This is a genomic window from Sphingobacterium sp. MYb388, from assembly GCF_037479535.1.
Taxonomy (GTDB): Bacteria; Bacteroidota; Bacteroidia; order Sphingobacteriales; family Sphingobacteriaceae; genus Sphingobacterium; species Sphingobacterium anhuiense.
On record NZ_JBBGYV010000007.1, the window covers coordinates 57,672 to 115,342 of the forward strand.

Annotated in this window: 42 protein-coding genes; 30 read left to right on the forward strand and 12 right to left on the reverse strand. The window is 38.5% G+C overall.

All coding sequences use genetic code 11. The annotated features are described in order from the left end of the window. The first annotated feature begins 198 nt into the window (after window positions 1-198). Entirely contained in the window at window positions 199-2,895 is a 2,697-nt protein-coding gene (locus WH188_RS19545) for an alpha-L-rhamnosidase (RefSeq protein WP_339424548.1), read from the forward strand. A gap of 346 nt (window positions 2,896-3,241) precedes the next feature. Here the strand turns inward: WH188_RS19545 and WH188_RS19550 are convergent, their stop codons facing one another. Both WH188_RS19550 and WH188_RS19555 read right to left on the reverse strand, forming a co-directional pair. Beyond that, a complete protein-coding gene (locus WH188_RS19550) occupies window positions 3,242-4,297 on the reverse strand; it encodes a serine hydrolase domain-containing protein (RefSeq protein ID WP_339424549.1) in 1,056 nt (351 codons plus the stop codon). Between the two features lie 190 nt (window positions 4,298-4,487). Beyond that, a complete protein-coding gene (locus WH188_RS19555) occupies window positions 4,488-4,817 on the reverse strand; it encodes a DUF6122 family protein (protein ID WP_132767578.1) in 330 nt (109 codons plus the stop codon). A gap of 409 nt (window positions 4,818-5,226) precedes the next feature. Here WH188_RS19555 and WH188_RS19560 point away from each other — a divergent pair, with 409 nt between their 5' ends. The 3 genes from WH188_RS19560 to WH188_RS19570 all read left to right on the forward strand — a co-directional run bounded on the left by WH188_RS19560 (window position 5,227) and on the right by WH188_RS19570 (window position 7,538). Next, entirely contained in the window at window positions 5,227-5,673 is a 447-nt protein-coding gene (locus WH188_RS19560; RefSeq protein WP_339424550.1) for a nuclear transport factor 2 family protein, read from the forward strand. 59 nt (window positions 5,674-5,732) lie between these two features. Next, on the forward strand, window positions 5,733-6,761 hold the full coding sequence (locus tag WH188_RS19565) for a serine hydrolase domain-containing protein (RefSeq protein WP_339424551.1): 1,029 nt from the start codon (window positions 5,733-5,735) through the stop codon (window positions 6,759-6,761). A 99-nt stretch (window positions 6,762-6,860) separates the two neighbouring features. Beyond that, the gene (locus WH188_RS19570; RefSeq protein ID WP_339424552.1) at window positions 6,861-7,538 is read left to right on the forward strand and encodes a tetratricopeptide repeat protein; all 678 of its coding nucleotides are present in this window, start codon (window positions 6,861-6,863) and stop codon (window positions 7,536-7,538) included. Window positions 7,539-7,600: 62 nt separating this feature from the next. On the opposite strand, the gene WH188_RS19575 is transcribed toward WH188_RS19570, so the two are convergent. The 3 genes from WH188_RS19575 to WH188_RS19585 form a co-directional block, all read right to left on the reverse strand. Continuing rightward, window positions 7,601-8,140, reverse strand: coding sequence for a GNAT family N-acetyltransferase (locus tag WH188_RS19575; protein ID WP_339424553.1), 540 nt, complete (start codon window positions 8,138-8,140; stop codon window positions 7,601-7,603). Between the two features lie 111 nt (window positions 8,141-8,251). Beyond that, the gene (locus tag WH188_RS19580) at window positions 8,252-9,100 is read right to left on the reverse strand and encodes a sialate O-acetylesterase (RefSeq protein WP_339424554.1); all 849 of its coding nucleotides are present in this window, start codon (window positions 9,098-9,100) and stop codon (window positions 8,252-8,254) included. A gap of 224 nt (window positions 9,101-9,324) precedes the next feature. Then, window positions 9,325-10,404, reverse strand: coding sequence for a baeRF3 domain-containing protein (locus tag WH188_RS19585; RefSeq protein WP_339424555.1), 1,080 nt, complete (start codon window positions 10,402-10,404; stop codon window positions 9,325-9,327). A gap of 461 nt (window positions 10,405-10,865) precedes the next feature. On the opposite strand from WH188_RS19585, the gene WH188_RS19590 reads away from it, so the two are divergent. The 5 genes from WH188_RS19590 to WH188_RS19610 all read left to right on the forward strand — a co-directional run bounded on the left by WH188_RS19590 (window position 10,866) and on the right by WH188_RS19610 (window position 17,098). After that, complete coding sequence (locus WH188_RS19590) at window positions 10,866-12,170, forward strand: Gfo/Idh/MocA family protein (RefSeq protein ID WP_339424556.1); 1,305 nt, start codon at window positions 10,866-10,868, stop codon at window positions 12,168-12,170. Window positions 12,171-12,558: 388 nt separating this feature from the next. Beyond that, window positions 12,559-12,915 (forward strand): response regulator, encoded by a 357-nt coding sequence (locus tag WH188_RS19595; protein WP_132767591.1) that lies wholly within the window; start codon window positions 12,559-12,561, stop codon window positions 12,913-12,915. Between the two features lie 537 nt (window positions 12,916-13,452). Further along, window positions 13,453-13,800, forward strand: a complete 348-nt coding sequence (locus WH188_RS19600; RefSeq protein WP_339424557.1) for a RagB/SusD family nutrient uptake outer membrane protein — start codon at window positions 13,453-13,455, stop codon at window positions 13,798-13,800. Window positions 13,801-13,823: 23 nt separating this feature from the next. Next, window positions 13,824-16,535, forward strand: a complete 2,712-nt coding sequence (locus WH188_RS19605; RefSeq protein WP_339424558.1) for a GH116 family glycosyl hydrolase — start codon at window positions 13,824-13,826, stop codon at window positions 16,533-16,535. Further along, the gene (locus WH188_RS19610; protein WP_339424559.1) at window positions 16,532-17,098 is read left to right on the forward strand and encodes an RbsD/FucU domain-containing protein; all 567 of its coding nucleotides are present in this window, start codon (window positions 16,532-16,534) and stop codon (window positions 17,096-17,098) included. The genes WH188_RS19605 and WH188_RS19610 overlap by 4 nt, the downstream gene beginning before the upstream one ends. A 147-nt stretch (window positions 17,099-17,245) precedes the next feature. Here the strand turns inward: WH188_RS19610 and WH188_RS19615 are convergent, their stop codons facing one another. Beyond that, window positions 17,246-17,917: a DUF6624 domain-containing protein gene (locus WH188_RS19615; protein WP_339424560.1), complete on the reverse strand. Its 672-nt coding sequence runs from the start codon at window positions 17,915-17,917 to the stop codon at window positions 17,246-17,248. Window positions 17,918-18,058: 141 nt separating this feature from the next. Then, entirely contained in the window at window positions 18,059-18,670 is a 612-nt protein-coding gene (locus tag WH188_RS19620; protein WP_339424561.1) for a hypothetical protein, read from the reverse strand. Between the two features lie 209 nt (window positions 18,671-18,879). Between WH188_RS19620 and WH188_RS19625 the strand changes: the two genes are divergently transcribed. Further along, entirely contained in the window at window positions 18,880-19,356 is a 477-nt protein-coding gene (locus WH188_RS19625) for a hypothetical protein (RefSeq protein ID WP_339424562.1), read from the forward strand. A 146-nt stretch (window positions 19,357-19,502) separates the two neighbouring features. Here WH188_RS19625 and WH188_RS19630 read toward each other — a convergent pair whose 3' ends face one another. Beyond that, complete coding sequence (locus WH188_RS19630) at window positions 19,503-20,051, reverse strand: hypothetical protein (RefSeq protein ID WP_208697237.1); 549 nt, start codon at window positions 20,049-20,051, stop codon at window positions 19,503-19,505. Between the two features lie 537 nt (window positions 20,052-20,588). Between WH188_RS19630 and WH188_RS19635 the strand changes: the two genes are divergently transcribed. The 8 genes from WH188_RS19635 to WH188_RS19670 all read left to right on the forward strand — a co-directional run bounded on the left by WH188_RS19635 (window position 20,589) and on the right by WH188_RS19670 (window position 32,016). Next, window positions 20,589-21,206, forward strand: a complete 618-nt coding sequence (locus tag WH188_RS19635) for an RNA polymerase sigma factor (RefSeq protein ID WP_183913728.1) — start codon at window positions 20,589-20,591, stop codon at window positions 21,204-21,206. A 65-nt stretch (window positions 21,207-21,271) separates the two neighbouring features. After that, entirely contained in the window at window positions 21,272-22,246 is a 975-nt protein-coding gene (locus WH188_RS19640; RefSeq protein ID WP_339424563.1) for a FecR family protein, read from the forward strand. A gap of 127 nt (window positions 22,247-22,373) precedes the next feature. Next, window positions 22,374-26,021 carry a SusC/RagA family TonB-linked outer membrane protein gene (locus WH188_RS19645; RefSeq protein ID WP_339424564.1) on the forward strand — a complete coding sequence of 1,216 codons (3,648 nt, stop codon included), beginning with the start codon at window positions 22,374-22,376 and terminating at the stop codon, window positions 26,019-26,021. 13 nt (window positions 26,022-26,034) lie between these two features. Further along, on the forward strand, window positions 26,035-27,687 hold the full coding sequence (locus WH188_RS19650) for a SusD/RagB family nutrient-binding outer membrane lipoprotein (protein ID WP_339424565.1): 1,653 nt from the start codon (window positions 26,035-26,037) through the stop codon (window positions 27,685-27,687). A gap of 31 nt (window positions 27,688-27,718) precedes the next feature. Continuing rightward, window positions 27,719-28,915: a metallophosphoesterase family protein gene (locus tag WH188_RS19655; protein ID WP_339424566.1), complete on the forward strand. Its 1,197-nt coding sequence runs from the start codon at window positions 27,719-27,721 to the stop codon at window positions 28,913-28,915. 1 nt (window position 28,916) lies between these two features. After that, window positions 28,917-29,777, forward strand: coding sequence for a glycerophosphodiester phosphodiesterase family protein (locus tag WH188_RS19660; protein ID WP_339424567.1), 861 nt, complete (start codon window positions 28,917-28,919; stop codon window positions 29,775-29,777). A gap of 159 nt (window positions 29,778-29,936) precedes the next feature. Then, a complete protein-coding gene (locus tag WH188_RS19665; RefSeq protein ID WP_339424568.1) occupies window positions 29,937-31,475 on the forward strand; it encodes a SulP family inorganic anion transporter in 1,539 nt (512 codons plus the stop codon). 70 nt (window positions 31,476-31,545) lie between these two features. Then, the gene (locus WH188_RS19670; RefSeq protein WP_132840384.1) at window positions 31,546-32,016 is read left to right on the forward strand and encodes a DinB family protein; all 471 of its coding nucleotides are present in this window, start codon (window positions 31,546-31,548) and stop codon (window positions 32,014-32,016) included. 52 nt (window positions 32,017-32,068) lie between these two features. Here WH188_RS19670 and WH188_RS19675 read toward each other — a convergent pair whose 3' ends face one another. The 4 genes from WH188_RS19675 to WH188_RS19690 all read right to left on the reverse strand — a co-directional run bounded on the left by WH188_RS19675 (window position 32,069) and on the right by WH188_RS19690 (window position 36,820). Beyond that, entirely contained in the window at window positions 32,069-33,028 is a 960-nt protein-coding gene (locus WH188_RS19675) for a helix-turn-helix transcriptional regulator (RefSeq protein ID WP_207898407.1), read from the reverse strand. A 168-nt stretch (window positions 33,029-33,196) separates the two neighbouring features. Then, window positions 33,197-34,195 carry an ATP-grasp domain-containing protein gene (locus tag WH188_RS19680; protein WP_339424569.1) on the reverse strand — a complete coding sequence of 333 codons (999 nt, stop codon included), beginning with the start codon at window positions 34,193-34,195 and terminating at the stop codon, window positions 33,197-33,199. Window positions 34,196-34,209: 14 nt separating this feature from the next. Further along, window positions 34,210-36,048: a flavohemoglobin expression-modulating QEGLA motif protein gene (locus tag WH188_RS19685; RefSeq protein WP_339424570.1), complete on the reverse strand. Its 1,839-nt coding sequence runs from the start codon at window positions 36,046-36,048 to the stop codon at window positions 34,210-34,212. Further along, window positions 36,035-36,820, reverse strand: coding sequence for an N-formylglutamate amidohydrolase (locus WH188_RS19690; RefSeq protein ID WP_021191141.1), 786 nt, complete (start codon window positions 36,818-36,820; stop codon window positions 36,035-36,037). Before WH188_RS19690 ends, WH188_RS19685 begins: the two co-directional genes overlap by 14 nt. 126 nt (window positions 36,821-36,946) lie before the next feature. Here WH188_RS19690 and WH188_RS19695 point away from each other — a divergent pair, with 126 nt between their 5' ends. The 12 genes from WH188_RS19695 (at window position 36,947) to WH188_RS19750 (ending at window position 57,544) form a co-directional block, all read left to right on the forward strand. Beyond that, a complete protein-coding gene (locus WH188_RS19695) occupies window positions 36,947-37,963 on the forward strand; it encodes a ligase-associated DNA damage response exonuclease (protein WP_339424571.1) in 1,017 nt (338 codons plus the stop codon). Beyond that, on the forward strand, window positions 37,960-39,558 hold the full coding sequence (locus WH188_RS19700) for an ATP-dependent DNA ligase (protein WP_339424572.1): 1,599 nt from the start codon (window positions 37,960-37,962) through the stop codon (window positions 39,556-39,558). Before WH188_RS19695 ends, WH188_RS19700 begins: the two co-directional genes overlap by 4 nt. Then, entirely contained in the window at window positions 39,555-42,035 is a 2,481-nt protein-coding gene (locus WH188_RS19705) for a ligase-associated DNA damage response DEXH box helicase (RefSeq protein ID WP_339424573.1), read from the forward strand. The genes WH188_RS19700 and WH188_RS19705 overlap by 4 nt, the downstream gene beginning before the upstream one ends. A 1-nt stretch (window position 42,036) precedes the next feature. Beyond that, the gene (gene pdeM, locus WH188_RS19710; protein ID WP_339424574.1) at window positions 42,037-42,699 is read left to right on the forward strand and encodes a ligase-associated DNA damage response endonuclease PdeM; all 663 of its coding nucleotides are present in this window, start codon (window positions 42,037-42,039) and stop codon (window positions 42,697-42,699) included. A gap of 352 nt (window positions 42,700-43,051) precedes the next feature. Beyond that, complete coding sequence (locus WH188_RS19715) at window positions 43,052-46,243, forward strand: SusC/RagA family TonB-linked outer membrane protein (protein ID WP_339424575.1); 3,192 nt, start codon at window positions 43,052-43,054, stop codon at window positions 46,241-46,243. 14 nt (window positions 46,244-46,257) lie between these two features. Continuing rightward, on the forward strand, window positions 46,258-48,156 hold the full coding sequence (locus WH188_RS19720) for a RagB/SusD family nutrient uptake outer membrane protein (protein WP_339424576.1): 1,899 nt from the start codon (window positions 46,258-46,260) through the stop codon (window positions 48,154-48,156). A 24-nt stretch (window positions 48,157-48,180) separates the two neighbouring features. Further along, entirely contained in the window at window positions 48,181-49,368 is a 1,188-nt protein-coding gene (locus tag WH188_RS19725) for a DUF5000 domain-containing lipoprotein (RefSeq protein ID WP_132767644.1), read from the forward strand. A gap of 20 nt (window positions 49,369-49,388) precedes the next feature. Next, entirely contained in the window at window positions 49,389-50,564 is a 1,176-nt protein-coding gene (locus tag WH188_RS19730; protein ID WP_168126342.1) for a DUF4998 domain-containing protein, read from the forward strand. Window positions 50,565-50,579: 15 nt separating this feature from the next. After that, window positions 50,580-52,601 carry an alpha-galactosidase gene (locus WH188_RS19735; protein ID WP_339424577.1) on the forward strand — a complete coding sequence of 674 codons (2,022 nt, stop codon included), beginning with the start codon at window positions 50,580-50,582 and terminating at the stop codon, window positions 52,599-52,601. A gap of 20 nt (window positions 52,602-52,621) precedes the next feature. Further along, on the forward strand, window positions 52,622-53,662 hold the full coding sequence (locus tag WH188_RS19740; RefSeq protein ID WP_132840368.1) for a GntR family transcriptional regulator: 1,041 nt from the start codon (window positions 52,622-52,624) through the stop codon (window positions 53,660-53,662). A 22-nt stretch (window positions 53,663-53,684) separates the two neighbouring features. Beyond that, window positions 53,685-55,280: a solute:sodium symporter family transporter gene (locus tag WH188_RS19745; RefSeq protein ID WP_339424578.1), complete on the forward strand. Its 1,596-nt coding sequence runs from the start codon at window positions 53,685-53,687 to the stop codon at window positions 55,278-55,280. A gap of 11 nt (window positions 55,281-55,291) precedes the next feature. Continuing rightward, complete coding sequence (locus tag WH188_RS19750) at window positions 55,292-57,544, forward strand: glycoside hydrolase family 95 protein (RefSeq protein ID WP_339424579.1); 2,253 nt, start codon at window positions 55,292-55,294, stop codon at window positions 57,542-57,544. Window positions 57,545-57,671: the final 127 nt, after the last annotated feature.

The window sequence follows — 57,671 nt, forward strand, 5'->3', positions numbered from 1 at the left end:
TGTGTTGTTAACGTGCAGGAGCAGGTTGGTACGGGACAGTTATTGTATCAATAATGGTTATATTTGGTCTGTTTGCATACTATTTGGAACCCGTTTTATCTACGTCTAATTATAATTTGCTAGCATAATCTTTTTGAGGTTGATGTCTTGGAACGCGCGTTCCTATAGCTAATCTGAAAAATTGATAAACCTAAGCCAATGATGCATACAAGTCATACGCATATTGAAAAGATGAATAACAATAAATCAAGAATGAAAAATATACTATTGCTGGTGGGCTTATGTGCTTCCTGCAATCTTTATGGTCAGAAAAAGGGAGCTGACTTTGAACCTATCGCACTTCAATGTGAGCATCTGGTCAATCCATTGGGTATTGATGTGGGGCAACCCAGATTTACCTGGATGCTGAAAGACGATCGGCAGGGGGCTAAGCAAGTGGCCTATCAAGTTATAGTGGGAACTGACTCATTGTCAATCGTCAATAATAAAGGAAATATCTGGGATACGGGCAAACTGATGAAAGAGAATATTCTTGTCCGTTATGCGGGTAAAGATCTTCATGCACTGACACGATATTTCTGGAAAGTTACAGTATGGGATAAGGATGGAAGACCAAGTAGTTCGGACGTTGCTTCTTTTGAAACGGGCATGATGTCAAGGTTCAACTGGAAAGGTGCATGGATTAGTGATCATGCCAACGAAAATGATAAACCCGCACCATATTTTCGTAAAAAGTTTACAACGAATAAAACGGTTAAGTATGCTCGGGCTTACATTGCGGCAGCAGGTCTTTATGAGCTTTCCTTAAATGGAGCTAAAGTTGGGAAAAACATCCTCGATCCTATGTATACACGCTTTGATAAAAGGCTGTTGTATGTTGTCCATGATGTGACTGCGCAGATTAAAAGTGGAAATAATGCAATCGGAGTGATACTTGGAAATGGTTGGTACAACCATCAGTCACTTGCTGTTTGGGATTTCAACAATGCGCCGTGGCGCAACCGTCCTACATTTTGCATGGATTTACGTATTGTATATACCGATGGGACGGAAGAGACAATCTCATCAGAGCGCGATTGGAAAACTTCTTCAGGACCGATTATATTCAATAGCATCTACACCGGTGAACATTATGATGCGAGATTGGAGCAGAAAGGATGGGATGAAGCGGATTTTGATGATTCAAAATGGAATGGTGTGCGGTATCGCAGTGCACCTGCTGATTTGATTGTGGCGCAACAGACGGTTCCAATCCGTATGGTAAATACTTTTACGCCCAAAAGCGTTAAAAAAATAGATGATAAAACCTACGTTTTTGACCTGGGGCAGAATATGTCAGGCATCACTAAAGTGAAGGCAAGTGGGACAGCAGGAACGGTATTAAAGATTAAACACGGGGAACGATTACATCAAGATGGGCGTCTGGATCAATCTAATATTGATGTTTATTTTAGAGGTGACAAAGAGACTGATCCTTTTCAAACGGATATTTTAATACTGAGTGGCAAAAAGCAGGATGAGTTCATGCCAAAGTTTAACTATAAGGGGTTCCGTTATGTAGAGGTGTCCAGTAGTGAACCATTGGACTTAAAAGATCTGAATATTACGTCTTATTTTGTCCATAGTGATGTGGCTGCAAAGGGTGAGGTTAAGACGTCGTTAAAGTTGGTCAATGATCTTTGGAAGGTTACTAATAATGCGTATTTATCCAATCTGATGGGGTATCCTACGGATTGTCCGCAAAGGGAAAAGAATGGCTGGACAGGTGATGGCCATCTGGCAATCGAAACAGCATTTTATAATTTTGATGGAATTACTGTCTATGAAAAATGGATTGCCGATCACCGTGACGAACAACAGCCCAATGGTGTTTTACCAGATATTATTCCAACAGGTGGCTGGGGATATGGTGATGCAAACGGGCTGGACTGGACCAGTACAATCGCAATTATTCCATGGCAGGTATATATGTTTTATGGCGATAACAGGCTTTTGGAAGATTCCTACCAGAATATTAAGAATTATGTCGATTATGTGGACCGTATCAGTCCGGAAGCGTTGACTACTTTTGGGCGTGGAGACTGGGTACCTGTTAAGTCTACTTCAAATTTAGAATTGACATCGTCCATCTATTTCTATGTGGATGCGACAATTCTAAGTGCTGCCGCGAAAATGTTTGGAAAACAGGATGACTATGAGAAATATGATCGCTTAAGTAAGAAAATCAAAAAGGCGATCAATGAAAAGTTTCTGAATGTTTCTAAAGGAATTTATGGAAGTGGAACGCAGACTGAATTGAGCATGGCCCTGCACTGGGATGTTGTTCCTGAAGATGTGAAAACAAAGGTGGCTTTTAATTTGAATAAAAAAGTTGAGGAATCCGGTTTTCATCTAGATGTTGGTGTATTAGGAGCAAAAGCCCTGCTGAATGCGCTCAAAAATAATGGCTATGAGGAGTCTGCTTATAAAGTAGCTGTTCAAGATTCTTATCCATCTTGGGGATGGTGGGTCGTTAACGGAGCTACTACATTACTGGAGAATTGGGATCTTGATGCGAAGCGAGATATATCGGATAACCATATGATGTTTGGGGAAATAGGGGGCTGGTTTTTTAAATCTTTAGGTGGGATTTTACCAGATCCTGAGCAGCCTGGATTTAAACATATTCTGCTGAAGCCCATATTTCCGAAAACACTGGATCATTCCGAGGTTACACATGTTTCGCCGTATGGTGCTATTGTATCTAAATGGAAAAAGAATATGAATATTGTTATTTATGATGTAACGATTCCGGCCAATTCGACCGCGACTTTTTCGCCGCCTAGCAATGCAAAAGATCAACAAGCGGTGGAGCTTGTGGCCGGTAAGCATCAAATAAAAGTGCAACTATTATAGATAGAGATGCACCGGATGTTACTTTTTTACTGTGAATCTATATCCGGATACTTGTACTGTTACTAGCAATTAAGACCGTTTTGATTATTCCAAACGCTATTGAAGTTATGAGCGCAGTATGGCGGAGTTGTTGTCGAAAGGTATGTGATTACTTATCGTATTGAAAGTTCTAAACTGTTCTGTCATTCAGAATAAATACGCTTATCTATGATTGGGTAAGCGTATTTATTATAGTAGTTTTTAAATTTGCGGAGCTATTTATAAAATGTGTATTTATCAGGTTTGAAAATGAATACTTCATTGCCCACATTTACGCTTGAATAGCCATGAAGTTTAGGTTTCATCTTCATTTCAAAAGATTGCTTTCTTTAATGATTCTTCTGATTTCCTGTTCAAAATGATAGGCAATATCAAAATTTTCATTCCCTACATTTTCCATTATGATAACACTGGTTTTTGTTTTTGGATAGTATAAATTAACCGCCGTAAAACCTTCTGATGGGTGAAATCCTGTATGGCCAATTTCAGCAATACTGTCTTTATCATTTATTCGCAAACCATAGCCGTAACCAATAGGATTTTTACTGAAAAGCTGATGTGTGTTGGTTATAACATAACTTGTCATCACTTTGTAGATGGTAGGTTTTAGAACTTTTCCCTGATGTAAACATGCGTTCCATTTTGCAAGATCGGGCGCAGTAACAATTAAGTGACTGCCAAAAGTATGGCTAGCATCAAAACTTAATTGTTCGTTGCGTCTAAAAGTTCTGTCTTGTAGCACGGTATGTCCTTTTGTTAGTAATTGGCTATTGATTTCATTTGGATAATAGCTATCGTTCATGTGACAATTTTTAAATAGTGCTGTCACTAAAGCTTCAAAACTTTTCCCACTTTGCTTTTCAAGAACAAGTCCCGCAACATAATAACCCACATTAGAATAACTGAATGAAGATCCTGGTTTAAATTTCAATGGTTTGTCTATATCGTCGCTGTATAATCCTGAAGTGTTGTTGAGCAGTTGATGGACGGTGACGGTATCCGCCCAAGTATATTTCAAATCAGGCAAATATTTACGAATAGGTTTTTTTAAATCAATTTTCCCCTTTTCTACTTGCTGTAAAATAAGTGCTGCGGTAAATTGTTTGGCTATGGACATGGTAGAAAACTTGTCGTCAATTTTTAAGGGGATCTCTTTGCTGAAATCAGCTCGTCCGTATGCTTTTGCATATTTTGTTATTCCATTTTGTCCAATGTAAACTACTCCATTAAAATCTCGTGGACTTTTAGTTAGCAGTAAACTATCAATTTTTGTTGAATAGTTGTCTTTCAATTGTGCTGATGAATGGCAACTTGTCAATAGAACTGTTGTTGCAAGAAATATTAGTTTTAAAATTGGCTTCATTTAGCTATGGGATATAAATATCAAAGTCTATTTTTTAATGTCGGTCGATAATAGGTAATGAACGCGAATCAGTTCTAAAAAAAAGGTTTTAGTATGCTCTTGATGTTATGATTAATAGTTGCGCTCTTTGTTTTGCCTGTGATCATCAATGGTGTAATTGTCTAATAATTACCTTTTAAGATCTTGTTGATCAATGCCATTGACAGTCTTGCCAGTCTGTTAACATATGAAAGAGTAAACCAACCGCAATAATTCGGGTTTTAGGAAAAAAGAGTAAGATAAAGTATACTGCAATTGCATAATAGGAGTGAAGTGGATGAAAGCCTATACTGCAACGATCTGGTGCGAATATTGGAGTCGCTAACAAATGATCGAGATCAACCAGCATTGTAGCAATCATAATTAACCAGGCACGTTTCCATTGTTTTCTAAAAAACACATACGAAAGTAATCCTGGAGCTAAAAAATGTAAGGTATAATGAATGAATGTCTGTAGGTAATGTAATGTCTCAATATTCATTTAATAAACAAAATAAAGTGATAGATGTAGTTTTTCGGCCTCTCTAATTTCTGCAAATATAAGGATCAAAAAGTAAAATATGGAAGGAAATCACATCCTGATTATCGGTCTTTTTTACTGGAAGAAGGACGACCAAAGATGACGTTTGATCCTACATAATGTAGAATTATTATTGAAGTGATCAGTAGCATTATCGCCCTCATTAATCGTTTCCTGTATAAATTTTGGAAAGTATCGCTATTTGGCGCAATTGCAATTCAGGTTGATGTACATATTCTCACCTATAAATTCCGTGTATTCACCGAGTTTTTCCTGAGCTTAGTCTAAATGTCATCGTGTTTGATTGATTTACAAACTATTTTTGAATCAATAAAAGAACGACTAACCATCAATATAAAATAAAGACATTATGAAAACTTTAGTAAACACATTCGTAGCAGTAGCCTTGATCGTAGTATCGACTTTCACTATGGCAACCGCAAAACCAAAAGTACCGAATAAAAAAACAGTTGTCAATCTATCGACAGCAGCGCTAGCTATCGACCATTACGTAGCGATTATGACTGCGGGTGAATCAGCAGGGCTGGAAAAACTTTTTACTTCAGATTTCACCCAAAAGATAAACGCAAAAGAAGGGCGGACCAATAGTCGATCAGAAGTCGTCTCATTCTTAAAAAAACAAAAAGGAGATCAACTGAACTGTAAAACGAGTACCATAATCGTAGAAAATTCCGCTGATTATAAAGTAGCGAGAATAGCAATGCAATTTGAAGGATTTACTAAGACTGATCTTGTAACTTTGGTCAATGACGGCGGTAACTGGAAAGTCTCCCAATCGATTACTACATATCAGTAATTCATTTGCAAATCATAAAGGAATTCAGTGTTCAATTTTTACTTTTAGCCAAAAAAAATATGATGATTATAAAACCGCTCTCCCTTACAATTATTCTCGGAATGTTGGTAGGAACTGCTTCTGCACAGACCCACATGACGATTCAGGAAGGTATTTCCAAGGTCGAAGCTGGATTAATCCCACCAGTCCGTTTTGAGGGCGAAGCTTCTTGGGATATCGTTTCCCGGATGCAGTTTTATAACGTTCCTGGGGTGAGTATAGCTGTTATCAAAGATTCAAAAGTTATCTGGAGTAAAACGTATGGCTATGCAGATCTTGATTCTAAAACGCCAGTAACTTCAAAAACACTTTTTCAGGTAGCTTCGATGAGTAAGCCTGTAAGCGCTTATGCGGCTTTGAAAGCCGTGGAAGAGGGGAAATTAGACCCTGATAGTAATGTTAATGTATATCTGAAGTCATGGAAAGTTTCTGAAAATGAATGGACTAAATCGAAAAAAGTTACACTAAAAAATATTGTGAGCCATACTGCTGGTTTTACAGTAAGTGGATTTCCTGGTTATAAGGTAAGTGATCCTCTTCCTACTGCTGTTCAAGTGTTGAATGGCATAAAACCTTCCAATACCCCTGCAGTTTTTGTTGATAAGCTTCCGGGGGCTAATTTTCGATATTCAGGTGGTGGATATACGGTGATGCAACAGATGCTTTCGGACCTCGAGGGGAAAGATTTTACGACTATTATGCGTGAAAAAGTGCTCCTCCCTCTTGCTATGCACAACAGCAGTTTTGCACAGCCACTTCCAGCAGCACAAGCACAGTTCACAGCTACAGCCTATGGTGTCGATGGACGTAAAGTGGAGGGACGATACCATATTTATCCGGAGCAGGCTGCTGCGGGTCTGTGGTCTACAGCCGAAGATTATGCTAAGTTTGTCATCGATATTCAAAATACACTTAGTGGCAAAAGCAGTAGGGTAATTTCCAAAAAAATGGCAGAAGAATTTACGAGTCCGTTTATTGAACCTTTTATAGGTTTGGGCATTTTTCTAGAAAATTACAACGGAGAGGTTTATGTGACCCATGGTGGTTAGAATGAGGGATTTAGTAGTGGTTTTATTGGAAGTAAAACAAGCGGTGACGGAGTTGTGATTCTTACAAACACCAACAAACCACTGTTTATCAATGAGCTCGTGAGATCCGTTGCATTAGTCTACCATTGGCCCAATTATATTGCACCAACTAATCAAATTCTGCCGTTAAGTCCGCAAGATTTAAATGCTCATTTAGGGAACTACAAGTTTGAAAAATATGGTTTTATCAAAGTCTATAAAGAAAATGGTAAACTGATGACAGTTCGCAATGTGGATGCTCCGGTGGAACTTATCAAAGTTGGGGAAAATACATTCGCTATGCGAGACTGGAATTTCAAGGTGAGTTTTGATATGGATTCAAGTTCTGGTAAAAAAGAACTTGTACAGACTTTAGCTGATAAAACTGTTCGATCTAAAAGTCCTCAGATCGGCAGCGATGAAATTGTACCCTTAGCATTAATTTTAGAAGGTCATTTTGAAAAAGGTGTAAAGGCATATCAAAAGGCAAAACAAGAGGATAGCCAACATGAGCAGCTTTCAGAAGGCTTTCTGAATGGTACAGGATATGAACTCCTCCATCAGAAAAAAAATGCTCAGGCTATTGCTGTTTTTAGCATCAACACGATCTTGTATCCAGAGAGTGAAAATGTCTACGATAGTTTAGCTGAGGCTTATCTCAAAGACGGACAGAAAGAAAAAGCAAAGCAGAACTACCGAAAAGTACTTGAAATCAATACTAAAAATGAAAAAGCCCGTAAAATCTTAGAAACGTTATAATCTTGAATGCCATAGTCAGGAAATTAAATTTAAGACTATGGCATTTAAACCTGTTTTTATGATTATGGTCTTAACGTGTAAGTAACTATATTTTCTATGTTTACGTGTTTGTTGTTATAAGTCTGGTTTTCAAATACAAAATTTAACTTTTTCAATATTGCTACAGAACTGCTATTATCTGATGAAGGAAATGCAGTAATTACTGTTGCCTTCAAATTGTTGAAAGTGAATCTAAGAACGGCCTGTAAAGCCTCTTTCATATAGCCTTTTCCCTGAAATTCTGGTAACATTTCATAACCAATCTCGACCATATCAGATTCATGATCAAAGTTCCAGCAACAGACCGAACCGATTAAAGTATCATTGTTACTTAAAGTGATCACCCAGTACAGACATTCTTTCTTTTTTACCATTCCATTGATTCTTTCAATGTATTTGACTGCCTGTTTTAAAGTCGTCGCATTGTCCCGGCCAACAAAATTGTTTGTAACTGGATCGGAATGTAGTTTATGAATGAAGTTATAATTCTTCCTGAGTATTTTTTTTAATGTTAACCGTCCTGTATGCAGCGTTGGAAAATCTGTAAAATTTAAGTTCAGCATATGTTCTGTTTAAATGATTAAAAAGGGCTTTTTAGAATTTCTTATTTAATACATGTATTGGAAAACTTATTTTGTTATGATAAAATCAAACGTTATTATTTTTTATGCTACTTATGAAATACCAAGAGCTTTCATTTTTACTAAAAATTCTTCTTGAGAAATCTCTCCTGAACCAAATCTGTGTTGCAATAGCAGCTTATTTTCATTTTCAGTCATAGGTCTTGTATATAGATCTTCTACTCGTGCTTTTTCATTTAAGAATGGTGTGGTAATGTGCTGTAATTTGGCAAAAGCCTCATAATATCGAACCCCTAATATTCTTTGAGATTTTGCATCGAAATGAAGCTGATCTTCATTTGCAGTCAAATTTTTGGCTGTTACATAATAACAATGTGCGTGTGATTGTGCATACTTTAACAATTCTTCATTGACTTTGGGGTAGCTTGTAAAATATTGGCCATAAAGCCCGTTTGTTAAGAAGTTTCCAATCTCACCAATAATCAAAGGCAGATGCGGAGCGTCCAATTGTGAGCGTAATTCAGTTATTATTTTTTCAAATTTATCAGCATAATGTGCCGCAGTGTGGGCAAAACTATCGTTCTCGCCCTGATGCCAGAGTATGCCTGCTAATTGGCTGCTGCGCATCGCTAACTTGGCCTGCGCAACTGCATGATCAAAAAGTGCACCTCCAATAGACCAGTCATCTAGGCTTGTGCCGCCATCTGCACAGGGGATGAGTCCAATTTCAAGTTCTTTGTTGTGCGCTTGCCATGAGGCTGCGAATGAAGAACTAAGGCCAACCCCTGCGGTAGAGCGGTCATTATGGATAGGTTCAAACATGATCTGCCACCTGCCATTCCGTAAAACTTTAATATTTTCATTTAATATCTGAGGTACATCATTTAAGTAACCTCGGCCTGCCATATTTGATTGGCCAATGAGTAAAAAAGACTGTATCATTTGACTGTATTCAATTATTCCTTATTATAATATCAAACCTATAGGAAAAATACGACATAAATGTAATAGCGATGAATTTTTTAATCGATAAAGATGCTAAAGTAATTGCAAGGAACTGAACTGATGCATGTCTTAAAAAAGGTTTTGAAAGTAAAATAAAAGGTGCGGAATATATTATCCCGCACCTCGTTAATTGTTTACATCGTATTAATAGTTCTCACTTATTAATACCTGACTTGCAATGCGATCTCACCTAAATCAGCTAGGTCGGTCTGAGTTGTAAATACAACGCGACCTTTTTTAGACAGTACTTCCCAAGCGATATTGCTAACAATATCATCTATGGCATCTTCTTGGTTCGCATCGTCAACGAGATCAAATGTTCTTTCGTCTGTCATGACTACAGGCTGCGAAAAATCATTATTAATAATTAGAAGTTCCCCGCGACCATCCAGGGAAGCTTGATAGATTTCTTGCAAATCCGTCAGTACTTTACCTGTTCCTACGGCTTCTTTCATCTGACTGATGGCGTCGGTACGTTGCTGCTTTTGTAATGTTTCAATAATCTCCCAAGATTGCTTTACAATTTCATGAGGAGCAACGTGATTATAATTTATTGGAGCATGTCCAATATAGGCAACTGGTATATCAGCTACTTCTTGTAATTTGACATAATTATCTTCTGTACTGATGACCACACAAGCCAATCCGGTATCGTGATGCAGTTTTACGAATGCCTTATCGACGGTATTTAAATATTCACGCACCATATTATCTACTTTCCGGGCATTACTGGCTTGATCTGCGTTGGCCACCTGAAGCGTATTCTCCGGAAAGGGAAAGTCATCATTCTTTATTTCAGTAACTATGCTATCATTTACGGCTTCATAAATTTGTACACCACTTTGTGATAGTAACATCAGCAAATAGTTTGTACTTCTATTATAGGATTTGATAAGTGAGCGAACAGCGAATCTTTCGGAGATATGTACGCCTTCACGACTTGTTTCCCATGCTGATTTTATTATTTCTTCGGTATCATTAGAGAGAAAAATATGGAGACTGTCCAGATTATAATTGAGATCGATCTGCGTCGTTATCGTTTGTATTTTTTCCAATAGGGGGGCTATTGTTTTTTTATCAAACGTTGTTGTTAATCTATCTTCGGCTTCTTTAAGTAAATTCTTCAAGGAAACTGCATCTGTGAGGTTATCCGGGTGAGTACGATGCGTATTCAGCGAGATGGTTACACAAGGATTACTTTTTACATTGGCGATTTTCTGTAATTGTTCTTTTAATATCATAACTTTTACATTTTATTTATCAGAAATTTAATTTGAAACTGATAATTGTTGAGTGTTTTGTTAAGATAGTTAAAAAATGTTTAATATCAAAGAAATCAGGGTACAATAATCACATTTCAAAGCTTGAAATTCTATTATCAAGCTATCTGAAAATAGCATTTTTATGTGCTCCAGGCCAATTACATCATGGACTATAGAGCTTCATACAGCCATGCATGCAGGATATGGATTCTGTGTGGTTGGTCTTATTGATGTAGCAACTGATAAAGCATTGGTTTTGAGGATGCAGGAAATATGCGAAATATAATTGATATATTTCAATTTGATATTTTTTTTGTTTTTTTGGAATAAAATATGGTTCTTTATGTATTAAATGTCTTTAAGACAAATAAACTAGAATGATGCACACCCTTTGTATTATCGCTCGATCAACCAAATTAACCAACAAATTTTAAACAATTATGACTAACACATCAAGAAGAAAATTTATTAAGAACTCGACAGCTGTCGTTACAATAGCTGGTCTAACTTCTATATTTCCTAAGCTATATGCTTCAGTGGGTGCAACGCAAAAAATTCGTGTTGGTGCCATTGGTATTAACGGTATGGGATGGTCCGATTTGAATGCGATCCTCAAACATCCAGATGTTGTCTGTACAGCACTTTGTGATGTGGACAACAATGTTTTACAGAAGCGGATAAAAGAGCTTGAAGGAAGAGGTATTTCGGTAAAAGGTTTTAACAACTACCGTGATTTATTAAAAAGTAAAGATGTGGATGTCGTGGTTATCGGTACGCCTGATCATTGGCATTGTTTACAGATGATAGAAGCTTGTCAGGCGGGGAAAGATGTTTATGTTGAGAAACCATTGGGTAATTCGATCGCTGAATGCAGGGCGATGATGGATGCAGTAAAGAAAAGTAAATCCATTGTTCAGGTAGGGCAATGGCAACGCAGTCAACAACATTTTCGAGATGCAGTGGCATTTGTGCATTCCGGAAAGCTGGGTAAGATCCGCCTGGTAAAAGCTTGGGCATACCAAGGTTGGATGAAAAGTATTCCTGTTAAACCTGATGGGCCGGTTCCAGCAGGTGTGAATTATGACTTGTGGTTGGGTCCTGCAAAGAAACATCCTTTTAATCCGAATAGATTTCATTTTGATTTTAGGTGGTACTGGGATTATGCTGGTGGCTTAATGACAGATTGGGGTGTTCATATGCTTGATTATGCACTACTAGGGATGAAGGCGACTAAACCGATTTCAATTATGGCATCTGGAGGGAAGTTTGCTTATCCTCAAGATGCAGCCGAAACTCCAGATACGTTAACCACGGTATATGAGTTTGAGGGTTTTAATGTGCAATGGGAGCATGCTACAGGTATTGACGGTGGTCCTTACGGAAAGGATCATGGCGTAGCTTTTATTGGAAACAATGGTACTTTAGTGCTTAACCGAAGCGGTTGGGAGGTCATTCCTGAAAAGGGTCGCATGGATGGCATTGCTTTTCAGCGTTCAGTTGATGACGGTTTGAATCTGCATGCGGTTAATTTTATTGAAGCAGTGAAAAGCAGAGATTCATCGACTTTGAACTGTCCTGTGGAGGATGGGGCTGCAATCGCGATGTTTTCGCAAATGGGAAACATTGCCTATCGTACGGGAAAGAAGATTTATTGGAACCAAGAAACCTGGTCTTTTGGTACTGAAGATGCAGATAAATTAATATCGGCATCTTACCATAATGGTTATAAGCTACCTACAACTTAAAATATTATGATCAGTTTATTTTTGTAATGCCAGCATACAGTGCTGATAACAGTAAGATGTTGTATGCATTTGAATCTATTAAATGGGGCGCATTGAACATGAAATTAGGGAACAGGTACTTCCGGCTTTAACTAACCCATATTTTTCGATGTGGTAAATAGATTAGAATGTTTATAATTGTTACTTGGCAATAGAACGCGAGATGTTGATGGCTCTATAAAAAAGTTTTCTAATTATCCTACTAGTGTGTTTATGTTAAACTTTTGTGATATAAATTTAACTATACATTTTATTGATTGTCAATTTGTTATCATGTTTAAAAGGTGTTGATTAGGTCATTAGAATATTAATTTTATATCTATATATTTGTGTCAAAATTGTTGGAAATATGAAAAAAAAGGTTGTGCTTATTCAGGATGATGAAGATATCCTTGAAATCATGGATGAAGTTTTGACGGATGAAGGCTTTGATGTTACTTCATCATTAACAACCGAACCCATTGAAAATATCGACAAGATCGAACCCGATGTTGTGGTAGTAGATGAGCATATTCGGGGAGGGAAGAAAGGTACGAAAGTGATAGAAGAGTTGAAAAGTGATCCAGAAACAGAGGATTTATCGGCCGTGCTTACTTCAACATCATATGATTTGCCTCAAACAGCAAAAGATTGTAAAGCTGATGACTATATCGAAAAACCGTTTGATCTGGATCACATGGTTGATGTTGTCAAAAATAATTCTTAACGGCGGAAAATTTAAAGTTTGTTCCTGACATGATTTTATATATAACTGATTTGAACGTTTTATTGTAAACATATTAATCTGTTGAGATTTAAATAAGTTCAAATGGCTTATGATAGAAGAAGGAGATACAAATAGTATCTCCTTCTTCTATTTCAGGGGTATACTTCAAACTGAAAGGTTTTTATCATTTTTCGATCAAAATAACTTTCTTTATTCTTATTTCTTTAATCGTGTTTTGTTACTAAGTTTGTGGACGTTAGGTAAAATTGTACTGCTAATAAATGGGCAAGGGATGCGATTTTAAAATCTGTATAAACCTTTTACGTTTATTTAATACTATAAGTTCATCGAATTTTAGTAAATCATTTTACGATCTGAAAGTACAATACAATAAGGGAAAAAAGGGAATTTCCTATCTGACCAAGTTGTGCTCTTAATGATTTTATAGCTCTTTGGTGTAGCTTATAAGTACCTTTTATTGAAATTCCAAAAATTTCGGCAATTTCTTCAAATGAAAGCTTTCTGCAGATCAAAACCATGATTGATCAGATTAGAAAGAGGGCAGACCTATCTTTATTAAGCAATAGTGATTTGTCAGATCAGGCTGTTATGCGTAAATTGATTCGGGAAGAAAGACGGCATGAGTTTGTTGCAGAACATAAGCGATATTTTGACATATTACGCTGGAAAATTTCGGAAGATGTACTGAATAAAAATGCAGAGGGTATCAACAGTAATCAGAATGATCTGATCGGTAACTGGACTAAACCGAGATTTCTTGCCCAAAACCGAAAATTTGAAAAGAGTAAACATTACCTATGGCCAGTGCCACAGAGTTCAATTGACAAAAATAAAAACCTACTGCCTCAGAACCCAGGATGGTAATTAGGCATGATAAACCGTACATAATGAACAGAAGAAATTTTTTAAGGAATTCAAGTTTAATCAGCTTGGGTGTTTTGGCGACACAGTTTCCGGCATGGTCCCGCAGCATTTTTGCATGGGAACAACCCATTCATAATATTGAAGCCGATAAGGCTATAGATTCCCAATGGCTAGCTTCACTATATGAGCGTGGAGAAAAAATCAAGTACTTTAAAAGTAAAAATGAGCTCAAATATATCGGTATGCCTATTGGAGGACTTCATACTGGTACTGTCTATATCGGGGGAGACGGCCGGTTGTGGCTGTGGCAGATTTACAACGAATCTTACGATGGTATGAAGGAAGGTGTAGAACCGAAAATAGTGCTATGGAACAACGGTAAAGAACAGGTTCGGATTCGTCCAAGAGATGGTTCTGCTTATATTGAGCCGGCTATTGCAGATAATCTACGCATACTGGAACAGGGATTTGCAATCTCTGTTTATTATAAGGGTAAGCAGTTGATAAAAGAGCTCCGCGAAAACCATTGGGACGAAATTGTATTTGAACCCTCGTACCCGACGTGTACAGTAACTTACAGTAGTGCTGATTTTCCGGTTGATGTAAAGCTTACGGCTTATTCTCCTTTTATTCCGTTGGATATCGAAAATTCTTCACTGCCTATGACTACGCTGCATGTTGAAGTCGTTAATAAAACTGATCAACCATTGGATGTACTGATTAGTGGCTGGCTAGAAAATGGGGTTCATAAGAATAGAAAAGACTTTTCATCGGTCCGTAAAGTGTCGGTTTCGAAAAATCTTATTGATGGGAAAGCGTTATTTTTCGAATGTCAACAGGTTCCGGAGAAAGATCTTATAGCCAGTGATTATGGTTCTATGGCCATATCGTGCCAGCACAGTGATGCGATTGCTGTAGCACAAATTAAAGAATGGCCTATAAACCCTGCTGATCTAATCAGTGAAGCAGGGTCTAGCAATATCGGTTTTAATGAGTTGCAGGTGGGGAGTCTTACTGTTAAAAGAAAGATACCTGCTGCTACAAAGGTTAAAATCTCTTATGCGATAAGTTGGCATTTTAACAATGTTCATCCTAAGCTGAAGGAAAGAATTAAAGATGCTCAAAACGGTTATTGGTACGGAACAAAGTTTAGTAATGCTTATCATGTACTGGAGTATTATAATCAGGAGAGAAATAAACTGGACGAAAACACATTATTATGGGCTGATACGTGGAATGACTCGACGCTTCCGTACTGGTTCCTGGACCGCACTTTTGTTAATATCGGAACTTTGGCTACAGCCAATACGTATCGGTTCGCAACGGGCCGTTTTTGGGGCTGGGAAGGTATCGGTGCTTGTGCAGGAACCTGCACACACGTCTGGCAGTACGGACAGGCCATGGGACGTATATTTCCAGAGCTGGAGCGTAATCTGCGTGAGATCACGGATCTTGACATTGCCTTTAAACCAGAGACTGGGGCGATTATTTTTAGAGCCGAATATGAAAGCCGTCCTGCTATAGATGGGCAGGCAGGTGTTGTACTTCGTTTTTACCGGGATCATCAGATGTCTAGAGACAATGTTTTCTTGAAGAGAAATTGGGCTAATTTAAAAAAAGCGATCCAGTTTATCATTGATCAAGACAAGAACGGTGACGGTATGACCGATACACCTATGGAAAATACGCTCGATGCGGTCTGGGAAGGTGAGATATCATGGATTGTAGGTCTTTGTCTGGCTGCTGTACAAGCTGGAGGGGCAATGGCTACGGAAATCGGAGACAGGAGTTTTGCAAAATTGTGCTACGATTATGTCAAGAAAGGCTCCGTGAATATGGATAAAGACCTCTTTAATGGTGATTATTATATTCATCGTCCCAATACAGAATCTGGCCGTAAAAATCTGGGTTCTTACAACACTTGCCATATTGATCAGGTGTATGGACAGGCATGGACTTTTCAATTGGGGATGCCCCGTATCAATGATCAAAAACAGACATTGGCGGCTTTACGTGCTTTATGGAAGTACAACTTTACAATGGATGTAGGTCCTTATATCAAAACGCATTTGAATGGTCGTCCTTATGCTCTTTCCGGAGAGGGGGGGATGGTGATGAATACCAACCCTAAAAATGAAGCGAAAGCTTATGGGGAAAATGAAACCTGGCAATTGGGTTATTTTCATGAATGTATGAGCGGATTTGAACATCAGGTAGCCGCGCATATGATGGCAGAAGGTATGGTGGAGGAGAGCTTAGTTTTGACCCGGGTCATTCATGACCGTTACCATGCTGCAAAGCGGAATCCATTTAATGAAATAGAATGTAGTGATCATTATGCCCGTGCCATGGCAAGCTATGGTACATTTGTGAATGCTTGTGGATATGCGTATCATGGTCCTAATAAATACTTGGCTTTTGCACCGAAGGTATTGCCAGAAAAGTTCAAAAGCCCTTTCACAACAGCGGAAGCATGGGGAAGTTATGAACAGATTCAACAAAATACTGAACAGACAAGTCAGCTGTCTGTGGCTTATGGAAATTTACAGTTGCAGAAGCTTTCGATAGGTAAGGTCAGAAATGAGCCTATGCAAAAGGATCGACTAAAAGCAGTTCTAAATAATAAACCCCTAAAATTGTCGAGAGTAGAGGACGCTTCGGGTACGTTAACAGTAACATTTCAGAAGGAACTTCAACTGAACAAGGGGGATTTACTTCAGATTAGCTGGTCATGATAAGAAGATTGAGAACTATAATAGTATTGCTGCTGATACTTTCTTTAGTCGCTTGTCAACCCGCCAGTGTTCAGCAAAAGGGAAGCGTAAACAATAAGGATTGGCAACAAAGGTTAGAAGAGAAGCTGCCTTTGTTGGGACATCGGAACTGGATTTTGATTGTTGATAAGGCCTACCCAGCACCTAATAATTCGGATATTGTGATGATCAATACGGGAGCAGAAATGATGGATGTGCTGCGCGAAATGGACAGTATATTTCAGATGCAGGCTCATATCAAACCGATTATCTATCAGGATGCAGAACTCGATTATCTGGATGAGGGTTTAGTAAAAGGTGTAGATAAGTATAAAAAGGAGGTTAAAGCCCTCTGGAGTAAATATACTGTTCAGGATATTCCACACGAAGCGATATTCAAAAAAATAGATGAGGCATCAAAACTGTTTAAAGTGATTGTTCTTAAGACGGAATCATTACAACCTTACACCTCGGTATTTATAGAGCTTGACTGTGGCTACTGGGATGCTAAACGGGAGGACTCATTAAGGTCACGTATTCGCTAAATATTTAAGTTTTTTTTATCAATTAATAATTCTAAAAACTTAATTGATAAAAGCCACTTCTTTATAAAGAAGTGGCTTTTGTGTGCTCAACTGAACTTAATCTTATTAGGAAAAATGCAGTTCTTCATGAACCTGAGGATTTCGTGGTTACTGTTTCATTATTTTTATAGCTTCTTTTATCTCAGGTAAATCCGTATTGTACTTTTCTATATTCCATCCAGGTACATATTCTACCATGGGTGGAAGTCCCATAGCAGCTCTTCTTTTGTCAAGATTATTAATGTCCATAATTGGATAAATAAAATTTTTCTTAGTCTTTTTGTCGGTGAATCCCTGACTTCCGTACGGCTGTTCTTGGCCTTTTCGGACGGCAATTCTATCTTTTAAGATGGCCAAATTACTAGAAAAGGTTTTACCGTTCTTTTCAGCCTCCTCGACTATTGGTAGATACTTTTCCTGAATAGTTAAATTTGCGTGCTGAATAACTAAAAATAGACCTTGACTGGCAAACATACCGATGTCCTGTGGTCCCATCCAGCCATCATGGTCAAGTATTTTTGTAACTGTTATCAGATTGAGCGAATCTGCAATTCGAATATTATTGGATGCAATGGCTAATTCATTTTTATCGGCACCATTTCTAGTAAGTTGTATATACTGTTTTCGATATTCTTGATCTTTAAAGAAGATCGAATCCAATTCCAATGCTACCTCTTTTTTGAATTTGGTGCTGTCAATGTTAAATGAAGTCACCTGTGCATATGAATGTGAAAACCCTAAAATGTAACTTGCTAAAAGTAATATTATTTTTTTGTCCATATATATGTTTATTTTAATTGATAAAAGGAGCTTTTTACATTTATGTTTGGAAGGTGATCGTTTCAATTTATGCATTTCTGTCAAAAATGATATTTTTATTGATGATTTTTATGCCATAGGTCAATAGTTCGCAGTATTGATTTAGGACTCAATCTGAAGTGCAAGTATTGTTTTTCCATTATTTGATCTGTAGACTAAAATACTGGAAAGAACTAAATCTGCTATATCATGCCCCCATATTCCGTATTTACCATCTGTTTCATTTCGATTGTACATGGTCGTTCTTTTCTCTAATGGAACCGTTTTCACCGTAGCACTTTTTTCTTCTTCCTCATAGAGGATGTAATATTGTTTACTGATTGCATGTAATAATTGTTCTCTCGTAAAACCCTTTTCCGATGTTATCGTGAACTTATATTCCTTGTTTAAGGGATAGTCTATCAGTATTTCTACTGAAGAGTTGTTCAGTACAATTTCATCCTTATTATGAAGATTGGCCATGTCAGCTTCGGGTTTTTCTAATTGTATCCAAGGAATGAAACCATCTTCATAATCATTTACATTATCTGTTTTTACTAGAAAATCAATCGTGTAAATCAGGTCTCCAAGTGTTGAATAGTCTTTGTTTAATGATAACTGTTCTTTTTTCTCTATGATTTCTGCTGGATCTTTAGGGTTAATTGCATGATGTCCATGACAACCAAAGAATACAAAAAGTGAAATAATATAGAGCAGGTTCTTATAGCTAAACATGTTACTTGGTATATTTTAGGTATTATAAGCTATATAAATATAGGAATTGATTTCTTTAAAAATCACAAGACCATGAAATTAAGTTTTTAATTGTAGGGGAATTAAAGGCAGTAGCTTGTCAATAGTTGTATTTAAAGTAAAGCGTTAACTTCAAGGTTTTCTCTTGAACAATATGGTGATTTTAATTGTTAATACTTTAAAGTATAATTATGGAAGAAGATAAATTAAATATGGACACCCGTATTATCGCTTATGATAAGCATTATGGGTTTGTTGAAAATCCCAATGATTTCAACTTTGAATATAATCCTCATCGTCTCATTGTCAAAAATTATGCTTTGAGAAAGAATGATAGAAAAGCGTATGAGAGTTATCTGACTACTTTTTTCCCGGAACTGGCTGCGATCGAATTAAAGAATTTTGATACAGAAGTTAATTACATCAGACATTTTGACAATGAGGAGCTTGCTGCCTGGTTGGCTAGCAACGATATACAAGTCGTAGAATCTGATATTAGTTGTTCAGATCCTGATGCAATCTTTAAAATGGTCTATGTTCCTGAGTCTGAAAGCCCCACGTCATATGTTGTTAAGGAGGAGGACTTTATATTGAATAGAATATTGCCGGGAGACCTTATTAAGGAACCGAATAAAACATGGATCAACATTAAAAAACCTAAATTCTAGTTTTTTTATATTAAAACCTCTTCTTTAAGGAGTATATTTGAAAAGTGAATTAAATTAATCACTTTTCAAATATACCCTATACCTAAATATGACAGGATTCAACATTACATGTGATGATTCCGGTTAATCCAGATGGACAACATCGCTTAATCCCACTTTACATTCAGGTTGTTTTCGGTTGCAAATTCTTTTCCTAGCGCTACTAAAGAGTTTAATCTTTTTTCAAACTCAGCATTGTATTTTTGTTCTATTGAATTTGCTATTTTATCTTTTTGCTCTTGAGGAGCTTTGGTGTCACAAAGCTGCGCATAAGCAGTATATTCATTTTTATATACCGGCAATACAAATTCATATAGTGCAATGGCTTGTTTTTTGATTTCTTCTCTATCATCACTATTGGCTGATAGTGCATTTAGATCCTTAAGTACTTTTTCCAAATAGAGAATCTTATTTTTAATAATATCTGTCGCTTCATTTCCGTTCTTTTTGCTGGAAGGAATATCTGGATATTCAATTGTATTATCATTAAGTTCTTTTGTCAGTCTCGGTGTCCCAAAATCGGAAATCATGTTACTATTTAAAATAGCAACACCAAAGAATTTATCTGGTGTTTCCGCACAGGATTGTAATAGGATAGAAAATGTTAAAAGGAGGGTGCATACCTTAGCAAATAATGATTTAAAAGTACTCTTCATGTAATTATTTTTTTAGTTTTTTAATGAATTATCTGTTTTAAAACAGAATCTACCTGATAAATCAAAAACTGAGCCATCTACTACTATAATTTACAATGATCAGGATACACTGTTTATAATAAGTGCTTTTCATTTTGAAATATAATTCGACCAGTTATAACTGGACATAAATAGATTATTCAAAGTTGCAGTACTTTAAGTATCTTAAGCGGAATTATTTAAACTTATTTTGACGCTTAATCCTCTTGTTTTTATCTCACCTGTTATCTATCGCGTCATGTCGGAAAATCTTTATTGGTTATCTTGTCGTATTATTATCATTGGTATCTTTTGTGCAGGTTGGCATCTCCTTGCTTCCTTTCTAGAAAGGCTTACGTTTGTAAATATTGTGGACTGTTCATTCTGATCAGGCTTAATCTTATATGGGAATAAGTCTTGAGGTATTTACACTATCCTGAGGCTATTCCCATAGGTGTATCGTAAGGTTGATGGTAAGTTAATATTAGCGTAATATCATCAACCTATCTTTGTTAGGTCATGTCTACCCAAACCAAGAAGGAAATCCTTTATTTGTCTCGATTTAAAAATGGAGATCCACGAGCTTTTACCTTTTTTTTTGATTCTTACTGGGAAGAGTTATATACAGTAGCTTACCGGCATTTGCAGGATGAAGCGATTTCGAAAGATATCGTTCAGGAAGTATTTATTCAGATTTGGGAAAAACGCCACCTGCTTAAGGAGGATTACGAATCGTTAAAACCTTATTTTTTTAAGGCAATCAAGAATAGGATCTTAAATCATTATGCAACAGAGAAGGTACGTGAAAATATCATGGAAAAGATGCTGTACCGGATGGATAAGTTTACAGCCCTGAGCGATAATACACATGCGCAGTACCAGGAACTAGAAAATATAGTAGATCGTTCTGTAGCCAGGTTACCCAAAACCATGCAGGCTGTATATCTTTTGAGAAATGATAATTACTCCATTCAACAGATTGCTCAAAAACTGAGTATTGCCGAGCAGACGGTAAAAAATCATCTGTATGAAGCAAAGAAAATATTGAAGCAAGATCTGACGCAACGATTCGCCGACCACGATGATATCTTTTTAGTTTTAGCAAGTGCTTACCTGTTTCATAATTTCTTAACCTAAAGAAAACAGTTTCTTAAAGTATTTTGAAGCTCTTCACCTGTAGTAAGTAAAACAACAGCACACAAGTGAATTTAGAAGAGTTTAAAAATATAATACAACGTTACCTGGCAGATAAACTATCTGATGAGGAAAAAAATACCGTGGATAGCTGGTATGATGAGGTTTCTTCTGGTACAGCAGATCCATTTACAGATGAACAGCATAAAACCAAAGTAAAGGAAGCGATATTCGCGGCATTTCCTCCTGCCATTCAAGCAACTAAAAAACAGCCGCACGTGGTACGGCTCCGCTGGATTTCTATTGCGGCTTCAGTTTTGATTTTCGGTATTTCAAGTTTGTTAATCTATCAAAGGTCGCAACCCTTCCGTCAAGATACCACGGCGGCTTCAATTGTGTTCACACAGATTTCGACGCGCCCAGGTGAACAAATGGAGTTGCAACTTCCAGATCATTCCACCATAATGCTAAATGGAAATACTCAGGTTCGCTATCATGAACAGGAGTATCTGCAAAGCCGAAAAATTTACCTGGATCAAGGAGAAGCCTTTTTTAATGTGCAGCGCGATACCCTACATCCGTTTTCTATCGAAACGGGAGCATTGACCATTGCTGTGCTTGGTACTTCTTTTAATGTCAATAATTCCGAGCAATCAAAAAATATTACGATCGATGTTAAAACCGGACGTGTGCGTGTCGAGAGCAAGATAAATCCATCATTACACGTGCTTACAGCAGGAAAAAGTTTACAATATGAAAAAAATCTGGGGAGCTATAAACTGTTTGATACTAATGCTGATCATGCCGATATCTGGACACGTGGAGGTATTTTAATGTCTGGCGCTAATTTTCAGGAATTGCAGGAACTTATTTACAACCGTTATGGCTTGATCTTACGCAGTGACAGCTTGGATACAGATCGTTTTAGCTATTCGTTGCTTTTACCGCAGGTAAAATCGGTCGATCAGCTTCTTCATATGATCTGTCATATTCACCAAATTAATTTTAGAAGGGAAGGAAATGAAATAATACTACATCAATAAACTTAAAACAGTTAAAGTTGGGGAACTTGGGGAGTTTCTCAATAAAAAAGTGCTCATCTGGCAAACCGCAAAATCGACCAGTGAGCACCCTTAATTCATGTTAAATGATAAACATTAATGCAAATATATGTATAAAATTACGAAGCTCAGCACATTGGCTGCTGCATTAGCTTTCAGCTCATTTGTATCTATCTCTGAAGTTACAGCAACTTCAATTCATGCCCATAGCAGGCAAGTTAAATCAGAAGGAATCAATATCCATCTAAAAGCAGGTAATGCTTCGCAGGCGCTCATGCTTCTATCGCAGCAAACTGGTCTCGGTATCGGTTATGACAAGAAAGTTTTACAATTGGAGAAAGTCCTGGTAAAAGAGCGCACTTTTCAAAATGCAAGCTTTGAAGAAGTATTGCGCTATATTTTGAGAAATACCAATATCCAGTCAAAAAAGGTAAATGGTGATGTCGTTTTGGTGACCGAAGAAGTGCAGCAGACCTTTAATTTGCGTCTGCATGTCAGCGATAATGCACTCAAGCCAATTGTTGGGGCATCTATTAAAATTAGATCTAACGGTCAAAGTGTGCTGACTAATGCCAAGGGAGATGCTCAATTGAAAGTTCCGGCGGGTACTTATAACATCTTGGTTAGCCATATTTCTTATGGAACCAAGGAAATAAGTGCGCTAAAGATAGATGCCAATTCTACTGGGGTACAGTCTGTCATTTTAGAAGAAAATAAAAATGAACTGGGAGAAGTGGTCGTCACAGCTCTGGGAATCAAACGGCAGGACCGTTCACTTGGGTATGCTGTAGGTACAGTGAAGGGGGAAGATCTGAATCGGGTGAACAATGATAATTTTATGATTGCGATGGCAGGAAAGGTTCCGGGGGTTACGATCAGTGCCACAGGTCCTACGGGTTCTTCGGTGAGTATGGTGATTCGTGGTGCTTCATCCCTTAGTAGTGACAATCAGCCTCTGTTTGTCGTTGATGGCGTACCGATAATGAATCAGCTCAATAACATCGGCCAAATCGGTGATGATAATAAAGTCGATTACGGCAATGCGATCTCCAATATCAACCCAGAAGATATTGAAAACATATCTGTTTTAAAGGGACCCAGTGCCGCGGCTCTGTATGGATCGCGAGCTGGTAATGGCGTTGTTTTGATCACAACCAAAAGCGGTAAGAATGCGGAGAAAATGACTATAAACGTGACCAGCAATACCGTTTTCGATATTCCGTATCATTACATTGACTTGCATAACAAATTTGCAAGTGGTACCATGCCCTGGAAACCCGGAGATCTTGCCGGCGATCTGAAGATTGAAGAGGAATCCAGTTATATGGTGGGGCCTGCTCTGGATAAAGGGTATAAGGCCATCCAATGGAATAGTCCACGTGATGCCGATGGAAATCAGATCCCGACAGAACTAAAGTCTTACCCGAATAATATTAAAAATTTTGTACAGACTGGAATAACGAGTACCAATGGCATTTCATTGGCTAATCGCAGTGAGCGACTCGATTATCGTTTTTCTTATTCTAATATGAACAATAGAGGTATTGTACCTAACGCCGATTTGTTTAGAAATACATTAAATATTAATGCAACGATGCGTCTACGGGATAATCTTTCATTGGGAATGTCTCTGGATGCGAGTCGAAACAATTCAAATAATCGTCCGGCTACCAATCGCGGAACAAATCCTTTGCAGGCGGCATATGAAGTCGCACCTCACATCAATATCTTGGATCTGAAAGATTATTGGATGCCTGGACAGGAGGGGTTGCAGCAACGCTCGCAGTCAATTGGAAATTTTAATAACCCTTATTTTTTAGCCTACGGTGTCAATAATGGTTTTGTGCGCGATCGTGTATTCGGAAATTTGCGCTTGGATTGGAACATTCGGAAGGATTGGAATATGATGGTGCGCTATGCGACAGATGTATACTGGGAGAATCGGGAGACTAAAATACCCTATAGCTATACCAATGAACCACGAGGTGCCTATGGTATTGTCAATCTGATGAATATGGAACAGAATATTGATTTTCTGACTACTTATAATAAAAAGGTAGGCGACTTTCATGCAACAGGATCGCTTGGTGGTAATCTCCGTTATTCTAAATCAAATTCGGTACAAAATGCCTCTAAGAATGGTGCTGGGCTAACCACTCCTGGTTTGTACAGTCTTTCCAATATCAGTCCGCTGAACTTGGATTTTGCAAGTAGTCTTTCAGAGCGTGCTGTCAATAGCGTTTATGGGTTGATCAATCTTAGTTATCGGGATATGGTATACTTGGATTTGACAGGTCGAAATGATTGGTCAAGTACTTTACCCGCCGCCAATCGTTCTTACTTCTATCCGTCGGCATCCCTGAGCGTATTGGCCGACCGTGTTTTTACGTTGCCAACGGCTGTGAGTCTCTTCAAGTTGCGGGGTGGTATCGCTCGTGTAGGAAATGATACCGGAAGCTACAATTTGTTTAATGTGCTGAGTAATCCCGGAAGCTGGGGTGATGTGTTGCGTATCACACGTTCTGGAAAGCTTCTTTTACCCAATCTTAAGCCAGAACAGGCTACTTCTTACGAGGTTGGTGCTGATATCGGAATCTGGAAAAACAGATTAAAATTTGAAGGAACCTACTACACGCTAGACAATAAAAATCAGATCATTTCTACGACATTACCGAGCTCGAGCGGATTTAGTTCGAGAAATATTAATGCCGGACTACTGAGTAGTAAGGGAATAGAACTGGCATTGTCTGGACGTCCCATTGAAAAGGAAAACTGGACCTGGGATTTAGGTGCTAACTGGTCACGTAATCGCACACGTATCAATGAGCTCTCGGAAGGTGTTGAATTTCATACTTTCTGGACAGATGGTCGAGGTGGAGCACGTACCTATGTAGGGGAAGAGATAGGTGATCTGTACGACTCTAAACTCGTGACTGTTGAAGATCCATCATCTCCCTATAACGGTTATCCTATTTTAGATAAAAATGGTTCTTGGCAGGCTGTACGTATTAATAATAGCCGTAATAAGATCGGCAATTTTAATCCTGATTTCAGTATGGGTATCCAGTCCTCACTGCGTTATAAAAAATGGACAATGCACCTTGCCGCTGATCTGCGTTTTGGTGGTAAATTTATGTCTCAAACTTACCGATATTTTGAATCGAACCTGACTACACAACGATTTTTGGATCAGTTAATAAACCCTAAGGGATTAACAGGGGAGTCATTACGGAATTATTTGATTGAAAATGACCTGGTTCGTGTACAAGGCAATCGTTATCCTATTGTTGGAGGGCCAGGTGATGAATATGGGGGCTATCCTGTCAATGTGGGTGGAAATGTTGGAAACTTCGGCGTATTCAATCCAGGAGTTATTGCTGAATACGATGCTCAGGGTAATATCAAAGGATATAAGGAAAATCTCGGAGGTGAGGGGACAAAGTATATCGCTTATTCAGACAATTATCCTTGGGATTTTATGAATGCAGCCACATTTGACGCATCATTTATCAAATTAAGAGAACTGTCTTTCAGTTATGATTTGAAAGGAAAATGGCTTACCCGTATGGGTATCGATGGTGGAAGTGTAGGGGTCTATACGCGTAATTTACTTTTATGGACAAAGGCTAAGGTCGGAATTGATCCAGAAATGGCATTTCAATCTGAGGTCGGAGTCGGTTTTAAGCAGGGGATAGAGCGTTACAACGTGACTCCTTGGGCTATGCCTATCGGATTTAAAGTTAATATCACATTTTAATATATAGCCAACAATGAACAATTATTTTAAAATTATAAAAATAGCATTATTTGTATCCGCCATAAGTTTTTGCTTGTGGAGCTGTAAAGATCTCACGGAAATCAATATCAATCCCAATGGTGTTAGTGAGGAAGACGCAAATCCAAATTTACTTTTACCTACTATACTTGCTGGTGTAGGAAGTAAATATAATGATCTCAGTTTTACTGATCTAGGTGGTGTAGTTCAATACACCCAACTGGATGCCTGGTTTGATTCGCACAATGATTATGAGTGGACTGGGGGGATATTAAGTTGGGATGCTTATTATGGATTCTTACGCGATAATGAATTGATGCGTCGCCGGTCTGAAGAACTGGGGCTTGATTTTCATCATGGAGTTTCACTGGTCATGCGCGCTTATCTGTTTGGCTTGATCACAGATTTGTGGGGCGATGCCCCTTATACCGATGCGTTGAAAGCTGAACAGGGCGGAGTGCAGTACAACTTCCCAAAGTTTGATCGACAAGACGTGATCTACAAAGGAATAATTGAAGAACTGAAACAGGCAAATACCCTATTTTCAAAACCAAATGGCCGTTATGATGTTTTGGCAAGTGCAGATATCTATTTTGTGGGTAATGTCGCAAAATGGCGTCGTTTTGCGAACTCATTGGCGTTGCGTTACTACATGCGAATCGCTGAAAAAGAAAATACATTTGCTAAGCAAGGAATAGAAAATATGCTAGCTCATCCGGCTGATTTCCCCATAATTACATCTGCAGAAGATGAGGTTTTGATGAGTTTTATGGGAAATAATGCATCAGATTCTTGGCCTTCGAATACCGTTTATGATGCAAGTGGGAGTAATTTTCGCCGGATGAAAATGTGTGCAACACTTGTTGATCGCTTGCAAGCTCTTCATGATCCACGCATTGCAGTTTGGGCCAAAAAGGTGGAAATCCCGATTGAGGTTCGTACGACTGAACCAAGTGGAACTGATAAAATTGTGAACGGTGTACGCATTGTTTCGCCCGATGTGGTGAAAGGTATTGCGGTGGATGTGGATGCTCAATATGTAGGGTTACCACCCAGTGGTTCTAAAAATCCATCGGCTTATAATCTCAATCCGAGCCCTGGACAAACGTCGGTGAATCCGCATGTTTCTTACCTCAATGATAGCTATAAAGCAGCTAAGGGGGGAATACTGAAAGCTCGACTACTGTCGGCATCTGAAGTGAGTTTTATATTAGCTGAAGCGGCATGGAAGGGATGGGCATTGCCAGAGTCTGCAAAGGCCTATTATGAGCAGGGCGTACGCAATTCGCTCGCTACCTGGGGCAAAGAAGATGCGTATAACGTATATATCCAACAGCCTGGTGTCGCCTTTAATAACACCCAAGCACAGATTATGGAGCAGAAATGGATTTCTAACTGGTCAACAGCAACGCAGGCTTGGTTTGACTACAGAAGGACGGGCTATCCGCAATTGAAAGCTGGTCCTGCTGCGATTCGTTCTCAATTACCATTACGTATTCCATACATGCAGAATGAAATGAGTGTGAATCAAAAAAATGCAACAGAAGCATTGGCTAGAATTGAAAAAACGGCCTACTCACAAGCAGATAATGAAAATAGTGCATGGTCTAAATCTTGGTTGCTACAAGGAACGAATAAGCCATGGTAATTTTATATGTACACCATTAATATTGATGAAAATGATTTTAAAGAATTTAATTTTATCCTTGAGTCTGTGCTGTGCCCTATATACAGGAACAGCACAACAGAGCGATCGAGGCCTATATCCTGATCGTATCACGTTGACTTGGTCAGATAATCCGTCAACGACACAATCTGTAAGTTGGCGGATAAATGGTTCTGCGACTAAAGCTGTGGGGCAGGTTGTAGAGGAGCAGAGTAGCCCTGATTTGGAAAAATCTGCACAGACAGTAATGGGTGTAACGAGCCCATTGAAAATTGAAGGTCAGACTGCTGATAACTATGGACAGGTTTCGTTTCAAGGCCTAAAGCCTGGTACAATCTACACCTATCGCGTAGGGGATGGCACGAATTGGAGTGCGTGGAATCAGTTTCGTACGGCTGATGTAAAGGGTGATTTTTCATTTATTTACCTGGGCGATGCGCAGAATGATTTACGCTCGAAATGGTCCCGATCTATTAGAAAAGCTTTTCAACAGGAGCCTAATGCACGTTTTATTGTCCATGCTGGCGATTTGATAAACCGTTCAAACAACGATAGCGAATGGGGGGAATGGCATGAAGGAGCTGGATTTATCCATCAGATGATACCTGCTGTACCCACACCAGGCAATCACGAATACCGCAGAGACTCTTTGGAGCAGCTGGTCTTAGATCCGCACTGGAAAAAGCATTTTAACCTTCCTAGAAATGGACCTGCGGATATGCAAGATGCGGTGTATTATTTAGATTATCAGGATGTGCGCATGATCTCTTTAAATTCGCAATTGATCATGCTAGATTCTATTGCTGCTAAAAAACAGGAACAATGGTTAACGGAGGTTTTGGCATCTTCAAAAGCCAAATGGAATATTGTGGTTATGCACCATCCGGTTTATTCAACAGCAAAGAATAGAGACAATACCATTCTTCGAGAACGTTTTAGACCTATTTTTGAAAAATATGGCGTAGACTTGGTTTTGCAGGGACATGATCATACCTATGCACGAGGAACAGCTGGTAAAGTTCGTCCGGTATATCTCCTTTCTGTAGCAGGGCCAAAGATGTACGGTTCTGATTCGGAACGTTGGATGGAAGTGTCAGGTGCGCAGACGCAGCTCTACCAAGTTATTCGGGTTACGGACAGTAAACTTTTCTTTTCAAGTTATAAACTGAATGGACAATTATTTGACTCATTTGAACTAACTCACAAATAACATGATACATGTATTAACTATTTTTCGGGTTCTGTTAATCGTTTCAAGTATTTTGTTTTCAGTTGCTTATGGTCAATCTGATCGTTTGCTGACCAAGCTGTCGGAAAAAGAACAGCATATTGCTGCTCACCGGGGGGCACATAAGGAATTTCCTGAGAATTCAATCGCCTCCATTTTGGAGGCGATCAGGTTAGGAGTTTCTGTTGTTGAAATCGATATTCGCAGTACCAAAGATGGTGTGTTGATCTTGATGCATGATGGAACGGTAGATCGCACAACAACAGGTAAAGGAAAAGTGAGTCAGCTGACCTATGCTGAAATACAAACCTTGTATTTACGGGATACTACAGCAGGTGCTGCCTCTAACAACCATATTCCAACGCTTAGGGAAGTACTACGCTTATGTAGAGGTAAAATAATATTGGATATAGATTTTAAGGAAGAAAACGAAAAGTATGTGGCAAAAACTTTTGAATTGATTGCTGCAGAAAATATGGAAGATGAAGTTCTGTTCTTTTTATACGATAACCGACTTATCGAAAAGTTTTATAAGCTCAATCCTCGTATCACTCTTTTTCCTCGTGCACGGAGTATGAAGGATCTGCATGAGATACTAAAATCCAAACGGACTTCCATTGTTCATATTGATGAGTCTTTCGATAATTATAATGAATTAGTAAAGCTTAAAGATCAGGGTGTTATTTTGTGGATGAATACGTTGGGCGATACAGATGAAAAAGCTCTTCGTGAAGGAAGTACTGTTTACGAGATCTTCCTGAAAAAATACCCTTATGTTAGGATTATACAGACGGATAATCCATCTCTCTGTAAAAATATGCTTTCTGGAAAGCATCGTCAGTAAAGATTTTCGTAGGATGCGATTTAACAGCTAATCATTTGCGCTATTATTTTTTGATTCAAATGCATCATGCTCTTGTTGCAGTTTCAATGCTAATGAAAAAGAATATAAAATACACAAGGATCTGCGGATGCTTGTGTATTTTTGCAAAAAATAAGTTCAATGAGCGCAATACTTCGATATTTAAATCCACACGGTAAAATAAACTATAGAGTAGAGATTTTGGCAGGATTGACTGTGGCGATGACCATGATTCCAGAATCATTGTCATTTGCTATACTAGCTGGTCTTTCTCCTTTGACGGGTCTCTATGCCGCGTTTATAATGGGCTTGGTCACAGCTATTTTGGGTGGGAGACCGGGAATGATTTCTGGCGGTGCAGGAGCAACTGTCGTCACACTCATCGCGTTGATCAGCATGCATGGAGTCGAATATTTGTTTGCTACTGTTGTACTGGCAGGTATTTTACAGTTTATGGTAGGAGCTTTCAAATTTGGGAAGTTCGTCCGACTGATTCCACAACCCGTGATGTATGGCTTTCTTAATGGTTTAGCTGTAATTATCTTTATGTCTCAGGTCGAGCAGTTTAAGACTGTAGATTCTTCAGGAGTAACACATTGGTTATCGGGTGCTTCAGCCTATATTATGTTAGGGCTTACTTTATTTGCAGCATTAGTGGTCTATCTATTCCCTAAGATTTCTAAAGCGATTCCAGCATCATTAGTAGCCATATTGGCCACCTTCTTGCTCGTGTATATTTTTAAGATCGATACCAAAACAGTGGGCGATATCGCTTCTGTTAAGGGTAACTTACCGGCATTTCATATTCCTTCTGTACCCTTTACTTGGGAGACAATAACTATTATCTTTCCATTTGCGCTGGTTATGGGCTCGGTGGGGATGATTGAGTCGCTTTTGACCCTATCAATGGTCGATGAACTGACAAATACGAAAGGAAACGCTAATAAAGAAGCTATGGCGCAGGGAACGGCGAATCTGGTAAATGGATTTTTTGGAGGGATGGGAGGCTGTGCTATGGTGGCACAAACGCTAGTTAATATTAATGCAGGGTCCCGTTCACGACTTTCCGGTATTATCGGTGCCCTCACAATATTGACGATCATCCTGATTGCTTCTCCTTTTATTGAACAGATACCGATGGCTGCTTTAGTGGGGGTAATGATGGTGGTGGCTATAGGAACTTTTCAATGGATTTCTTTCCGTATTATCACTAAGATGCCGAAGTCTGATGTAATCGTCGGTATGCTTGTCGCACTAATTACGATTGTGTTGCACAACTTGGCTTTAGCTGTACTGGTCGGTGTGGTGATTTCGGCACTTGTATTTGCTTGGGATAATGCAAAACGTATTCGAGCGCGAAAAACGATTGATGAAGCCGGAAATAAGGTGTATGAAATTTATGGTCCGCTATTTTTTGGGTCAGTAGCTGGATTTTTAGAGAAATTTGAAGTCAATGAAGACCCTGATCTTGTGATCGTTGATTTTAAGGAAAGTAAGATTACAGATATGAGCGCTATAGATGCCGTTAATAAACTTGGATATAAATATCAGAGTCAATCTAAAACACTTCGCTTACGCCATCTGAGCGAGGATTGTAAAGCCATCATGAGGAAAGCAAACAGTCCGGTAGAGATTGAGGCTTCTGAAAATGATCCGACTTATAAAGTAATGCCAAAATAATTTTTTACTGCTGACAATAGGCTGTCACTATTGCTTGTAATTTTGATTTATCAATTAAAAATAAAGCGATATGAATACAGCAGCAGTTATTACCAAAGAAGAATTATTGAAACATTGGTTAGGTCATAGAAACCTGACTAGAAGGACGATCGAGAAGTTTCCTGAAGCAGAGCTTTTCACTTATGCTGTGCCGGGTATGCGTACATTTGGTGAATTGGCAAATGAACTGATATCGATTGCTGTTCCCGGTTTAACGGGCATAGTCAATAGACAGGTGGAAGCATATGCTGAAGCAAATAAGTATACAAGCAAGGCCGCCATTTTAGAAGTGTGGGATCAGCATACGGAAGAGCTTAAGCAATTATGGGCGCAACTTAAAGAAGAAAATTTTCACGAGACATTTAATTTGTTCGGTCAATATGAGTTTCCTGTCATTGAAAATATTTTATATTTTATCGATAATGAGATTCATCACCGAGCGCAAGGATATGTTTATCTGAGAAGTTTGGGGATTGAGCCGCCATTCTTTTGGGAGCGTTAATACCGCTAAAACTTACGACCTCCAAGGAGCAAGCTGCTCTCTGGAGGTTTTTTTATGCCAGTCGTTCTGCCTGAGATTTCAGTAAGGACCTTACCGTGTCTTTTAAAGATTGGGGGCTAATAATGTCTGCACGGTCACCGAACATCATATACCAGCGTGCGAATCCCATGTCAGCATTTTTGACATCAAATACCATTTCGACCATACCATCATTCAGGCTTTCTTTTTTAAAACCAAAATATTTACGTTCCCAATGTAGATAATGCGCAAATTGTGGATCGACATGAAGTACTACGCGCGTAAAATTGGCTTCCTTTTCTCGTTCTGCGAGATATTGTTCAAGATCAGGATGTTGTTTAAATTGTAATTGATCCAATATTCTAATGTTAGAGATGCGATCTGTACGGAATTGTCTATAATCGTTTCTTACCAAACAGAAAGCATAGATGTACCAGTAATTACTTTCATGAAACACACCGATGGGCTCTATGTCACGTATGCTAGGTTCTTGCTGATAGGTAGCCTGATAGCTAATTTCCAATACATTTTTCTGGGCGATGCATTGAAATAGAGTCGTCAAAGTATTGGGAAGTGCTGAGCTCAGCTGATTATGCGAAATAGATTTCATGACCACATGTTTATCAATAGTTTCCATCCAATCCTTATCGGAACTCCGTATAATCGCCTTCAGCTTATAGATGGCCGAAGAGAAATGATCTTTCATTTCCTTATCGATAAATTTAAACACCAGCTTCTCAGCGGCTACAAAACTCGTGATTTCTGCTTTTGTGAACATCATTGGAGGAATCTTATAACCCTCAACCAGTTCGTAACCTAATCCTGCTTCACCAATGATTGGAATGCCTGCCGCAGTCAGGCTTCTAACGTCACGGTAGATGGTCCGTAAACTGACTTCAAAACGGCTTGCTAATTCTTGTGCTTTGACCGTTTTTTTGGATTGAAGTTGAATTAATATTGCTAGTATGCGATCAAATCGATTGAGCTGTTCCACTGTGATGTTTTCTTCTGAATGCTATTAAATATGGGTTTAAGATATAGAATAATTTTTGAAGACAACGATTGAAAGGGATAAATTTATTCAAACGTTTTGGTACACATCCTATTGAAAAAACAAGGCATCACGTGTGATGCCTTGTTTCAATAGGAATGCTGTGCTACCTTATTTTTTGATTGTTGTTTCTTCCAGATCCTTGATGATAGCAGTAGCATAATCTTCACCATTAAGTTCTGATGCCTGTAGCAGTGCGCCAGGACTAAAAACGTTGATTTCCATTATTTTGTCACCGATAATATCCAGTCCTACGAAATACATCCCGTCCTGCATCAGTTTGTCGGCCACTTTCTGTACCATTTGCAGTAGTGCGGGACTGATCTCAGCAACTTGGGCTTTGGCTCCCTGGTGGATATTGCTCCTCAATTCTCCCGCTGATTGTACTCTGTGCACACTAGCGTATTTACCATTAACGAGCAGGGGTTTCCCATTGAGTAGGAAAAAACGGATATCGCCATATTGTGCATCGGGCAAATATTCCTGAGCGATTAAATAACCGTCGCGACAGATCACCTCAACAATCTGTTTGAGGTTTTTACTTTCTTGCTCATTGACAAGAAAGACATTTTTTCCCCCCGAACCCTTTAAAGGTTTCAGGATAATTTTATTGTTTTGCTCTTCAAAAAATCGCTTCACGTCATCGTAACTACGTGTTACGATAGTACGAGGGCGTATTTCTTCGGGAAAGTTTTCGAGGTACAGTTTATTTTCCGCATCAACGAGAGCGCGTGGATTATTAAGTACTTGGACACCTAGATTTTGTGCGAGCTGAGCAAACTGCAATCCCATAGATGCTGCCCAAGGCCTATTGATCATGTCAAGAACAGGGTCAAATCGCAACCAAATAATATCTAGCTCCCGTAACGAAATTTTTTCCTTGGCGGTAGACCGTAATTTATCAATCAATTGTTCGGTATCTGCTATACCATCGATCTGATGTACAGCACGGGCATGAGCGGCTATTTTATCCTGATCCAGGTAAACAAAATCAGCAAGACCGATATAATAGACGGAGTGGCCACGTAGGAGCGCTTTGTAGGCTAACAATGTTGTTGTGAAGCTAGCCTTTTCTTTGTGTGTCTGATTGATGATGAATGCGATTTTCATATAGGAAAGTGCTTTTAATGATTTGAAAGGTTGAAAATATTGTCTCCTGATTTGATTTTTTCTAAGTTCTGTAAATAAGGTTCTGCCAGATAGCGTGGTTTTAGGATCGGATTGTTTAATAATCCTCTTTGTGTTAATTCTTCAACAATGGGGATATAGTCTTCCCGGATTTTACCAATGAGCAAAGGAGAGAGCTCTCTTCCCTCACGGATATAGGTAATGATGCTCATGAGGCCTTTTAGATAGAGAGCATCTTTTGTTAAGCCGCCACCGCGGTATACTCGGGTGCAGATATGGAAGGCTATTTCTTCTGTAAAATGATAATGATCTACCAATAAGAAGAAGGTATCGCTGAAATTATGTCCTGCTAGCATATGGTGTACAGCCACTACACGGGCAGCTATAATCCGCAGACGGTCTCCGCTAAGCTCGTTGACCATGTATTCGGAGAATACAGCAAGTCCTTCCTGCAATTGCTCATAGCCAGGTACACCCAAGCTGAACAGTTTAAATGGCTGTGACTTACCATTGAAATAGGTGACAATGTGGGTACCTACTTCATGCTGTATGAGGGCAATGGCTCTGCTCGCTTCAACCTCATAATATTTGCTGATGTTCAACACACCTCGGTTGACCATGATGCCTGTGATATCTTCGCGGATCCGGACGCCGGTCTCCAGTGAAGGAAATTGTTGTCTGAGATAATGAAGCTCTTCCTTTGCCAATTTGGCGAATTCGGTTGCATTGATCATTTTTTTTGGAGGTGCCGGCTTCTTGCTGTGTTGTTCGTATACCAATAGAATAGCCTTTGCGGTTTCCAGTAAATTGTCATTGACATTTCCGAATACTTGGAGGCTCCCGTGCATAAAGCCTTCATTGCCACGATCAATCAGCATGGTCATCATAGCATCAAGTTCCTTACGTTTATCTCTAAAAAGATAAGCGATAGTCGGATCATCAATATCTTCAATACGTAGATTATAAAGATTGCGTTTCACCAACTCCGGATCTATTGGCATGGGTCTATATCTAAATTTTGGTGATTTTAAAAATTTATCTTTCTTAAATTGTAACCATGCTTCACGGGTATTTAAAGGACTGACTAAGAGCAAAAAGTCGAATTTCTGACTTTCAGAAGCTAAATTCTGATCGATTTCCATAATAAGGGGTTGCAGTTCAGTTGTCTTGAGCATCCTGAACTGTGATACCTTTAATGATGTATATAGTCTGATAAATTCAAGAAAACTCTTGCGTAAACTTTTTGTAAATATTTCCCTATAATTGCGCAGAATGAGCGGATATACCTTTCCAGTTGTGACATCATTATAATGCGGTTTCAGTGCAATACCCATGTAAAGTAATTGTTTAAATTCCTCTGCCAATGGATTGATAATAGGAGTTATATCTCTATTTTTTGGTGACTTTGTATCTTTTTTTATAGCAGTAGACAAGAACATATTCTGTTCATCCGATTCTAAATCTTTGATAAATTTTTGAGCAATAGGAAGTGCTGATTTCTGTGAAATATGGATGGCGACGTCTGTATCCATCTCTTTATCCTGCCAGATTTCGATCAATTGACATGCACCAAATTCATCTATAAGCTGTCTTATTATTGGCGTGATCACCGCATTGAAATCCAGATCTGTTGATTTGCCTACTAAAGAACAAGACTCCGATTTAACCAAAGTGGATATCATCTGATCTTTGCCTTCTACAGGGATCCGGTAAACCAAAAGTAGCGGAATGATGCGTTTGAGAACAAGTTTACTATCTTTCGAAAACTGTATATGAACGGGCTCTTTTTGTATGATGGATGTAACTGCTTTCGTAATCGCTTTACTTTGATCCATAGTGACTTTGGTAGCTGTTTTTGATATACGATACAGAAGACCGTAATAGTTTTTTTAATGACTCGATATGATCAAGATTAGGAGTTCCTGTCCATTCATTCATAAAGTCTTTACGAAACTCAATAGAAAGTACACATCCTTTCTGACCATATTTACTGGTAACCCATTTGGAAAGATAACCACCTGAAAATTTGACGTTCTCACGTACGTCGATCTGGTTTTCATTTATATTGTGTTCTTTCAAGTATTTTACAAATGAGTCGATCAAAGGCCTCCAAATACCTTTATTGTTGATCGTTCCAATATTTATCTCTGGATTTGCGTAGGTGTCGACTGTTTCATCAGGACCAGATCGTTTAGCATTGTAACTATGGATATCATAAATAATAAAATACCCATTTTGCTGAATACTTTTTTCAATCATGCCCGAAAGAACTTTTTGAATATAATGATACGATTGTTTGAGTTGTGCTAAGATTGTCTTAGTAGGAGGTTGCTTCCATACATTAAGCCCCCATGCTTGATCAGGGCGTAGATATACGGAATCTTGAATAGGTCTATTAAGGTCTACTTGGAATCTGGAGGTTTTAATAATCAACCGATTAGTATCTAGATCTGTCAGCATACCCGTGTAAGGATCCTCCTCTCGTAATCGTTCGGATTCTGAAAGACTCATGATAGGTGATAGTTGTGGGGCAATCTGATGTCCATCATGTATAGCTAACGCTAGAACTGGTCCACCTTTTTCTTCCAATACATATTCTATTTCCATATTATTCTTTGCTTAAATTAAGTAGATCGTATATCTAGTAAACAATTTCGTGGACAAATAGTTTGAATAGTTGCTCATCAATATGCGATGTAAACTAATTCGTGGCATGCTTGTTATTAGAAATATATGGGATTGATAACTTTTACTAATCGCGGTATTTATTGTAAACAAGGTGATTTTTACGTGGACCCCTGGTTGCCGGTAGACTATGCTGTAACTACGCATGGTCATGCAGACCACGTGCGCTGGGGAAATAAATACTATCTGTGCCACCATTTGACAAAAGCGATTATCAAATGTCGTATAAGCGAGGATCTGGTTGTCGCATCAATGGCATATGGGGAGAAAATTGTTAGAAATGGTGTTCAGATTTCTTTTCATCCTGCTGGACATGTGATTGGCTCTGCACAGGTTCGTCTTGAATATAAAGGTGAAATCTGTGTAATTTCTGGAGATTATAAAGTGGAATTTGATGGCATCAGTACGGCTTTTGAACCGATTAAATGCCATACGTTTGTTTCTGAAAGTACATTTGGACTTCCTGTATACAACTGGTTGCCTCAAGATGTCCTATTTGACGATATCAAGCATTGGGCAGTACAAAATAAAGAAAATAATAAAACGACCGTGCTTATTGCTTACAGCTTAGGGAAAGCGCAGCGTTTATTGCATAACCTAGCAGGATATCTGCCGATCTACGTGCATAATAGTATTGGTCGACTCAATGTAGCTATTGAACAGGCCGGAGTTACATTGCCTCCCTACAAAACAATAACAGCGGATATGAGCAGGGATGAGCTACAAGGGGGTATTTTAATCGTTCCGCCGGTCATGCGAGATAGCAAGTGGATCAAAAGTTTGCAGGGTGCTGCTGTTGGTATCTGTTCAGGATGGATGCAGGTGCGTTCGCATCGAAGATGGCAGAGCGCTGATGCGGGATTTGCACTGAGCGATCATGCCGATTGGAATGGATTGATCACGGCCATAAAAGCAACTGAAGCTGAAAAGGTTTATGTAACGCATGGTTTTACATCGGTCTTTTCCCGCTATTTGACCGAGCAGGGAATACCAGCTGAAGCCGTGACAACACAATTTGGCATTGAGGATGAAGAAGCGGTAGCGGAGAAAGGGGGTGATCTTTGAGAAAGTTTAGCCGTTTAATTTCCAGACTCGAACAGAGTAATAAAACTAATGATAAATTAACTGCTTTGGTTGACTATTTTTCTGAAGCGGAGGACGCCGATAAAATTTGGGTTATTGCTTTGTTTACGGGCAAGAAGCCTAAAAGAACGATCAGTACCAACTTGTTGAAAGAGTGGATCACCGAGATCACTGGATTACCCACCTGGTTGTTTGTCGAAAGTTATCACAATGTTGGCGACTTGAGTGAAACGATTGCTTTGCTTTTGCCTCCTTCTACATCCACATCCGATATTCCATTGCATCAATGGATATTGGCGTTGAAGAACTTGTCGGATAGTAGCAATGAAGATAAAAAGGAATTTGTTTTCAACGCTTGGGAAAAGCTGAGTACGCAAGAAAGATTTGTGTTTAATAAGCTGATATCAGGCAATTTTCGTATTGGTATCTCATCTAAAAATTTAATTCATGCGCTCGCAAAATTATCAGGTCTGGATACCAATCACATTACGCATAGCATTATGGGAAAATGGGATCCTGAGAAAATTTCTTTTGGTGACTTGATAGGTGGTTTGCATGTTAATACTGATAGTTCCTGGCCTTATCCTTTTTGTCTGGCATATCCGATCGATGTGCCTGTCCATGAGTTAGGATCGGTGGATAATTGGCAGGCAGAGTGGAAATGGGATGGCATCAGAGGGCAGATTATTAAGCGGAATGATGAATTATTTATCTGGTCACGTGGGGAAGAACTGGTAACAGACCAGTTTCCAGAATTGCACGTTGCTTTATCTGGTCTGCCAAACGGTACCGTAATCGATGGTGAAATATTGGCTGTACGTGAAGGCGAAGTATTATCGTTTAGTACGTTACAGCAACGGCTTAATAGAAAAACAATCAATAAAAAACAACTGGATGAGGCTCCTGTCGCCTTCTATGCCTATGATGTATTGGAATATGGCGGTATGGATTATAGAGCTGAACCGCTCCATAAAAGAAGGGCTGTGCTCGACAAGTTATTGCCAATAGCGGAGACAATTTTGACGGCTCCGATTGTTCCTTTTGATTCTTGGGAAAATTTAGTTGTAGAACGGAAAAAGTCTCGCGAACTGAATAGTGAAGGCATTATGCTGAAACGTCAGGATTCTTTGTATCATAGCGGTAGAAAGAGAGGAGATTGGTGGAAATGGAAAATAGAACCTTTTACCATAGATGTGGTGATGATTTATGCGCAAAAAGGAAGCGGGAGAAGAGCTAATTTTTTTACAGACTATACTTTTGCAGTACGCGACGGAGATCAGTTTATTACGATCGCGAAAGCTTATTCAGGTTTGACGGATAAAGAGATTAAGGAGGTCAATAGTTTTGTGGTCAAAAATGCCATAGAGAAATTTGGCCCTGTACGGACTGTAAAACCAGAACTGGTATTTGAGATTGCTTTTGAAGGAATAGCAGTCAGTAAGCGTCATAAAGCAGGGCTTGCGCTACGTTTTCCCCGAATTGTGCGCTGGAGAAGAGATAAAAAAGTAGATGACATCAATACGCTGGAAGATCTGCAGATACTATTAGAATCAACTATGAGGGATAGTGAAAGATGAAAAAAACGGTAGGCTATCAAAAAGTTGTGAAATGGTTGAAAACCCGGAAAAGAAAACCATTTCCCTTTCAAGAAGAGACATGGGCATCTTACTTGGAGGGATATAGTGGTTTAGTCAACGCACCTACCGGATTTGGTAAAACCTATTCTGTCTTTCTGGCACCCATCATTGCTTATCTGAATGAGGAGGGCAATGGAAGTAAAAGAAAAGGGAAATTGGGCTTACGTGTAATCTGGATCACACCATTACGTTCATTGGCAAAAGATCTGGCACGTGCGATGGAAGAAGCTTTATTTCAGCTTGATGTTGACTGGAGGGTCGGCGTGCGGAACGGCGATACTTCAGTATCTGAAAAGCAGAAACAAAAACGAGCCATGCCACAAGTATTATTGATCACACCAGAAAGCTTACATTTACTTCTGGCTCAGAAAAATAACGATAATATCTTTGATGATCTAACCTGCATAGTTGCAGATGAATGGCATGAATTATTAGGCACTAAAAGAGGTGTCATGGTTGAGCTGGCGCTATCCCGAATCAAAGGTATGGTAAGTTTTAGGGAAAACAGGACGCTTCGCATCTGGGGAATTTCGGCGACAATCGGTAACCTCGAAGAGGCTTTAGCGGTTTTGCAACCTGATCATCAAGTGTTGAAAATAATTGTAAAAGCAGCAACTGAAAAGAAGATCCAGATTCAATCAATTATCCCTGATACCATCGAAATGTTACCTTGGGCCGGGCATCTGGGGATAAAATTGGCCGATAAATTAGTTCCTGTTATCAAAAAGAGCAAAACGACCTTGGTTTTCACGAACACCCGAAGTCAGGCAGAGATCTGGTTTCAGCATTTACTGAAGATCCATCCCGATTTTGCGGGTCAGATGGCGATACATCATGGTTCGATAGATTATGAATTACGCAACTGGATTGAAGAAGCATTGCACACGGGAGTATTGAAAGTTGTGATCTGTACCTCATCTCTTGATTTGGGCGTGGATTTTAAACCGGTTGATACTGTGGTGCAAGTAGGGTCACCAAAGGGTGTAGCACGTTTTTTACAACGTGCCGGAAGAAGTGGACACTCACCCTTTGAAACGTCAAAGATCTATTTTATGCCGACCCATGCGCTCGAACTGCTAGAAGTCGCTGCGATTAAAACAGCGGCTAAAACACAGCAGATTGAAAGTAGAGAACCTTTTATCTTGCCTTTTGATGTTTTGTTGCAATACTTGGTAACTTTAGCTGTAGGAAATGGATTTGATAATAAAATAATTTTTGAGGAGGTTAAGAATACCTATGCCTTTTCTGAATTGCTGGCTGAAGAGTTTGACTGGTGTATGCAGTTTATTACACAAGGAGGCTCAAGTCTGCAGGCTTATCCTGAATTTCACAAAGTGGTGTTCGACGAAACAGATGGCTTATGGAAAGTAACCAATAGGCAGATCGCAATGCGTCACCGCTTGCATATAGGTACTATTGTGAGCGATGCTATGCTCAAGGTTAAATTTATGACCGGAGGTTATGTGGGTATGGTTGAAGAGTATTTTGTGTCAAAACTAAAACCGGGTGACCGTTTTAATCTCGCAGGTAGAAGTTTGGAGTTTGTAATGGTCAGAGATATGCTTGTGCTTGTTAAAAGAAGTCAGCATAAAAAAACCATAACACCAAGCTGGCTGGGGGGCAGATTGCTCTTGAGTTCTAATTTAGGTGCTATCCTGCGTCAGAAATACAGTCAGGTATTGATCGGAGAACATGAAGAGGAAGAGCTTAAGGTGATGAAACCCTTATTCGAATTGCAGGAATCGATTACACATGTACCTAGGGCGGATGAGTTTCTAGTAGAATTAATACATACGAAAGAAGGATATCATCTTTTTGCTTATCCATTTGAAGGACGATTGGTACACGAGGTTATGGCAGCACTTATAGCCTACCGAATTTCCAGATTGATACCTATTACTTTTTCAATAGCGATGAATGATTATGGTTTTGAATTGCTGAGTGATCAAGAAATACCGATGGATGATGCTATTGTCTATGACGTTTTTTCTCCCGATAACCTAAGCGCAGATATCAGTGCCAGTATCAATGCCACGGAGATGGCAAAGAGAAAGTTTAGAGATATTGCCTGTATTTCGGGACTGGTATTTCAGGGTTATCCCGGTAAATATTTAAAGAATAAGCAGATTCAATCTTCTTCCGCTTTGTTCTTTGATGTTTTTGAATCCTATGATCCCAAAAATCTCTTATTGCGTCAGGCTTATGATGAAAACTTTCATTATCAGCTCGAAGAGCCACGTTTGTTGCATGCGCTGAATAGAATACAGCAAAGTACCATCGTTTTAAAGTGGGCAGAGCGTTTTACTCCATTTTCTTTCCCGATCAAAGTGGATAGTATGCGGGAGAGCATGAGTTCTGAAGAACTCGAAGCACGAATTGAAAAGATGAAGGCCGCAGTGTTTAAAAACTTGGATTAAGATGTACAGAATTATAAAAAGAGGAAAAACGATCATCATGGATAAAGACCGGGCTCTCTATATACCGGAATATCACATGCTGGTCATCAGTGATATTCATTTAGGTAAATCCGGACATTTTAGGAAGGAGGGATTACAGATTCCTAAACAGGTGTCCGATACCGATATGCTGCGCCTGGATAAACTATTGGAAGTTTATAATCCCAAAACCTTATTGGTAACAGGTGATATGTTTCATCACGATCATAATCTGGATCTGGAAACATTTCGTGAATGGAGAAAGAAGTATGCATCATTAGAGATTATTCTAGTGAAGGGAAATCATGAAAGATTATCCGTTCTATTCTATGAGGAACTCGCCATAAAACTGTTTTCAGATTACTATGAACTGGGTGAGTTTTGTTTTGTTCATAATAGAAAAGATGCACCAGATCGGGGAAAGTTTATATTTTCAGGACATATACATCCAGGTATCTTGTTAAAAGGGAAGGCCCGACAACGGATAAAATTACCTTGTTTTGTCTTTGATGATACGGCGGCACTTTTACCTGCTTTTAGTTTGTTTACAGGATTGTCTCTAATCGAAGTTACTAAAGAACAGGAAGTTTTTGCGATAACAGCTCAACGTGTACTCCCAATGGGAACACGCAGAGCTGAAATTTGAATAAACTGACCTCACTAATCTTATTGCTATTCTATTTCTGAGCAATGATTTCACTTAAAAATAAAGGGTAACTCAAATTAACCCTTATCAAAATAATAGATCGTATTTATGATTTGATGTAAATTATTTATAATATTATTTACTTCTCAATACCTGTGTTTTTTATGTCCCTATAAAAAATATCAACCAAAACCTGCCGCATTTTAAGTCAATTAAATCCTTTTCGAAGAGTAATAAGAAATAAAAATGTTTGGAGATATGAAAATTTGTTTATACTATTGTAGTAGGATAGAATAGTATAGACTCCTGTGCTACTTCATCTCATAAACCAACTATAAAATAATAACTAATTATGAACGATTATTTGTATCATCAATTCTGTAAATGGCACAGATTAGGTATTGTCTTTTTTTTCTTACTCATTTCTAACCTTGCATGGGGTCAATCACCATCATTTGAATTAAAAGGTATCGTACTGGATAGTGTGAGTCAATTGCCAATTTCAAATGTTACCATTGCAATAAAAGGAAAAAAAGCATTAGTATCCACAGATTCGCAAGGGCAATTTTTAATTAAAGAAGCGCATATTGGCGATGTTTTGCAATTTACTTCGGTCGGATTTGAAAGTAAATCCGTTAAAGTTGAAAATCAAACTAGGTTAACCATTTATCTCGCATCTTCGAGTTCTAGTTTGGATGAAGTGACTGTTGTTGCCTATGGCACGCAAAAGAAAACCAGTATGGTTGCTTCGATCACTTCGATCAATCCCAAAGAAATTAAAGGTCCCACTTCCAATTTGACTTCTATGTTGGCGGGGCGTGTTGCCGGTTTGATCGCTTACCAGCGAAGTGGTGAGCCCGGTAATGACAATGCATCTTTTTTCATCAGAGGTGTTGGATCATTTGGAGCAGGAAAAAAGGATCCACTGATCCTGATTGACGGAATGGAATCTAATACAACAGCCCTAGCAAGGTTGCAGCCAGATGATATTGCCGGGTTTTCAGTTTTGAAAGATGCCGCAGCTTCAGCATTATATGGAGCTAGAGGTGCAAATGGGGTTGTACTTGTTAATACAAAAAGTGGTATTGTAGGAAAGGCTAAGTTTAATGCACGATTTGAAAATTCGATCTCGACCAACACGCGTAATTTTAAATTTGCAGATAATATTACTTACATGAAGATGGCCAATGAGGCTGTCTTAACGCGCGACCCTAGAGGTACACTTCCTTACAGTCAAAATAAAATTGACCATACTGAAAATGGTGACGATCCACTTTTATATCCGAACAATAATTGGATAGATCAATTAATAAAAGATCATACCAATAATCAACGTTTTAATTTTAACGTGTCTGGTGGTGGAAATTTAGCGCAATACTATGTTGCAGGTACTTTAAATAGTGATAAAGGGATTTTAAAAACGGAACAAGGGAATAGTTTTGATAATAATATTAATTTAAAGAATTACTCGCTACGTTCAAATATCACGCTTAATATTACGCCTACAACGACAGGGATTATTCGTACATCTGCTCAATTTGATGATTATACCGGTCCATTAGGTGGATATGATAAATGGGGTAATTTGATCAACGGCGGTCAACGTGTCTTTCGCGAAGCGATTTGGTCTAATCCGGTGATGTTTCCAGCCATCTATCCGTCGTCTTATTTGCCTTATTCGACACATCCGTTATTTGGTAATAATTATATTCCAACAACTAAGACCTTGTATAATAACCCATATGCTAATATGGTAAATGGTTTTCAGGAGTACAATAGTTCAACTGTTAATGTACAACTTGAACTAAAGCAAAACTTTGACTTTCTGACAAAAGGTTTGTCCGCGAGATTAATGGCTTACACGCAACGCTACTCTTATTTCTCCGTTATGAGAAGTTTCAAACCGTTTTACTATAATTTAGTCAAGATACCGGGAACTGATAATTCAATATTAAGTCTGCTGAATGAAAATGAAGGGACAGAATATTTAGATTATAATCAAGGTAATAAAATATTGAATACGACTACCTATGGAGAGTTTGCTCTTAACTATAACCGTACGATAGGTGAAGATCATGATCTAACCGGAATGTTAATAGGTATTATTCGGAATTATCAAACAGCAAATGGGGGAGATCTGCAAGCTTCTTTGCCCGCACGAAACCTTGGTGTATCGGGACGTGGTACATACGCCTTTAAGAATAAATACCTTTTCGAGTTTAATTTCGGTTATAACGGATCGGAGCGTTTTTCCAAAGATCATCGGTTTGGATTTTTTCCATCATTTGGTGTAGGTTGGAATCTGCATGAAGAAAAAATGTTTGATTTTATGACTTCTTCTGTCTCGAGATTGAAATTTAGGGCCACATATGGTTTGGTTGGTAATGATCAGATCGGAGATGAAAATGACCGGTTCTTTTACCTGTCTCAGGTCAATCCAAACAATAGCGGTAAGGGATTTTCATGGGGAAACAACTGGGATTATTCTAGACCAGGCTATTCTATATCGCGTTACGAGAATCGTGATATTACCTGGGAAAAAGCAACAACATTTGATGCCGGATTTGATCTGAACTTAAAAAACGGTTTAGGTGTCGTGTTTGATTATTATGATTCAAAACGGACTAATATTTTAATGGTGCGCTCTAATATTCCTTCGACTACTGGTTTTCAGGCAAATATCCATGCCAACCTAGGTAAAGTGCAAAGTAGGGGATTTGATCTAGCATTAGATTACAATAAATCTTTTGAAAACACGTGGTGGACACAGTTAAGGGGAAATATGACGTATGCCACTAATAAATTATTGGTCAATGAAGAGCCTAATTATTCTGATAATCTCAGTTACCTCACACATTTAGGACTTCCGATAAAGCAGGGATATGGATTAATTGCAGAAAGACTATTTGTTGACGATATGGAAGCCGAAAATTCGCCATTGCAAAACTTTGGTGGTGCTTTTAGAACAATGGGAGGTGATATCAAATACAGAGATGTAAATGGCGATGGTAAAATAACAGATCTGGATAAAGTGCCAATTGGTTATCCTACCGACCCGGAAATCATCTATGGTATGGGATTTTCAGTTGGTTTTAAAGGATTTGATGTAAGTGCATTTTTACAGGGTTCGGCACGGTCTTCATTTTTTATTGATCCGGGTAACATAACACCATTTGCTATAAATGGGCCTTATCAAAATGGACTTTTACAAGAAGTGGCGAACAGTTACTGGTCCGAGGACAATCAAGATACTCGTGCATTCTGGCCTCGGTTGACGGATGGTTTTAATAATAACAACAATCAGTTTTCAACATGGTGGATGCGCAATGGTGCTTTTCTGCGCCTAAAATCTGTTGAGCTGGGTTATAATGTATCGGATAAGTTTCTGACCAGACTAAAGATGTCAAATGTTCGCTTTTATGTCAATGCGATGAATCTCGCAGTATGGAGCAAATTTAAAATGTGGGATCCGGAAATGGGTGGTGAGGGCTTAGGATACCCAGTTCAAGCAGTTTATAATGTGGGTATTAATATTGGATTTTAAAAAAGAAATGTATCATGAAAAAGTTAACTATATTAAAATCAGTGATTGTGTCAGGGGTATTGTTTCTTCAATCTTGTAGTTATTTAGATGTTGTACCCGACAACGTTGCAACTATTGATAATGCTTTTACGATGCGAAGCGAGGCCATTAAATATTTAGCAACCTGTTATTCTTATTTGCCTCAGGATGGTGATCCGACGCGTAACCCGGCTTATATGGCTGGAGATGAGTTTTGGTTAGACTATCCGACGCTCAGTATTGATGGGACGAACTGGAATATTGCCAGAGGTAACCAGAATGTCACGAACCCCTATGTCAATTATTGGGATGGCGCAATGTTTAATGGGATTCGTGACTGTAATATTTTTTTGGAAAACATACGCAATCCGGAAAAGGTACGGGACTTAACCCAAGATGAAAGAACGACCTGGGAGGGAGAGGTCTTGTTCCTAAAAGCTTATTATCATTTTATGTTGATGCGCCATTATGGCCCATTTCCGATTATGGATGTCAACTTAGATGTAAACACGTCTATAGAAGCTGCTAAAGTCAAACGTCAATCGATCGATGAAGTTGTTGATTATATTGTTAAAGTATTGGATGATGCTATAGTCAAGCTTCCCAATACCGTACAATCGCCTGTTACTGATTTAGGTCGTATTACCAAACCTATTGCTATGGGAATAAAAGCCAAGGTACTTTTGTATGCGGCTAGCCCTTTATTTAACGGTAATAAAGATTTTGCCAATTTTAGAAATGTCGATGGCAGTCTATTTTTTAATCAGAGTTTTCAAATCGAGAAATGGCAAAAGGCAGCACAGGCTGCAAAAGAAGCAATTGTAGCCTGTGAGAGTTTAGGAATTGGTTTGTATAAATTTCCAGGAACGGTGTTCCCTTTGTCAGATACCACAATAACGCAGATGAGCATCAGAAATGCTGTGACTGAAAAATGGAATAAAGAAACCATTTGGGCTAATCCAACTTCTCGTGCTTGGCAGATGCAGTATTCTTCAATGGCACATATTGATCCTAATAATTCTGGAAATAATAGTGTTCATGGTACTTTAGCACCTACAATAAAAATAATTGAACAGTTTTATACGAGTAATGGTGTGCCTATAGAAGAGGATAAAACCTTAGATTTTTCTAATAAAAATCAGCTTCGGAGAGGTAACCATATTGAACGTTTCAATAATATTGAAAATTACCAGACGGCACGTCTGCACTTTGACCGTGAAAATCGCTTTTATGCAAATGTTGGATTTGATGGAGGCGTATGGTTTATGGAAAACAGTCCGAGCCGTAGTGACGAAAATACATGGACAACTCAACTACGCTTAGGGTTATTTGGAAGTGGGATTTCCATCCCCATCACGACATACTACCCAAAGAAACTTGTTAACTGGAAATTTGCTTTTAAGGATGGCAACAGCTCCCATATAGAGGAATACCCTTGGCCAATATTAAGACTGGCAGACCTTTATTTGATGTATGCAGAGGCTTTGAATGAAAGTCAGGGTCCTGCTGAAGATGTTTTTTTGTATTTGGATAAAATTCGAGCTAGAGCGGGATTGAAAGGTGTTAAAGAATCTTGGAGTCAATATTCATTTAATAGTAATAAACCAAATACAAAAGACGGTTTGCGACTGATCATCCAACGCGAACGAAATATAGAGATGAGCTTTGAAGGCTCAAGATATTGGGATTTAAAAAGATGGAAGCTCGCGGCGCAGGAACTGAATAAGAATATAACCGGCTGGGATCGAAACCAAGATAAGGACCATCCCGAATTGTTCTATAAAGAACTCACTTTCTTTCAGCAGCGTTTTGTGGCACCGCGTGATTATTTCTGGCCAATCCGCGAAAATAACCTGCTTGTTAATCCCAATTTAGTACAAAATCCAGGATGGTAGTATGATCTTAAATCTGAAGAAATTATGAAAAATTTAATATATGTCAAAAATATAGTGCTCTTGATAGCCTTACTATTTGCTGTAAGTGGCTGTAAAGAGGAAAAAGGTTGGAACCTGCTGGAAGATGATCAAGCTAAACCGGGTGTTATCACAAACGTATCCGTGACCAACGGTTTTGGTAATGCCACGATTCGTTATTCTTTACCAGAAAGCGATAATTTGCTTTATGTCAAGGCAACTTATCAAATGGCCAATGGCGAAAACCGCGTCGTTAAATCATCGCAGTACAAAAATGAAATTCTTATTGATGGATTTCCCGATACACAGAAGCATGTTGTTAAACTATATGCTGTCAGTAAAGCTGAAATTGCATCTGACCCCGTTGACGTTACCGTTGAACCAAAAACGCCAATTTTTGATCTCGTATACGGTCAGTTAAAGGTTGTCGAAACATTTGGTGGTGTTCGCATCACATCTATCAATAAGGAAAAAGGAAATATTGTTATTGTTCCTATGGTGGATTCTCTAAATAATGGGGAGTTCCTTCCTTTGGATAATTATTATAGTCAAGATTCAGTAATACTTTACAACATACGTGGATTAAAATCGAAGGAAATGAAATTCGCATTTTACATTCGTGACCGATGGCTCAATACATCAGATACGCTCTATAAAACATTGAAACCGCTGGAAGAAAATCTTTTTGATCGTCAGCAGTTCAGTTCATTGCGTTTGCCGGGTGATGCTCAAGTTTTATATGGTACAGTTGAAAGTATGTGGGATGGTAATATGAATCCTTCAAGGTGGCCTTCTCTTTATACAGTAGAAAGTGCCGGTACTCCGCAGTCTTTAACTTTCTCGGTCGGAAAAGAAGCAAAGATGAGTCGGATTGTCGTGTTCCCGAGGAGAGAGAACGGATTCTATGATAAGGGGAATCTGCGTGATTTTGAAGTTTGGGCAAGTAATAATCCAAATTTAGATGGTTCTTGGGAGTCATGGACCAAATTGGCAACTTGCACAGTTCGAAAACCTTCTGGAACACCATCAGGCACAAATACCAATGCAGACGAAGTCTATGGTATAGCGGGCTGGTCATTTGACCTTCCAGAAGACGCACCTAAATATAAATATTTAAGGATTAGAAATCTTCGCAATTGGAGAGGCAGTTATTTTATGCAGATCGCTCAAGTACAGGTCTGGGGTGTTTATTGATAATTAAAAAAATAAAGAATATGAAACTATATATATTCGTACTATCCTTATTTGGTGCTTGGATGTTGGCATCCTGTTCTAAAATGGATGATTTTACCAAGTACACAAATGGCCAAGAGCAAATTTATCCTGCGAAATTAGATTCCATTAAAGTCCGATCAGGTAAATATAGGGTACAGATTGAGGGTGTTTTTCGGGTAAGTACAGGAATCTCCGAAATCCGTGTCTATTGGAACAGTAAACAAGACTCCATGCGATTTCCGGTTCAGCTGAAGAACGCAAATGATACCGTTCGTTGCTTGATCGAAAACCTGCCTGAAGGACCGATGAATTTTGAAGTCAGAACATTAGATCCTCAAGGAAGATTATCAATACCTACAAATCTGGTAGGATCAATCTATGGCGAGCGATATCGTGAAGGATTATTTCAGCGTTCTGTAGTGCAACAAAATTTTGTTGCAGGTCAGCAGTTGCAATTGGTAACACAGGATGTTGCCACTACTATGGGAGCTGACGCTATGCGTATCAAGTACAAAAAAGATGATGGAAAGATGATCGATACTTTAGTGAAAACAAAATCCCAGAATGCACAAATACTTCTTTCTCATTACGCACTTTATAGTGAACTGTCTTATCAGACTATTTTTAGACCGGATAGTAATGCGATCGATACTTTCGTGGTACAGCCGACGAAGTTAATACCCAAGGGAGATATTACGGCCTGGTATTTAAAAAACTTTAAGAAACCTTTTACATCTGTTGCTTATGATGGAAACCGATGGGGTACGCTGAATGATTGGATAACAAATTCAAGTATGAAAAATCACAATGGTTTTGGTGGTTTTGCTTCTGATGATGGGGGAGTGGTCAATGTGGAAGCTGGATGGGGAGCTCCTGCTATTGTAAATGGTAAAATTGAACAACAGGTTACACTTCTTCCTGGAAAATACAGATTTTTCTGTACTTTGTCAGCAACAAATTATGATCAACCTCCTGCATATCTGGTAATCAGTAAATCGAATAAAACTATCCCCGATTGGGAACAGATTAATGATGCACTATTGTATACAGAAGTGAAATCTGATGGAATTTATTTTGATATTAAAGAGAAAGTAACGGTTAATATGGGAATGCTGCTTAATTTTCAACCTGATCATTATATGAAAATTGATGCTTTTCAAATCACATTACAATAATAGATGATATAAATTATGAAAAAAATTTTAGGAATATTTTTAATACTCGCCACTTCTCTTCAGGTACAGGCTCAAATATTTGAAGTAAAAAAAAATGAACTGGTATTTAAATACGACCGAGGAACAGGGAAATATAGTGTGTCCCAAAATAATAATTTGATTATAAAAGATGCTGTTTCTTATGCAGTTCTTTCAGATGGCACGCGTGTCAGTTCTGAAAATCTGAACGGAGTTTCAAAAATAAGTGAACAAGTTGTTGCTGATGCTTTAGGAAAAGGGAAACAGTATACAGTATCTTCAAAAACTAAAGCCGGTATAGAGATGAAGCAACATTTTTTTCTATACGACCAGAAACCGATTATTTTAGTTCAATTGGAAATTAACGGAAAAAAGATAGCAAGTAATGATATGTCTCCTTTATATATGCAGGCGAATATAAGTGGACTTGGTAAAGCATTATATCAAGTTGCTGTACCTTTTGATAATGATACTTTTATTTCTTATGAAAATGAGTCCCTTTCAAAAACAAATAAAGTAAGCGCTGAAGTGGGTGTTGTTTATGATAAGAATAGTAATCATGGATTGGTTATCGGTTCCTTAGACCAGTCTGTCTGGAAATCGGGTATATCCATTGGAGGAAATCAAAATAATTATGATTTTCTTGCAATAAAAACAGGATTTACGGATGTTAATATTACCCGAGATTCTATGGGACACGGGTTTATAAAAGGCAATCGTATTATTTCGCCGAAGTATTTGATTTCTTATGTAAAAGATTGGCGTGTTGGAATGGAGGACTATGCAAAGATCCATCGCCAACTACAAACACCTTATGTACAGCAGTGGACAGCTGCTACGCCTGTTGGTTGGAACAGTTGGGGCGTGATTCAGGAAAAAATTAATTTTCAGAATGCTACCGCTACAGCACAATATTTTGAAAAAGATATTCCTCATTTTCGCAATGCAGACGGTGATGCTTTTATTGATTTAGATTCTTTTTGGGACAATATGACACCAGGAGGTATGTCGGGAGATTATAGTCAACTTGAAAAATTTGTACATTATTGTGACTCTTTGGGTCTTAAACCAGGTGTATACTGGGCTCCTTTTACCGATTGGGGACATGGCAGTGGACCTAACCGAACAGCGGAGGGAAGTTCTTATAAATTTGGTGATATGTGGACCAAAACGAAAAGTGGCTATCACAATTTGGATGGTGGACGTGCTTTGGATCCTACGCATCCGGGTACATTGGCACGTATGAATGTCATATTGGGTAAACTGGTTGCGTGCGGGTTCAAGATGATTAAAATAGACTTCTTGTCACATGCTGCTATTGAGTCGACAGGGTTTTATGATAAAAATACGTCTACGGGAATGCAAGCCTATGCTGTTGGAATGAAACATCTGGTAGATGTCTTGAAAGGCAAAATGCTTATTTATGCGGCGATCTCTCCATCATTAGCAACCAATCAATTTGCTCATATGAGACGCATAGCATGCGATGCATGGAAAACGCTCGACCAGACTGAATATACCTTGAATAGTGTGAGCTACGGTTGGTGGCAAACGTATCTGTATGATTTTATTGATGCTGATCACCTGGTCTTTCATGACGAACCGGAAAATGTAAACAAGGCAAGATTACTTTCCGGTATTGTTGCAGGTACGATTATCCTTGGCGATGATTTGTCGAAGAAAGAAAATTGGCAAAAAAACATGAATGTTTATCTCCAAGATTCAGAAATATTAAAGGTCATAGCAGATGGTAAAAGTTTTAGACCAGCTGGATTTGTGGAGGGAAAATCTGCAAACCAATGCTATTTTAAGAAATCGGGTAAGTATCTTTATGTTGCTATTTTTAATTTTAGCAATGAAAAGCAACATGTTGCTGTGGATTTCACACCTTTAGGTTTGAATCCTGCGCAACAGTATGTAGCAGAAGAATTATTTACCAAAACAAAGCAGAACATAAAATCTGATTTGCCAATTGCATTTAATGAAGGAGGCGGTAAACTTTTTAGAATCACCCTTTAACTCCTATTTAGTATTTATATATGAAAATATCCAAAGAAGAAAATAGTGCAACTTTAATCGCGCGGATAAAACGGTTAGAATCATTAAATACACTTTCTAAACATGAGTGTATTGTTCAAGGAGTGCTGGATGCGATCGATGCAAATGAGCTAGAAGTGCATTCCAGTCTTCCATCAGTCAATAATATGATACATTACCTCGGATATGCCAGAGAAACTTTTTCAAAGGCATACCGGGATCTTATAGCGCATGGAGTTGTTGAGTCTAAAAATAGAAAAGGATATTTTGTCGTAAGTAATAACACCCAGATGAAACAAAAAGTGGCTGTCGTGTTGTATGCTTATGATACATTTCAAGATACGTTAGTATCGGAATTGCGTTCAAATCTTCCAGAAGAAGTATCCGTCGATTTATTTTTCCACCATAATAATATGGAGACTTTTGAAGATATTTTTAATCGTATCCAGGGAAAATATACGGTTTACATTGTAGCTCCTATTGAAAATAAAGCTTCGGTCCAGCTATTAAGATCCATATCTCCTTCAAAGCTTTTAATTATTGATCGTTTATTGGATTTAGGCGACGAGTATTCGTACATAGCTCAAGAATTTGAGAACTCTACTTATAAAGTCTTTGAACAGCTGTATCCTAAAATAAAAAAGTATAGAGAAATTATCTTTTATTTTAGAGAAAACACAGCAGAACCCAATGAAATCAAAAATGCATTTCTGAAATTTTTGGATAAGTATCAAATAAAGGGGCATATTGAAAAACAATATAAGCCCGGTAATTTAGAAAAGGATACGCTTTATTTTACGATTCACAATCCAGAACTGTACCTGATGCTGAAAGATATTTTGCAAAAAAAATGGAGATTAGGAAAGGACCTGGGGATTCTTTCTCATAATGATGATGTCATCAAAGAAATCATAAGCGGGGGGATTACAACATTTTCCACCAGTTTTCATACGATAGGTCAAGAAGCTGCAAAATTTGTTTCACAGCGGGTCCCTGTAAAAATGATTGTACCGACTGAGCTGGTAGATCGAAAATCACTTTAACAGATAAGGTAGACAAATTGATATGATAGTTGCAAGTTTTTGCTTTTTTACGGTTTTAGTAGCATTATGGTCTCTGTTAAAGTATAAATCGTATTATACGACTACATTAAGCGGTTTTTTTCTAGCCGGTAAAAGTAATAGCTTCTGGATGGTTGGATCTGCACTTCTGTTGACCAACCTAAGTGCAAATCAATTTATTGGTGAAAACGAATCTGTTTACATTAACAACTTATCTGTTATAGGATGGGGAGTGAGTTCGGTGGTCGCCATGTTAGTCGTTTCGGAGTTTCTGTTACCGATTTATTTCAAACATGGTTTTCGAACCATACCCGATTTTCTATCGCTGAGATTTAATGCGAAGACCAAGTTAATCGTTTCCGTACTTATCCTTGTTGGCTACATCGTTAATTTATTACCTCCAGTTTTGTATGGAGGGGCGTTAAGTTTGGCAATCATGTTTGATGTACCTGCCTATTTTCAGATTAGTTATTGGCATAGTATCTGGGTACTTGTCTGGGCTTTAGGAATTATTGGTAGCCTGTATAGCATATTAGGTGGATTGAAATTAATTTCTTTATCTGATGTCAGTTTAGGTTTGGGACTATTTTTACTTGCTCTGATAATTCCAGTATATGCATTTTGGTATCTGGGCAGTGGAAACATATGGGAAGGAGTTCAGCAAGTATTTCTGAATAAAACAGAGCACTTGAATGCCGTGGGAGATAAACACGATGCGGTACCTTTTTCGACGCTCTTTACCGGCATGTTATTGATCAATTTCTACTACTGGGGTATGGAGCCATACATCGCCCAACAAACCTTAAGTGCAAAAAATTTAAAGGAAGCACAGAAAGGAATGACACTGGCCGCAGGGGGCAAATTATTGATGCCCTTGCTTATTAATCTTCCAGGACTTCTGGCCATACATCTTTTGCCAAAAGTTGAGCCCTCGGCATCTGTATTTCCTAATCTGATTGTTCATATTTTCCCTGATATTCTTGTTGGTTTTTCACTCGCACTTGTTTTTGGTGCCGCTATGACTACATACACTGCGGGATTACAAAGTTGCGGTAGTTTATTTATATTTAATATCTATAAACCTTATCTGAAGCAACGTAATATCATCGTGTCGGAAAGCCAGCTCGTAAAAAAAGGCAAATATTTTGAACTCATCATTTCTTTGTCAGCCATGTTTATTGCACCTTTTATCCTTTTTGCACATGATGGTTTCTATACGTATTTGCAGACGGTTTCAGGACTTTTTAATATGCCTATTTTTACGATCATGATGATGGGTATTTTATCCCAAAGGGTAACCCCAGCGATGGCTCAACTGGGACTGTTTTTATACATGATCAGCTATTTTACCCTTGTGTTTATTTGGAAACTAGACCTGCATTATCTGCATTTATTTGCCTTATTATTTGTCATTATAGCGATTATTATCTGGATAGGCAGTAAGGTAACACAACCTCATTATAAATCCACTTTTCAATTTGAATTTTCAGGATTGGATCGTACTTCCTATTGGAAAGGAAGGCATTTGGTCGGTACCATCCTAATTTTAGTGATGATAGCGATTTACATTGTTTTTTCACCCTTGGGCCTAGCCCAATAAATCTATTTTTTATGTTAAAATCACAAAGAGCATATATATTCATTGTAGTATTGATATTTTTTGTAAAAACGACTGTTTATGGCCAGCAGTATTTTCTATGGGATGATCAACCTGCTAAGGATTGGATGACTGAAGCTTATCCGATCGGAAATGGTCGTATTGGTGCCATGATATTCGGAGGAGTGAATAAGGAACATATTCAATTTAATGAGAACAGTCTATGGACCGGTAACGAACAGGAAACCGGAGAATATCAGGCTTTTGGGGAGGTGTTTGTTGAATTTGGACAGGTTGGAGCAAAACCTTTCTCAAACTATAGCCGAAAATTAGATTTAGATCAGGCCTTGCACCATATCACATACAATCAAGATAATCAAAAAAGAAGCCGCAGATACTTCGCTAGTAATCCGGACCAGGTGATGGTAATGGAATACACAAATGAAAATAAAAAATCACTAAATGCAACCATCAGACTTAAAGATAGTCACGGCAAACTAACAAAATCGATAGCCGGCGATTTGGTGTTCAGTGGTGTACTGTCCAATGGTATGGAATATGCTGCACGCCTCCACGTGAAAACGGAAGGGGGAGAGGTTTTGGAGACAAAAGGAGAGGATGGCGAAATATTTATCCAGGTTCAATCGGCAGATAAAATCGTTATACTTTTGAGTGCGGCGACAGATTATGCCAATACGCGGTCTACGAATTGGAAAGCGAATGAAAAGCCATTAGAAGCGAACAAGAGATATATTCAAGAGGCTGCTAAATATCATTTTGATCAATTACTTACCAGACACTTAAAAGATTATCAATCACTTTTTGCTCGAGTACAGTTACAATTGGGGACTGAAGATTTATCGCAGGAGCTAACGACAAAAAAACTGCTGCAGCACTATAAGCAAAAGCCATCACCGGCGCTAGAATCCCTTATCTATCAGTATGGGCGCTACCTGCTTATAAGCTCTTCTCGTAAGGGCGGACTACCCGCCAATTTACAGGGATTATGGAATAATAGTAATACCCCTCCATGGCGATCAGATTACCATTCCAATATCAATGTGCAAATGAACTATTGGCCTGCTGAGGTTGCAAATCTAAGCGAATCTGCATGGCCATATCTGGATTACATCAATAGTATGCGCGAAGTAAAGAAGGAAAATACACAAAAAGAATTTCCAGGAGTTCGCGGTTGGACGGTTCGTACTGAAAATAATATTTTTGGAGGAGAAAGCTTCTCCTGGAATACACCAGGCAGTGCATGGTATGCGCAGGCACTTTGGGAACACTATGCATTTAATCTTGACAAAGCGTATTTAAGAGATTTTGCTTATCCAATATTAAAGGAAATATGTCAATTTTGGGATGATAGACTTGTTCGTCGTGATGATGGAACTGTAGTGGCACCCATGGGCTGGTCACCTGAACACGGACCTACCGAAGATGCTGTGAGTTACGATCATCAGATCATTTTCGACCTTTTTACGAATTATATTGAGGCCTGTCAAATTTTACAAATTGATAAAACATATGGCAAGCATATCGAAACACTTCGCAATGCATTATTAAAACCAAAAATTGGAAAATGGGGGCAGTTGCAAGAGTGGGAAACCGACCGTGATGATCCTAATGATAAGCATAGACATGTTTCCCATTTGTTTGGCCTATATCCAGGACGACAAATATCTAAATGGGAAACCCCAGAATTAGCTAATGCGGCAAAAGTAACACTAAATGCGCGAGGAGATGAATCTACAGGATGGTCTATGGCTTGGAAAGTAGCATTTTGGGCTAGGTTACAAGATGGTAATCATGCTTACCAGATCTTGAAAAATTTTATTAATCTCGTAGGAGGTGAAGGGATCGATTATGATAATGGCGGTGGGGTATACGCGAATCTGCTTTGCGCACATCCACCATTTCAGATTGATGGTAACTTAGGTTATGTTGCCGCTGTTAGTGAAATGATCGTACAATCACAGAATAATATGATCGAGTTATTGCCAGCATTGCCAGATAATTGGAAAGATGGTAAAATTAAAGGATTGAAAGCTAGAGGAAACATTTTGATTCACGAATTGATATGGAAAAATAAGAAGGTTGAATCTGTTGTTTTAAGATCTTTAGAGCATCAGACTATTCAACTTTTGAGTGCAACTGTACTTAAAGACGCAAAATTGATGAAGGAAGTTAACGGTAAGTTTATATATCAGATACAATTGAAACCAAATCAGAGTTTAAAGCTCACTAAAGCTGTTAAAAATTGATAATATAGAATATTCCTTATGCTTATATCAGGTATTTGGTATAATATTTGGGTGTAGAGCTTTAAAAAAAGAATACACAGCTACTTTTAAGCATTAATTTGAAAGTAGCAGTGCTTAAATAAAGTGA

What these genes read in the sequence shown, in the direction of transcription:
- WH188_RS19590 (WP_339424556.1), top strand. Translation starts at nt 10,866, where the DNA reads ATGACTAACACATCAAGAAGAAAATTTATTAAGAACTCGACAGCTGTC.
- WH188_RS19660 (WP_339424567.1), top strand. Translation starts at nt 28,917, where the DNA reads ATGATACATGTATTAACTATTTTTCGGGTTCTGTTAATCGTTTCAAGT.
- WH188_RS19625 (WP_339424562.1), top strand. Translation starts at nt 18,880, where the DNA reads ATGGAAGAAGATAAATTAAATATGGACACCCGTATTATCGCTTATGAT.
- WH188_RS19635 (WP_183913728.1), top strand. Translation starts at nt 20,589, where the DNA reads ATGTCTACCCAAACCAAGAAGGAAATCCTTTATTTGTCTCGATTTAAA.
- WH188_RS19695 (WP_339424571.1), top strand. Translation starts at nt 36,947, where the DNA reads ATGGGATTGATAACTTTTACTAATCGCGGTATTTATTGTAAACAAGGT.
- WH188_RS19665 (WP_339424568.1), top strand. Translation starts at nt 29,937, where the DNA reads ATGAGCGCAATACTTCGATATTTAAATCCACACGGTAAAATAAACTAT.
- WH188_RS19580 (WP_339424554.1), bottom strand. Translation starts at nt 9,100, where the DNA reads ATGATACAGTCTTTTTTACTCATTGGCCAATCAAATATGGCAGGCCGA.
- WH188_RS19575 (WP_339424553.1), bottom strand. Translation starts at nt 8,140, where the DNA reads ATGCTGAACTTAAATTTTACAGATTTTCCAACGCTGCATACAGGACGG.
- WH188_RS19565 (WP_339424551.1), top strand. Translation starts at nt 5,733, where the DNA reads ATGATGATTATAAAACCGCTCTCCCTTACAATTATTCTCGGAATGTTG.
- WH188_RS19550 (WP_339424549.1), bottom strand. Translation starts at nt 4,297, where the DNA reads ATGAAGCCAATTTTAAAACTAATATTTCTTGCAACAACAGTTCTATTG.
- WH188_RS19745 (WP_339424578.1), top strand. Translation starts at nt 53,685, where the DNA reads ATGATAGTTGCAAGTTTTTGCTTTTTTACGGTTTTAGTAGCATTATGG.
- WH188_RS19705 (WP_339424573.1), top strand. Translation starts at nt 39,555, where the DNA reads ATGAAAAAAACGGTAGGCTATCAAAAAGTTGTGAAATGGTTGAAAACC.
- WH188_RS19600 (WP_339424557.1), top strand. Translation starts at nt 13,453, where the DNA reads ATGATTGATCAGATTAGAAAGAGGGCAGACCTATCTTTATTAAGCAAT.
- WH188_RS19595 (WP_132767591.1), top strand. Translation starts at nt 12,559, where the DNA reads ATGAAAAAAAAGGTTGTGCTTATTCAGGATGATGAAGATATCCTTGAA.
- WH188_RS19605 (WP_339424558.1), top strand. Translation starts at nt 13,824, where the DNA reads ATGAACAGAAGAAATTTTTTAAGGAATTCAAGTTTAATCAGCTTGGGT.
- WH188_RS19730 (WP_168126342.1), top strand. Translation starts at nt 49,389, where the DNA reads ATGAAACTATATATATTCGTACTATCCTTATTTGGTGCTTGGATGTTG.
- WH188_RS19610 (WP_339424559.1), top strand. Translation starts at nt 16,532, where the DNA reads ATGATAAGAAGATTGAGAACTATAATAGTATTGCTGCTGATACTTTCT.
- WH188_RS19620 (WP_339424561.1), bottom strand. Translation starts at nt 18,670, where the DNA reads ATGTTTAGCTATAAGAACCTGCTCTATATTATTTCACTTTTTGTATTC.
- WH188_RS19685 (WP_339424570.1), bottom strand. Translation starts at nt 36,048, where the DNA reads ATGGATCAAAGTAAAGCGATTACGAAAGCAGTTACATCCATCATACAA.
- WH188_RS19560 (WP_339424550.1), top strand. Translation starts at nt 5,227, where the DNA reads ATGAAAACTTTAGTAAACACATTCGTAGCAGTAGCCTTGATCGTAGTA.
- WH188_RS19720 (WP_339424576.1), top strand. Translation starts at nt 46,258, where the DNA reads ATGAAAAAGTTAACTATATTAAAATCAGTGATTGTGTCAGGGGTATTG.
- WH188_RS19725 (WP_132767644.1), top strand. Translation starts at nt 48,181, where the DNA reads ATGAAAAATTTAATATATGTCAAAAATATAGTGCTCTTGATAGCCTTA.
- WH188_RS19585 (WP_339424555.1), bottom strand. Translation starts at nt 10,404, where the DNA reads ATGATATTAAAAGAACAATTACAGAAAATCGCCAATGTAAAAAGTAAT.
- WH188_RS19645 (WP_339424564.1), top strand. Translation starts at nt 22,374, where the DNA reads ATGTATAAAATTACGAAGCTCAGCACATTGGCTGCTGCATTAGCTTTC.
- WH188_RS19630 (WP_208697237.1), bottom strand. Translation starts at nt 20,051, where the DNA reads ATGAAGAGTACTTTTAAATCATTATTTGCTAAGGTATGCACCCTCCTT.
- WH188_RS19715 (WP_339424575.1), top strand. Translation starts at nt 43,052, where the DNA reads ATGAACGATTATTTGTATCATCAATTCTGTAAATGGCACAGATTAGGT.
- WH188_RS19735 (WP_339424577.1), top strand. Translation starts at nt 50,580, where the DNA reads ATGAAAAAAATTTTAGGAATATTTTTAATACTCGCCACTTCTCTTCAG.
- pdeM (WP_339424574.1), top strand. Translation starts at nt 42,037, where the DNA reads ATGTACAGAATTATAAAAAGAGGAAAAACGATCATCATGGATAAAGAC.
- WH188_RS19655 (WP_339424566.1), top strand. Translation starts at nt 27,719, where the DNA reads ATGATTTTAAAGAATTTAATTTTATCCTTGAGTCTGTGCTGTGCCCTA.
- WH188_RS19650 (WP_339424565.1), top strand. Translation starts at nt 26,035, where the DNA reads ATGAACAATTATTTTAAAATTATAAAAATAGCATTATTTGTATCCGCC.
- WH188_RS19750 (WP_339424579.1), top strand. Translation starts at nt 55,292, where the DNA reads ATGTTAAAATCACAAAGAGCATATATATTCATTGTAGTATTGATATTT.
- WH188_RS19555 (WP_132767578.1), bottom strand. Translation starts at nt 4,817, where the DNA reads ATGAATATTGAGACATTACATTACCTACAGACATTCATTCATTATACC.
- WH188_RS19670 (WP_132840384.1), top strand. Translation starts at nt 31,546, where the DNA reads ATGAATACAGCAGCAGTTATTACCAAAGAAGAATTATTGAAACATTGG.
- WH188_RS19740 (WP_132840368.1), top strand. Translation starts at nt 52,622, where the DNA reads ATGAAAATATCCAAAGAAGAAAATAGTGCAACTTTAATCGCGCGGATA.
- WH188_RS19680 (WP_339424569.1), bottom strand. Translation starts at nt 34,195, where the DNA reads ATGAAAATCGCATTCATCATCAATCAGACACACAAAGAAAAGGCTAGC.
- WH188_RS19545 (WP_339424548.1), top strand. Translation starts at nt 199, where the DNA reads ATGATGCATACAAGTCATACGCATATTGAAAAGATGAATAACAATAAA.
- WH188_RS19615 (WP_339424560.1), bottom strand. Translation starts at nt 17,917, where the DNA reads ATGGACAAAAAAATAATATTACTTTTAGCAAGTTACATTTTAGGGTTT.
- WH188_RS19690 (WP_021191141.1), bottom strand. Translation starts at nt 36,820, where the DNA reads ATGGAAATAGAATATGTATTGGAAGAAAAAGGTGGACCAGTTCTAGCG.